This is a genomic window from Pseudomonas sp. PLB05 (genome assembly GCF_021106615.1).
GTDB lineage: Bacteria > Pseudomonadota > Gammaproteobacteria > Pseudomonadales > Pseudomonadaceae > Chryseomonas > Chryseomonas benzopyrenica.
Genome location: NZ_JAJOHO010000004.1, coordinates 113,703 through 170,883, shown reverse-complemented (window position 1 = coordinate 170,883; position 57,181 = coordinate 113,703). Strand labels below are relative to the sequence as shown.

Sequence of the window (57,181 nt, the reverse complement as noted above, 5' to 3'; positions counted from 1 at the left end):
GATCAGCACATCGATGCCACGGGCCTTGGCGGCTTGCACCGCGTCGAAGATCACCGAGGCGGAGTCGGCGCCGGTGTGCTGGGCAATGACCGGGATGCGGTTGCGCTCGCCCCAGACCTGCAGCTGCTCCACGGCGGCGGCGCGGAAGGTGTCGCCAGCGGCCAGCATGACCTTCTTGCCGTCGTTCTGCAGGCGCTTGGCCAGCTTGCCGATGGTGGTGGTCTTGCCGGCGCCGTTCACACCGACCACCAGGATGACGTATGGCTTGTGCGAGGTGTCGATCACCAGCGGCTGTTCCACCGGCAGCAGCATCTCGGTGAGCTCCTGCTGCAGCGCCTGATAGAGCGCCTCGCTGTCGGCCAGTTGCTTGCGCGCCACCTTCTGGGTCAGGTTGCGCATGATGACGCCGGTGGCCTCGACGCCGACGTCGGCGGTCAGCAGGCGGGTCTCCAGCTCTTCGAGCAGGTCGTCGTCGATGGCCTTCTTGCCGAGGAACAGGCTGGCCATGCCCTCGCCGAGGCTGGCGCTGGTCTTGGACAGCCCCTGACGCAGACGAGCGAAGAAACCCAGTTTAGTTGGTTCGGCCGGAGCGGCGGCAACGGCGGGTGGAGCGGGTTCGGGTTCGGGCGCAACCACCTCAGGCTCGGGACGGACCGGGGCGACGGGTACGACCGGGGCTGGAGCAGGCTCGGGCTCTACGACAGGCGCAGGAACTACCGGATGCAGCGGCGCGACCGGCGCCGATACCGGCTCGGGCTCTGCCTCGGGCACAACTACCGGCTCGACCTCGACCGGCGGCAGGATGGGATCGGCCACCAGCGGCTCGACCAGCGCCGTCAGGGCCACCGGCGACGGGGCCTCCTCTTCGGCGACCGGGGTCAGCGAGGGGATCGCCTCCGGCGGCTCGGGTACCGGCTCCGGATGCTGCACCGGTTCGCTGGTCAGCGGCTCGGGCAAGCGCTCTTCGGCTTCGGGCGCGGCGGCGGGGGCTTCGGCCGGCGTCGCTACGGGTTCGGCAGTCTTCTTGCGGAACCAGCCGAACAGGCCTTTCTTCTCCGCGGGGGGAGACTTCTTGTCGTCGGATCCAAACATGCAGGGCTCTGTATCGAACGGACGAGCCAGCTGCGGGAGCTCCGCCAGGCGGGGCTCGACCGTCAGGCATGGCCGTCGGGAAAAGGGATGCGTATCCTAGCAGCCTGCCGGGCGGAAGACCTCCCCGTCGGCGAAAAACGCGCGACCGTCCCCAGGACGCAGCCGCTTCGTCCCCTACCGCGCTACAAGGCCTGCTCTCGCGATGCCCGCCTCCCGCTTCCGTCGGACCGCCCTGGTCGTCCTGCTCAGCCTGCTCCCCACCCTCGCCCTGGCCACCGCCAGCCGGCAGAACACCGAGGAATTCACCCTCGACAACGGCCTCAAGCTGGTAGTCCGCGAAGATCACCGGGCGCCGGTCGCCGTGGTGCAACTCTGGTATCGCGTGGGTTCGAGCCTGGAGGCACCCGGCGCGACTGGCTTGTCCCACGCCCTGGAACACCTGATGTTCAAGGGCAGCCGCAAGCTTGGCGCCGGCGAGGCCTCGCACCTGCTGCGCGATCTGGGCGCCGAGGAGAATGCCTTCACCACCGATGACTACACCGTCTACTACCAGCTGCTCGCCCGCGATCGCCTGCCAGTAGCCCTGGAGCTGGAAGCCGATCGCATGCAGCACCTGCTCCTGGCGCCCGACGAGGTCAGCCGCGAGCTGGAGGTGATCAAGGAAGAACGCCGGCTGCGCACCGACGACCGGCCCGAGGCGCTGTCCTTCGAACGTTTCAAGGCCGCGGCCTACCCGGCCAGCGGCTATCGCAACCCCACCATCGGCTGGCCCCAGGACCTGCAGCGCCTCGGCGTCGACGACCTGCGCCGCTGGTACCAGACCTGGTACGCACCCAATAACGCCACCCTGGTGGTGGTGGGCGACGTCGAGCCCCAGGCGATCCGCGCCGAGGTGCAGCGCTGGTTCGGTGGCATCCCCCGCAGCGACCTGCCCGCGCCACGGCGACCGCTGGAACTGCCCGCGCCGGGCGAACGCCGCCTGGCCCTGCAGGCCCGCGAGCTGCCCAGCCTGCTGATGGGCTTCAACGTGCCCAGCCTGGCCACCGCCGCCCAGCCGCGCGATGCCTATGCGTTGCAACTGCTGGCCGCCCTGCTCAGCGGCGGCTCGGGCGCGCGCCTGCCCAGTCGTCTCGAACGCGGCGAGGAAGTGGCCAGCAGCGTGCGCGCCGCCTATGGCGCCTATACCCGCGGCGACAGCCTCTTCCTGCTCAGCGGCACCCCCAATACCCAGCGCGGCAAGACCCTCGACCAGCTGGAAGCGGCTTTCTGGACGCAGCTGGAGCTGCTCAAGCGCGAGCCGCCCAGCGCCGAGGAACTGGCCCGGGTCCGCGCCCTGCTGGTGGCCGGATTGGTCTATGGCCGCGACTCCATCACCGCTCAGGCCAGCAGCATCGGTCAGCTGGAAAGCGTCGGCCTAGGCTGGCGCCAGGGCGATCGGCTGCTCGACGAGCTGGGCCAGGTCACTCCCGACGACCTGCGCCGCGTGGCCCGTACCTACTTCACTCGCGAGCGCCTGACCCTGGGCCAGTTGCGCCCCGAACCCGCCGCGGAGGCTCGTCGATGAAGCGCCTGCTGTGCCTTGCGCTGTGCCTGCTCGCGGGCTGTCAGTCCCCCACCCCGGTCGGCGACCTGGCGCGCGCCTATCCCGCCGTAGACAGCCTCAAGACCCTCAAGGAGGCACCGCCCCTGGGGCGCCAATTGGACATCCAGCGCTGGCGCACCGCCGAAGGTGCCCAGGTGCTGTTCGTGCCGGCGCCGGAATTGCCGATGTTCGACGTGCGCCTGATCTTCGCCGCCGGCAGCAGCCAGGACGGCGCCACGCCGGGCCTGGCCATGCTGACCAACGGCCTGCTCAACGAAGGCACCCCGGGTCGCGATACCAGCGCCATCGCCGACGGCTTCGAACGCCTGGGCGCCGATTTCAGCAACGGCGCCTATCGTGACCAGGCGGTGGTCGGACTGCGCACCCTCGCCGATCCCGCCCACAGCGAACCGGCGCTGGCGCTGCTGGCCGACGTGGTCGGTCGCCCGACCTTTCCCGCCGAGGCCATCCAGCGCATCCGCGACCAGTTGCTGACGCTGATCGCCGCCAGCCGCCGCGAACCGGCCAGCCTGGCTGGCGAAGCCCTGCAGGAACGTCTCTATGGCAGCCATCCCTATGCCCATTCGCCACGGGGCACGGCAGCCGGACTGGCACGCCTCGACGCGGCCAGCCTCAGGGCCTTCCATGCCCGTGCCTATGCCGCCGGCAATGCCGTGATCGCCCTCACCGGCGACCTGGATCGCGCCCGCGCCGAGCAGATCGCCGCCCAGCTGTCGCGCGCCCTGCCCCGTGGCCCGGCCCTGCCGCCACTGCCGGTGCCAGCGCCTGCCGCACCGGCCCGGGTGCAGCTGGAGGTCCCGGCGCAGCAGACGCGCCTGCTGCTCGGCCAACTCGGCATCACCCGCCGCGATCCCGACTACGCGGCCCTGTTCGTCGGCAACCAGATCCTTGGCGGCGGCGGTTTCGGCAGTCGCCTGATGACCGAATTGCGCGAACGCCGCGGCCTCACCTACGGCGTCAGCTCGGGCTTCACCCCCATGCGTCAGCCTGGCCCCTTCACCCTCGGCCTGCAGACCCGCGCCGAACTGGGCGATGCCACCCTGGCCTTGGTCCGTGACCTGCTGCGCGACTACCTGGCCCAGGGCCCCACCCAGGCCGAACTGGACCGCGCCAAACGGCAGATCGAAGGCAGCTTCCCGCTGGCCAACGCCAGCAACGGCGCCATCGTCGCCCAGCTGGGCAACATCGGCTTCTACGACCTGCCCAGCAGCTACCTGGACGACTTCCTCCAGCAGGTCCGCCGGCTGACGGTGGAGCAGGTGCATGCCGCCCTGCAGCGCCACCTGGATCCGGCCAACTTCGTCGTGGTCAGCGCCGGTCCGCGGGTCGCCCAGCAGCCGCTGCCGCCACCCCGCCCTCTTCCCAACCTGCCGCCCAGCGGCGTTCCGGAGCACTAGCATGGCCCAGAAGACCGCCAACCAACTGCGCATCATCGGTGGCGACTGGCGCAGCCGGCGCTTCGTCTTTCCCGATGCCCTGGGCCTGAGACCCACCCCGGATCGGGTCCGCGAGACCCTGTTCAACTGGCTAGCCGCCGTCACCCCGGGCGCCCGGGTGCTAGACCCCTTCGCCGGCAGCGGCGCCCTGCTGCTGGAAGCCCTCTCCCGCGGCGCCGGCCAGGCCCTGGCCTTCGACCTCAACGCCCAGGCCGCCAATGCCCTGCGCGGTCATCTGCAAGTCCTCGGCTGCACCCAGGCCGAGGTACGCCAGACCGATGCCTTGCAGGCGTTGACCAAGCCGGCGGAGACGCCCTTCGACCTGGTGTTTCTCGATCCGCCCTTTGGCCAGGACCTGCTGGAGCCGGCCTGCGCGGCCCTGGAAGCCCAGGGCTGGCTCGTCGCGGACGCCTGGATCTACACCGAGAGCGAGACCCAGCCCTCGCGCCTGAGCCTGCCCGCGACCTGGCAGCTGCACCGCGAGAAGAAGACCGGCAACGTCCACTACGCCCTCTGGCACCGCCAGGCGTGAACAGCGCCCCCTTTCGCCCGGCGCGCTGGCTGCCCGGTCCGCACCTGCAGACCCTCTGGGGCTCGCTGTGGCGCCGCCTGCCGCCCATCACTCGCCCGCGCGAACGGCTATGGCTGGAGGATGGCGACTTCCTCGATCTGGACTGGTATCACGCCGAGGACCCACAGGCGCCCCTGGTGCTGATCGCCCACGGCCTGACCGGCAGCTCCGGCTCCCACTACGTACTTGGCCTGCAATTCGCCCTCGCCGCCCGCGGCTGGGCCAGCGTCGGCCTCAACTGGCGCGGCTGCTCCGGCGAACCCAACCGCCTGCCGCGCGGCTATCACTCCGGCGTCAGCGAAGACCTGGCGGCGGTGGTGCGCCATCTGCAGGCCAGTCGTCCGGAGGCTCCGCTGTATGCGGTGGGCTTTTCCCTCGGTGGCAATGTGCTGCTCAAGTACCTCGGTGAGCGCGGCGCGGAAAGCGGACTACGAGCCGCGGCGGCGGTGTCGGTGCCCTTTCGTCTGGACCTCTGCGCCGATCGCATCGGCATCGGCTTCTCGCGTATCTATCAGCGACACTTCATCCGCGAACTGGCGCGCTATGTGCGCGACAAGCAGGCACTGTTCGATCGCGAGCGCCATCCCGAGCAGCACGAGATCCTCGCCCGCCTCGGCCCGCCCGAGGGGCTCAAGACCTTCTGGGACTTCGACGATAGATACACCGCGCCCTTGCATGGCTTTCGCGATGCCCGGGACTATTATCGCCAGGCCTCCAGCCGCTATTACCTGGGGGGTATCCGCATCCCCACCCTGCTGATCCAGGCCGAGGACGATCCCTTCATCGGCACCGACGCCCTGCCCGCCCGCGCCGAACTGGCGCCCGACACCCTGTTCGAGCGCCTGCCCCACGGCGGCCACGTGGGTTTCGTCGGCGGCTCCTTCCGCGAACCGGACTACTATCTGGAAAGGCGCATCCCCGACTGGCTGGTCAGCCAACGGGCAGCGCCATCCGGCCGATAAACGCCCACGGGTCGGCGATCCTGGCGGCTGTCGCCTTGGCCTCACCCCGCCCCTGAGCTACCATCCAAACCCCAACAGCTTCGCCCCCAGGACAGCGTCATGAACCGAGTGCTATACCCCGGCACCTTCGACCCCATCACCAAGGGCCATGGCGATCTGGTGGAGCGTGCCTCGCGGCTGTTTGACGAAGTCGTGGTGGCGGTGGCGGCCAGCCCCAAGAAGAACCCGCTGTTTCCGCTGGAACGCCGGGTCGAGCTGGCCAAGGCGGTGACCGCGCACCTGCCCAACGTCGAGGTGATCGGCTTCAGCTGCCTGCTGGCCACCCTGGTGGAACAGCAGAAGGCGACCATCATCCTGCGCGGCCTGCGCGCCGTGTCGGATTTCGAATTCGAATTCCAGCTGGCCAACATGAACCGGGTGCTGGCGCCCCAGGCGGAAAGCATGTTCCTGACCCCGTCGGAACACTATTCCTACCTGTCCTCCACCCTGGTGCGGGAGATCGCGGCGCTCGGTGGCGACGTGACCAAGTTCGTCCATCCCACCGTGCATCAGGCGCTGCTGGAGCGTTTTGCCCCGGCCAGCTGATTAACCCCAAGGACTGTCGGGTGCAGCCGGCGCGCGGATGGGGCAAAATGCGCGCCTGACTTTTGGATCGCTGCGCGTTCGCGTGGCGAGGAGCCGACGATGTCCCTCATCATTACCGACGATTGCATCAACTGCGACGTGTGCGAGCCCGAGTGCCCGAACGGCGCCATCTCTCAGGGCGCGGAGATCTACGTGATCGATCCGAACCTGTGCACCGAGTGCGTGGGCCATTACGACGAACCCCAGTGCCAGCAGGTCTGTCCGGTGGACTGCATCCCTCTCGACGAAAACCATGTCGAGACCAAGGAGCAGCTGCACGACAAATACCTGAAGATCAGCGGCCAGGGCTAGCGCCAGGGCCTTACTCGGTACGCCCGTACCCGCTCTGGGTGCAGCCCAGGCAGCGCACGAAGGCCGCCTTGCCCGGCTCGACCACCAGGGCCTTGCCGGCCTTGCCGATGTTACCGCCCGCGGCGGTGAATGGCAGACTGACCACGAAGACGCCCGCGCCGATCACGGTGGCGGCGATCAGCAGCGGCCGCGCGATCAAGAGATCGCCGATCATGGAAAAGGCGGCGGGAGCCTGGGCTTCACCGAACGCCTGGTCGGCGGTCTGATACTCGGTGACGTCACCCTGAGCCTGTTGCGCCTGCGCCGGCAGGACCTGCATCGTCAGGGCCAGCGCCAGCACGGCAGCCAGGCTACGGAACGGATTCATACGGCTGATCCCTTGCGCGGTTGTGATGGTGGTCCCTGAACTATAACAGGCCGCCCGCACTTGTCATGCGGGCGGTCCCCAGACGTCATTCGGCGCGGACGACCGGCTGCGGCGCGCGGCGATGGGCATAGACCATGAGCGCGATACCGCCCAACACCATGGGCACGCAGAGCACCTGCCCCATGGTCAGCCAGCCCCAGGCCAGATAGCCGAGCTGGGCATCGGGCACCCGCACGAATTCGACGATGAAGCGGAAGATGCCATAGCAGAGCACGAACAGGCCGGACACGGCCATGGTCGGCCGCGGCTTGCGCGAATACAGCCAGAGGATCACGAACAGCGCCACGCCTTCCAGGGCGAACTGGTAGAGCTGCGAGGGGTGGCGCGGCAACTGGGCCGGATCGCTGTAGGGCGGGAAGATCATCGCCCAGGGCACATCGGTGGGCTTGCCCCAGAGTTCGGCGTTGATGAAGTTGCCGATGCGGCCGGCACCCAGGCCGATGGGCACCAGCGGGGCGATGAAGTCCATCAATTCGAAGAAGCCCTTGTTGTGGCGCTTGCCGAACCACCAGACCGCCAGGATCACCCCGAGCAGCCCGCCATGGAAGGACATGCCGCCCTTCCAGACCTCGAAGATCAGCGTCGGATTGGCGATGTACTCCGCCAAGTTGTAGAACAGCACGTAGCCAAGTCGCCCCCCGGCGATGACCCCCAGCGCCACCCAGAACACCAGGTCGGACAGGGTCTCGCTGGTCCAGCGCGGATCGAAGCGATTGAGTCGCCGCTTGGCCAACCACCAGGCGCCGCCGATCCCTACCAGGTACATGAGCCCGTACCAGTGGATCTTCAGCGGCCCCAGCGACAGGGCCACCGGGTCTATTTGCGGATACGGCAGCATGGTGCCTCCTTGAAGGGGATCAGAGTAGGAAGTTGAGACCGACGCCGAACAGCAACAGGGCGAACAGGCGCTTGAGCAGTCGGGGCGACAGGCGATGGGCCAGTCGCGCACCGAAACGGGCCGAGAACATGCTGGTCAGGGCGATACCCAGCAAGGCCGGCAGATAGACATAGCCCAGGCTCCAGGCGGGCAGGCCCGGCTGCTGCCAGCCGACCAGGATGAAGGACAGCGCCCCGGACAGGGCAATGGGCAGGCCGCAGGCCGCCGAGGTGGCCACCGCCTGCGGCATGCTCAAGCTGCGCCAGATCAGGAAGGGGACGGTAAGCGAGCCGCCGCCGATGCCGAAGATGGCCGAGGCCCAGCCGATCACCACGCCGGCCACCGTCAGCGCCGGTTTGCCGGGTTCGCCGGCCTGGGCCTTGGGGCGCAGGTCCAGCGCCAACTGGAGGGCGATGAGGATGGCGAAGGTGCCGATGATCTTCTGCAGCAGCGGGCCGTGGATGGCGGCGGCGGTCAGCGCACCCAGGGCGCTGCCGAAGACGATGCCCAGGGCCATCCAGGCGAACAGCCGCCAGCGCACGGCGCCAAGCCGGTGATGGGCCCAGACGGAATTGAGCGAGGTGAAGACGATGGTGGCCAGCGAGGTACCCACCGCCAGGTGGGTGAGGATATCCGGATCGAGGCCCTGGGCGGTAAAGCTGTAGACCAGCACCGGCACGATGATCAGGCCGCCGCCGACCCCGAACAGACCGGCCAGCAGCCCGGCGCAGACGCCGAGCACCAGGAAGAGCAAGAGATCCATCATCACCTCGGGCGCAGGAGGCGGCATGGTACGCCGCTGCCTGTCCGGCGGGAAGCGGCCTTCCCGCCGGACACGCTCAGCTCTGGACGCTGGCCGCCGGGTTGATCACCCGACCCAGTCCGAGGTTGCGCAAGGCGAGATGCAGGGCGCTATGGATGACCTGGGGGTTGTCGATCTGGCGCATCTGTTGCACCAGTTCTCGGGCCTTTTCCAGGGTGACCTGGCGCAGCAGCCATTTCACCTTGGGCAGGTTGGTGGCGTTCATCGACAGGGTATCGAAGCCCATGCCCATGAGCAGCACCGCCGCCGCCGGATCGCCGGCCATCTCGCCGCAGATGCTGACCGGCACCCCTTCGGCATGGGCGCCATCGACCACCTGTTGCAGCGCCTGCAGCACCGCCGGGTGGAAGTAGTCGTAGAGATCGGCCACCCGCGGATTGTTGCGATCCACTGCCAGCAGGTACTGGGTCAGGTCGTTGGAGCCTACCGAGATGAAGTCCACCTGGCGCGCCAGGTCGCGGGCCTGGTAAACCGCCGAGGGCACCTCAACCATGACGCCCACCGGCGGCATGGGAATGTCGACACCTTCGTCACGCACCTCGCACCAGGCACGATGCAGCAGATGCTGGGATTCCTCCACCTCGTGCACGCCGGAGATCATCGGCAGCATGATGCGCAGGTTGTTCAGGCCTTCGCTGGCCTTGAGCATGGCGCGGGTCTGCACCAGGAAGATTTCCGGATGATCCAGGGTAACGCGGATGCCGCGCCAGCCCAGGAAGGGGTTGTCTTCCTTGATCGGGAAATAGGACAAGGCCTTGTCACCGCCAACGTCCAGGGTGCGCATGGTCACCGGCGCCGGATGGAAGGCCGCCAGCTGCTCGCGATAGATGGAGAGCTGCTCCTTCTCGCTGGGAAAGCGCTCATTGACCATGAAGGGGACTTCGGTGCGATACAGCCCGACCCCTTCGGCGCCCCGCTGCTGGGCGCGGGCCACGTCGGCCATCAGGCCGGTGTTGACCCACAGCGGCATGCGGTGGCCATCGAGGGTCTCGCAGGGCAGGCTGCGCAGGGCATCGAGGCCCTGGGTCAGCTGGCGTTCCTCTTCCACCACGTCGCCGTACTGCTTGATCAGCGTCGGCGAGGGGTTGGTGAAGATTTCGCCGTGGTAGCCATCGACGATGAGGTCGATGCCGTCCACCTTGGAATACGGCAGGTCCACCGCGCCCATGACGGTGGGCACGCCCATGGCACGCGCCAGGATGGCGACGTGGGAGTTGCCCGAACCCAGCACCGAGATCAGGCCGACCAGGCGCCCCTCGGGCACCTCGCCGAGCATGGCCGGCGAGAGCTCCTCGCTGACCAGGATGGTGTTTTCCGGGTAGATCAGGCAGGCCTGGTGGGCTTGCTGCAGATAGGCTAGGAGCCGGCGCCCGAGGTCACGCACATCGGCGGCGCGTTCGCGCAGGTAGGCGTCGTCCATCAGCTCGAAGCGCTGGACGTGCTCCATCACCACCTGGCGCAGGGCGCCCTGGGCCCACTGGCCGCTCTTGATGATGGTGGTCACCTCGTTACCGAGGGCGGCGTCGTCGAGCATCATCAGATAGACGTCGAACAGCGCCTGCTCTTCCTTGCGCAACTGGGTGGACAGCCGCTTGGACAGCGCCTTCATGTCCGCCCGCACGCCTTCCAGCGCCGAGCGGAACAACTGCAGCTCGGCGTCGATGTCGGTCACGGTCTTGTCCGGGACCACTTCCAGGTCGGCCGGTGGCAGGACCACCACCGCCTTGCCGACGCCGACCCCGGGCGAGCCGGGGATGCCGACGAAGCGGGCTTCCTGGATGCCCCTGCCCTGCCGATCCAGACCACGGATGGTCCCGGTGGCCTCGGCATGGGCGATCACCCCGGCGAGCTGGGCACTCATGGTGACCAGGAAGGCTTCCTCGCCCTCGTCGAACTGACGGCGTTCCTTCTGCTGCACCACCAGCACGCCCATGACCCGACGGTGGTGGATGATGGGTGCACCGAGGAAAGACGCATAGCGTTCCTCACCGGTCTCGGCGAAATAGCGAAAGCGCGGGTGGCTGGCGGCGTCTTCGAGATTGAGCGGCTCTTCGCGGGTGCCGACCAGACCGACCAGGCCCTCGTTGGGGGCCATGCTGACCCGGCCGATGGACTTCTTGTTGAGGCCTTCGGTGGCCATCAGCACGAAACGGTTGGTGTCCGGATCCAGCAGATAGACGGAGCAGACCTGCGACTGCATGGCCGCGCGGACGCGCTGCACGATGATGGACAGTGCCGACCCCAGATCCTTGGCGGCATTGACCTCCTGGACGATCTTGCGCAGAACTGCAAGCATCTAGCGCCTCCGCAGCCGACGCCCGGCGGGTCCGCCGGCGTGCATCACGTGTCGTTCATCCTGCATGACCACAGCTTCTCCTCACCTCTTTCGCACCGGCCGTACCGGCAATCAGGCCAGCAAGCGGGGTGCCAACTCCTTGAGCGCCCGCCGATAGACCTCTCGCTTGAAGGTCACCACCTGGCCCAGAGGGTACCAGTAGCTTACCCAGCGCCAGCCATCGAATTCCGGCTTGCCCGTCACATCCATCCGCACCCGCTGCTCTTCCGCGGTCAGCCGCAGCAGAAACCACTTCTGCTTCTGGCCGATGCACAGCGGACGGCTGTGGGTGCGCACCATGCGCTGCGGCAGACGATAGCGCAACCAGCCCCGGGTACAGGCCAGGATACGGACATCATCGGGGCTCAGCCCCACCTCTTCGTTGAGCTCCCGGTACAGCGCCTCTTCGGGCGTTTCCCGGTCATCGATCCCACCCTGGGGAAACTGCCAGGCATCCTGGTTGATGCGGCGAGCCCACAGTACTTGGCCGGCATCGTTGGCGAGAATGATGCCGACATTGGGGCGAAAACCATCAGCGTCGATCACGGCTGCCACCCTTGAAAAATATCGTTGCCCGCATTGTTCCACAAAGCCCGACAGCCCAGCAATGCAAGCTCCGGACCGACCGGGGCGCGGCCGACCGGCGCAGGCTCCCGGCAACCGCCGCGACCTGCAAAGGTCCGCATTATGGTGGTCGCCAGCTGAACGTCGGCTTAAGGGCGGGCAATCGTCGTGCGCTAGCGGAAATGCCGCTGCACGGCCATGTAGATGGCCAGCGCCAGACCGATCCAGCCGACCAGCCAGAAATAGTCGAGATAGCCCAGCACCTGACTCTGGCGGGTGACCAGACTGGAGATCTGCGCCAGGGCGCTGTCGGCGCCGGTGACCTGCCGATAGCGTTCGCCATAGGCCTGGTAGTTCGGGGCATAGGGATTGACCGCAGCGCTGAGCACCGAGGCGTGGAAGGCGTCACGCCACTGCAGGAAGACGTTGGACAGCACGATGCCCATGGGCATGACCAGTTGCTGGGTCATGTTCTTGATCTGGTAGGCCTGGCTGAAATAGGCCGGTTCGACGCGCATGAAGGTGTACATGATGATCACCGCGAAGGTACCGATCAGGTAGGTGCCATGCATCATCAGGCCCGGCACCAGCTGCTGATAGAGGGGCACGTCGGCGTGCTGGCGCACCATCCAGAAGCCATAGCCGGCCAGCAGCAGATAGCCCCCCACCAGGTACTTGCGAAAGCCGCCCCAGGGAAAGCGCTCGCGCAGCCGCACCGAGGTGATCATCAGCAAGGGTGCCAGGCCGCACAGCCAGCCCAGCGCCATGACGCCCCCGGCGGTATAGACCGGCAGCTGCAGACCGTTGACCACGTACTGGGGAATGATGAAGTTGTAGGCCCCGAGCAGGAAGTAATTGAGCATCATGAACAGCATGCCGGCGAGAAAGCCGGGGGTGATGGCGTGCTTGAAGTCCAGGGTCGGCCGTGCCAGGCCGCGCTCGTAATAGACGTAGAGCCCGAGGATGGCCGTGCCCAGCAGCAGCTCCAGGGCCAGCCACGGACCATCGCTGAAGAAATCGAAGGCCAACCGCTGGGTGGTGGTGGTCAACAGCAGACTGCCACCCGCCAGCAGCACCATGGACAGCAGCGACGGCGCCCCGGAATTCTCCAGCGGATGGGAACGCCGCGGCAGCGACAGCCAGACGCAAATGGCCACCAGCGCGCAGGCCAGCGCCGGCACCATGAAGATGGCGCGCCACTGATGGCCTTCCAGCAATTCCGCGGTGGTGAAGGACGCCAGCGCACCCCCCAGGGGCACGCCCGAGGCGAAGGCGCGGATCCCGGTCGGCAGCTGCGGCCCGGAGAAATACATCTGCACCAGCACCCGCGCCCCGGCAAAGAAGGTGGCGGCGCCGGCGCCCATCAGGACGCGTCCGGCGATGAAGGTCGGCAGATCGGTGGCCACCAGGCAGCACACCTGGCCGACCAGATGGATGCCGACGGCGGTGAAGATCAGGTTGCGATAGCCCAGGCGCTGGGCGAACCACTGGTGCGGCGCGCTGGTGACGATGACGGCGACGCTGTAGCAGGCGGTCGCCAGGCTGTAGCTGCGCGGGTCGATGCCGAGGCCGCCATAGACATAGCGGTTGGCCAGGGCGATGGACAGGTTGTCGAGAAAGTACACCAGCACCATCAGGGTGATGCTCAGCAGCAGCAGGCCGCGGTGATGGGGGCGATCGGTGTCGTCGGCGTACATGAAGACCCAGAACTGGCACTAAGGGGGCCAGTCGTGGACCCTGCGTCTGGCACGGGGTTCAGAGGCCGCGTTGTCGCAGCCTCCTTCAGGTGCTGTGGATCGCGCCCCGGATCAACCGGGCAGCAATGCTCGGACATCGGCCAGCAGTTCGTCCGGCACCTCCAACCAGCCACGGGTGGTATTGATCTGCCGCGCCGCATAACGGCGCTGCGACGGCAGGCGGGCGCCCTGGGCCTCGATGCCGGCGAACAACTGCTCGGCGCGCTGCTGGTAGTCGCCTACCGCGGCGCCGAGAAAACGCTGGGGATCGAAGGCCAGGATGAGTTCGCCGTGATAGGGCAAGCCACCCGCGCCGGCGTCGACCGCGGAAGATTCCGGGCTGGTGAGATCGCCGATCAGCGGTCCGGCGAGCAATTCGATCATGGCCGACAGCGCCGAGCCCTTGTGACCACCAAAGGTGAGCATGGCGCCCTCCTCCAGCACGGTGCGGGCATCGCTGCTCGGGGCACCCTCGGCATCCACTCCCCAGCCTTCGGGCAGGGCCTTGCCGGCACGGCGGTGCAATTCGATTTCGCCGCGGGCCACGGCGCTGGTAGCGAAATCGAAGACGAAGGGTTGCCCTTCCGGCCGCGGCCAGCCAAAGGCGATGGGATTGGTACCGAACAGCGGGCGGCGACCGCCGGCGGGGGCGACATAGGCCTGGGTCGGATTGCAGGCCAGGGCCACCAGGCCCCTGGCGGTGAGGGCTTCCATCTCCACCCAGAGCGCCGAGAAGTGCACGCAGTTGTTGATCGCCAGGGCCGCCAGGCCACAGGCGCGCGCCTTGGCTTCCAGCAGCGGCAGACCGGCGTGGAAGGCCAGCGGCGAGAAGCCACCCCCGGCATCGACCCGGACGATGGCCGGCGCCACGTCCTCGATGCGGGGTTCGGCATCCGGCGCCACCTTGCCGGCCTTGAGCGTCTTGACGATGCCCAGCAGCCGATAGATGCCGTGGGAGGCACAGTCATCACGCTGGCCGGCCACCATCATGGCGGCGATGGCTGTACTCTGCGGTTGACTGAAACCCTGGGCCGCGAGCACCTCTTCGGCCAGGTGCTGCAGCTCTTCCGGGGTCATCTGGGCCATGGCGGCGCTCCATCGGGAAAACCCCGACTATGCCGCAACCGGCCACGGCCCGCTCGCTCGACTTGGGACCGGTCATGCCGATCCCGGCACAGTCAGCCCTGGTGGTAGCGCCCCGACAACTCGTGGACGGCTTCGATGAAGGCGCCGGCATGGGCCGGATCCACCTCGGGGGTGATGCCGTGACCCAGGTTGAAGACGTGGCCGCTGCCCTGGCCATAGCTTTCCAGGATACGCCCCACCTCGGCGCGAATGGCCGCTGGCTTGGCGTAGAGCACGCTGGGGTCCATGTTGCCCTGCAGGGCAACCTTGCTACCGACCCGCCGACGGGCTTCGCCAATGTCGCAGGTCCAGTCCAGGCCCAGGGCCTCGGCGCCGCTGTCGGCCAGGCTTTCCAGCCAGAGACCGCCGTTCTTGGTGAAGAGGATCACCGGCACCCGCCGTCCTTCATACTCGCGGATCAGCCCGGCGACGATCTTGCGCATATAGGCCAGGGAGAACTCCTGGTAGGCCGCAGCGGACAGGTTGCCGCCCCAGGTATCGAAGATCTGCACCGCTTGGGCACCGGCGCGGATCTGGCCGTTGAGGTAGGCGGTGACCGCCTGGGCCAGCTTGTCCAGCAGCAGGTGCAGGGCCTCGGGGGTGTCGTAGAGCATGGCCTTGGCCTTGCGGAAATCCTTGCTGGAGCCGCCTTCGATCATGTAGGTAGCCAGGGTCCAGGGGCTGCCGGAAAAGCCGATCAGGGGTACCCGGCCGTCCAGCGCCGCGCGGATGGTGCGCACGGCGTCCATCACGTAGCCCAGGTCGGATTCGGCATCGGGGATCGGCAGTGCCTCGATGTCGGCCGGGGTATCGATCACCTTGCGAAAGCGCGGACCCTCGCCGGTCTCGAAATAGAGGCCCTGGCCCATAGCATCGGGGATGGTGAGGATGTCGGAGAAGAGGATGGCCGCATCCAGGGGATAGCGCTCCAGCGGCTGCAAGGTCACCTCGCAGGCGAATTGCGGGTTCTTGCACAGACTCATGAAGTCACCGGCGCGGGCCCGGCTGGCGCGGTACTCGGGCAGGTAGCGCCCGGCCTGGCGCATCATCCACACCGGGGTGACGTCCACCGGCTGCTTGAGCAGGGCACGCAGAAAACGGTCGTTCTTCAGGGCAGTCATGGCGACATCCGGCAGCAAAAGTGCCGGCATTGTCGCAAAGCGGCTGGCAAAAGGCACGGCAGGGGGGCGTGCCTTTTGTCTATCGGGGTGATGGGGTGCTCCGTAGGGTGACGGTGCAGCCTCGCCTATCGCCGGACGGTCATCCAGATGGAAAACGCTGTGCGGTTTTCAATCCTACGGCTCGGCGGGCTAATCGTGGCCATGCCGGTGCGCCGTAGCGACCGCTCCTACAGAGTGACGCTTTTCGTAGGAGCGGCCCATGGCCGCGATTGCTTGGCGGATACTGCACGAAGCCCCGTGCCGGCAGGATCCCACCCCAAAAAAAAGCCGACCGGCTTGCACCGGTCGGCTCTTGTCCAGCGGCCTGGCCTCAGACGCCCAGGAAGTCGAGGATGCCCTCGGCGGCGTTGCGGCCTTCGAAGATGGCGGTCACCACCAGGTCGGAGCCACGCACCATGTCGCCACCGGCAAAGATCTTCGGATTGCTGGTCTGGTGCTTGAACTCGTGCAGCCCTGGCGCGACCACGCGCCCCTGGCTGTCGAGATCGATGCCGAACTGCTCGAACCAGGGCGCGGGACTCGGGCGGAAACCAAAGGCGATGACCACCGCATCGGCCGGCAGGATCTCCTCGGAACCGGGAATCGGCTCGGGGCTGCGGCGGCCACGGGCATCGGGTTCGCCCAGACGGGTTTCCACCACCTTGACGCCTTCCACCTTGTCTTCACCGATGATGGCGATGGGCTGGCGGTTGAAGAGGAACTTCACGCCCTCTTCCTTGGCGTTCTTCACTTCCTTGCGCGAGCCCGGCATATTGGCGGCGTCGCGGCGATAGGCGCAGGTCACGCTCTTGGCACCCTGGCGGATGGAGGTGCGGTTGCAGTCCATGGCGGTGTCACCACCGCCCAGGACCACCACGCGCTTGCCCTTCATGTCGACGAAGTCGGCCGCATCCTTTTCGAAGCCCAGGTTGCGGTTGACGTTGGCCACCAGGAAATCCAGGGCGTCGTGGACGCCAGGCAGGTCTTCGCCGGGGAAGCCGCCCTTCATGTAGGTGTAGGTACCCATGCCCAGGAAGACCGCATCGAATTCCTCGAGCAGCTGATCCATGGTCACGTCCTTGCCCACCTCGGTGTTCAGACGGAATTCCACGCCCATGCCGCCGAAGACCTCGCGACGGCGACTGAGCACGGTCTTTTCCAGCTTGAATTCGGGGATGCCGAAGGTCAGCAGGCCACCGATCTCGGGATGCTTGTCGAACACCACCGGGGTCACGCCATTGCGCACCAGAATGTCGGCGCAACCCAGGCCAGCTGGACCGGCACCGATCACGGCGACGCGCTTGCCGGTCGGCTTGACCTTGGACATGTCCGGGCGCCAGCCCATGGCGAAGGCGGTGTCGGTGATGTACTTCTCCACCGAGCCGATGGTCACCGCGCCGAAACCGTCGTTGAGAGTGCAGGCACCCTCGCAGAGCCGATCCTGCGGGCAGACCCGGCCACAGACCTCGGGCAGGGTGTTGGTCTGGTGCGCCAGTTCCGCCGCCGCCAGGATGTTGCCTTCGGACACCAGCTTGAGCCAGTTGGGAATGAAGTTGTGCACCGGGCACTTCCATTCGCAATAGGGGTTGCCGCAACCCAGGCAGCGGTGCGCCTGCTCGGCGGCCTGCTGCGGCTTGAAGGGATCGTGGATCTCGACGAATTCCTTCTTGCGCTGGCGCAGCAGCTTCTTCTTCGGATCCTTGCGACCGACCTCGATGAACTGGAAGTCGTTGTTCAGACGTTCAGCCATTTCCAAACCTCTTGAAGCGACGCCCCTTCAGCAGGGCGCCACGAGCTATCACGGTGAAGCCGGCGCCATGGGCAGCCGGCATCGAAGTCGTTACTCCGGACGGGCGCGGGTGCTGACCAGCAGCGACGCCAGGCTTGCGGCCTTGGGCTTCACCAGCCAGAACTTGCGCAGGTAGTCGTCCAGGTTCTCATGGAGATGGCTGCCCCAGGCGCTGCCGGTCTCGCGCACGTATTCGGCCAGCACCCCTTCCAGGTGGCTGCGGTAGGCCTCCATAGCCTCGCTGTTGATGCGCTGGATCTCCACCAGTTCGTGGTTGACCCGGTCATAGAAGCCGTTGTCCAGGTCCAGCACATAGGCGAAGCCGCCGGTCATGCCCGAGCCGAAGTTGTAGCCGGTCTTGCCCAGGACGCAGACGAAGCCGCCGGTCATGTACTCGCAGCAGTGGTCGCCGGTGCCTTCCACCACGGTGTGGGCCCCGGAGTTACGCACCCCGAAGCGTTCACCGGCGGTGCCAGCGGCGAACAGCTTGCCACCGGTGGCGCCATAGAGGCAGGTATTGCCGATGATGGCCGATTCCTGGCTCTTGAAGCCCGCGCCCTGGGGCGGGGTGATGACCAGCTTGCCGCCGGTCATGCCCTTGCCCACGTAGTCGTTGGCATCGCCTTCCAGATACATGTGCAGGCCGCCGGCGTTCCAGACGCCGAAGCTCTGGCCAGCGGTGCCCTTGAAGCGGAAGGTCAGCGGCGCCTTGACCATGCCCTGGTTGCCGTGACGCCGGGCGATTTCGCCGGAGACACGGGCACCGATGGAGCGGTCGCAGTTGCCGATACTGAGGCTGAAGTCACCGCCTTCGAGCTTTTCGATCCCGGGCAGCGACAGGCGCACCATTTCTTCGGCCAGCAGGCCCTGGTCGAACGGCGGGTTCTTTTCCACCTGACAGTATTGCGGCTTCTCGGCCGGAATGTGATCGCTACCCAGCAGCGGGGTGAGGTCCAGGTGCTGCTGCTTGGCGGTCTCGCCCGGCAGGATTTCCAGCAGATCGGTACGGCCGATCAGCTCACCCAGGCTGCGTACGCCCAGCCTGGCCAGCCACTCGCGGGTTTCCTCGGCGATGAAGGTGAAGAAATTCATCACCATTTCCACCGTGCCGATGAAGTGTTCCTTGCGGAGTCGGTCGTTCTGGGTGGCGACGCCAGTGGCGCAGTTGTTCAGGTGGCAGATGCGCAGGTACTTGCAGCCCAGGGCGATCATCGGCGCGGTGCCGAAGCCAAAGCTCTCGGCGCCGAGGATGGCCGCCTTGATCACGTCCAGGCCGGTCTTCAGGCCGCCGTCGGTCTGCACCCTCACCTTGCCGCGCAGATCGTTACCACGCAGGGTCTGGTGCGCCTCGGCCAGGCCCAGTTCCCAGGGCGAGCCGGCGTACTTGATGGAGGTCACCGGCGAAGCGCCGGTACCGCCGTCGTAGCCGGAGATGGTGATGAGGTCGGCATAGGCCTTGGCCACACCGGCGGCCACGGTGCCTACGCCAGGCTCGGACACCAGCTTGACCGATACCAGCGCCTTGGGATTGACCTGCTTGAGGTCGAAGATCAGCTGCGACAGGTCTTCGATGGAATAGATGTCGTGGTGCGGCGGCGGCGAGATCAGGGTCACGCCGGGTACCGCATAGCGCAGCTTGGCGATCAGGCCGTTGACCTTGCCGCCGGGCAGCTGACCGCCCTCGCCCGGCTTGGCGCCCTGGGCCACCTTGATCTGCAAGACCTCGGCATTGACCAGGTACTCGGGAGTGACGCCGAAGCGGCCGGTGGCCACCTGCTTGATCTTGGAGCTCTTGATGGTGCCGTAGCGCGCCGGATCCTCACCGCCCTCACCGGAGTTGGAGCGGCCGCCCAGGCGGTTCATGGCCTCGGCCAGGGCCTCGTGGGCTTCCGGCGACAGGGCGCCCAGGGAGATCCCGGCAGCATCGAAGCGGGTGAAGATGTTGGCCAGCGGCTCGACCTCTTCCAAGGCCAGGGGCTGGTCGCTGGTCTTGACCTTGAGCAGGTCGCGGATCATCGCCACCGGGCGCTGGTCCACCAGCGCGGTGTATTCGCGGAACTTGGCGTAGTCGCCCTGCTGCACGGCGGCCTGCAGCAGATTGACCACGTCTGGGTTGTAGGCATGGTACTCACCGCCATAGACGAACTTGAGCAGGCCACCCGGCTGGATCGGCTTGCGGTTGTTCCAGGCTTCGCCGGCCAACAGCTTCTGTTCGGCTTCCAGGTCGACGAAGCGCGCGCCCTTGATGCGGCTGGTGACACCGGGGAAGCACAGGTCGGTGACTTCGTCCGCCAGGCCCACGGCCTCGAACAGCTGGGCGCCGCGATAGGAGGCGACGGTGGAGATGCCCATCTTGGAGATCACCTTGAGCAAGCCCTTGGTGATGCCCTTGCGGTAGTACTTGAACACCTCGTAGAGGTCGCCCAGCACCTCGCCGGTGCGGATCAGATCGCCCAGCACCTCATAGGCCAGGAACGGATAGACCGCGGTGGCGCCAAAGCCCAGCAGCACGGCGAAGTGGTGCGGATCACGGGCGGTGGCGGTCTCCACCAGGATGTTGCTGCTGGTACGCAGCCCCAGGTTGACCAGGTGGTGATGCACGGCGCCGGTGGCCAGCACCGCATGCACCGGCAGCTTGCCCGGTTCGATGTGGCGGTCGGTCAGCACCAACAGCACCTTGCCGGCGCGCACCGCCTCCTCGGCCTGCTCGACGATGTTGCGCAGCGCCGCCTCGAGCCCCATGGACTCGGGGTAATTGAGGTCGATCGTGACATGCTCGAAGCCGGGCTTGGGCATGTTGAGAATGGTCCGCCACTTGGCCGGCGAGATCACCGGGCTGCTCAGGATGGCGCGATCGGCGTGCTCGGCGGTTTCCTCGAAGACGTTGCGCTCGGCACCCAGGCAGGTTTCCAGGGACATGACGATGGACTCGCGCAGCGGGTCGATCGGCGGATTGGTGACCTGGGCGAATTGCTGGCGGAAGTAGTCGTAGGGCGAACGGATGCGCCGCGACAGCACCGCCATCGGGGTGTCGTCGCCCATGGAGCCCACGGCTTCCTGGCCCTGCTCGCCCAGCGGACGCAACACCTGGTCACGCTCCTCGAAGGTGACCTGGAACATCTTCATGTACTGGCGCAGCTGATCCTGGTCGTAGAAGGCCGAACCGTGATCATGGTCGTCCAGGGTCGCCTGGATGCGCATGGCGTTCTTGCGCAGCCACTGCTTGTAGGGATGGCGCGCCTTGAGACGATTGTCGATGTCGTCGGTCTGCAGCACCTCGCCGGTCTCGGTGTCCACGGCCAGGATCTGGCCCGGGCCGACCCGGCCCTTGGCGATGACGTCGTCAGGCTGGTAGTTCCAGACGCCGACTTCCGAAGCCAGGGTAATGTAGCCGTTGTTGGTGGTCACCCAGCGCGCCGGGCGCAGGCCGTTGCGGTCGAGCAGGCAGACCGCGTAGCGGCCTTCGGTCAGCACCACGCCGGCCGGACCGTCCCAGGGCTCCATGTGCATGGAGTTGAATTCATAGAAGGCGCGCAGATCGGCGTCCATGGTCTCGACGTTCTGCCAGGCCGGCGGAATGATCATGCGCACGGCGCGGAACAGGTCCATGCCGCCGGTCACCAGCAGCTCCAGCATGTTGTCCATGCTGGAGGAGTCGGAACCGACGCGGTTGACCAGCGGACCGAGCTGGTCGAGATCCGGGATCAGTTCGTTGACGAACTTGGTCCGCCGCGCCTGGGCCCAGTTGCGGTTGCCGGTGATGGTGTTGATCTCGCCGTTGTGGGCGAGATAGCGGAAGGGCTGCGCCAGCGGCCACTTCGGCAGGGTGTTGGTGGAGAAGCGCTGGTGGAACACGCAGATGGCGGTGGCCAGGCGCGGATCGCCGAGGTCCGGATAGAAGGCGGCGAGATCCGCCGGCATCATCAGGCCCTTGTAGACGATGACGCGGGACGACAGGCTGCAGATGTAGTGCTCAGCGTCTTCGGCGTTGCGCACCGAGGAACGGCGGCGGGCGGAGAACAGCTTGACCCCGAACTGCTGGTCGTCGAGACCCGGACCGGCGACGAACACCTGCTCGATGCGCGGCAGTCGCGCCAGGGCCAGCTCGCCCAGTACCGAGGTGTCGATGGGCACCTTGCGCCAGCCGACCAGGGTCAGACCAGCGGCCTCGATCTCCAGGTTCATGTTGGCGCGGGCCTGTTCGGCGCGGGCCTCGTCCTGGTTGAAGAACACCACGCCCGCGGCGTACTGCTCGGGCAACTCGGCGCCGAATTGCTCCTGGGCGATGGCGCGCAGGAAGGCGTCCGGCTTCTGCATGAGCAGACCGCAACCGTCACCGGTCTTGCCGTCCGCGTTGATACCGCCCCGGTGGGTCATGCAGGTCAGGGCTTCGATGGCCGTTTCCAGCAGGTCATGGCTGGGCTCGCCCTGCATATGGGCGATCAGGCCGAAGCCGCAGTTGTCCTTGAAGCTATCGGGATTGAACAGGCCTGCTTTCATAGCGCTCTCACCGGCAATCAGGTTATTGCGAAGGCATCACAAAACGGTCCGCTTATTTGAACTTTTTTCGGACAGTCAAAGGCTGACCAGTGTAGCGAAAAAATCGCTTACGACAAACACTGATGACACCTGATGAAAATTCGATGACGCAAAAAAGAAAGCCCCGGCATCACTCTCGTGATAGCACCGGGGCTTTCTTTGCGTAACAGGCAAGAATCAGCGACTGGTGGCGATGTCCTGCTGGATGCTGGCGAAGGTCCGCGGCCAGGGTTTGCTGGCCTGCACCTTTGCTGGCAACTGCTTGACCGCCGCTTCGGCCGCTGCCCGATTGGCGAAGTTGCCGTAGGTCACCACATAGAGCGCCTTGCCCTGGTAGCTCTTCTTGAAATAGCGGAAGTTGCCACTGTCGGCCTGGGCGGCGATGAAGTCCTGCGCCGCCTTCTCGGTACTGGTACCCACCACCTGCAAGGCGTACTTGCTGCCCGCCTGGCTGCCGTACCAACCCGCCGCTGCGCTGCCAGCATGAGCGGGCGCTGCAGCCGGGGCCGGCTTGGCAGGTGCCGGGGTAGGCGCAGGCGCAGGCGCGGTATGCCGGGGCGCCGGAGCCGCCACTGCCGGAGCGCTGGGCGCCGGAGTACGCGCCGGCGTGCGGCTGGGTAGTTCGTCCTCGTCACTGATGGGCGGGGCATCGGTGGTCACCGTCGGTGGCACGCCGCCCGCGCCCATGTCGTTGCCCGCGGCGGTACCCGCCTGCCGGCCACCCGCCGCTTCCGCCAGGGGTTCGCGGATGACCGGCTGCGACTCGCCCACCAGCGGCAGGGGCAGCGGTTTGGAAGAGCCGTCGAACTGGATGGGCGCACCCTGGGCGTCCTTGCCGGCAGACGCCGTGTTCTGACCGCCCAGGGGCAGGTCCTGCCCCGTGGTCGCGGTCGCCGGGGCCTCGCTCTTGCCGCCCTTGAGCGACAGGGCGGCGGCGCCCACCGCCAGCACCACCACCCCGAGAATGACCAGATGCTTGCGCGGCAGGGCCGCCAGCAGATTGCGCGAGCCTTTCACCGGTGCCGCGGCCTTCTTGCGCCGGGCGCTCATGCCGGCCACCAGGACATCCCGGGCTTCTTCGTTGAGCCGACCGGGCCAGCCGCCGGAGCGCTCGTGGATGGTCGCGAGCTGCTCGTCGGTAAAGATCTCCAGGCCCTGACCGGCACCTTCCAGGCGCTGGGCCAGGTATTCCTCGGCCTCGCTCTCGCTGTAGGGCAGCAATTCGATGGCGTGATAGCGCTCTTCGCCCTGGGCGATGTCTTCCAGGCGCATCACCACTTCCGCTTCGCCGAACAGGAAGACGTGCAGGCGCTCCTTTTCGCTGCCCCCGGCCAGCTCCAGCAGGGCTTCCAGCGCGGGAGTAGCCAGGGCCTCGGCGTCATCCACCAGGATGTATACCTCCTGTCCCGCCAGGCGCACTTCCGCCGCCTGTTCGAGAATGGCTGCAGGCGTCTGGCTGTCGGCACCCACGCCCTTGGCGACTTGGGCCAACACCGTGCGGGCGTCACCGCCGTTCTGCGCGGAAATCACTACGCAGTGCACGGCTTCCTTCTTGGTGCTGGCCGCCAGCGCCTGGCGCAACAGCGTCTTGCCACTGCCCTCGGGACCACTGACCACCAGCAGCAGCTGGCTGTAGCGGGCCAGGTGATGCAACTGGCCCAGCACCGGCTTGCGCTGGGCCGGAAAGAATTTGAAACCGGGAACGCGGGCGGCGAACGGGTCGTGAGTGAACTGATAGTGACCGAGGAAGGCTTCGTCGGCGTGCAGATTGGACATGGGACTCTCTTGTTCTCCTTACTGGGCGGTCAGCGCTTGGTAATCGGTACGCAGCGTCTGCTCGAGAATGTCGCGGGCGAAGTCGGCGGTCACCACGGCCTGGCCCAAATCACTGAGCAGCACCAGCCGGAGTTGTCCATCCAGGACCTTCTTGTCCACCGCCATGAGGCGTTCGAAATCGGCCGGCTGCATGTCCGCCGGCGGTACCACGGGCAGCTTGGCCTTGACCAGCAGGCGAATGGCGCGGTCGCGCTGCGCGGCACTGAGCCAGCCCAGCAGCAGGGACATCTGCAGCGCCATGACCATGCCGGCGGAGACCGCCTCGCCGTGCAGCCAGACGCCATAGCCCTGGTGGGTCTCGATGGCGTGACCGAAGGTATGGCCGAGGTTGAGGATCGCCCGCAGACCCGACTCGCGCTCGTCGCTGCCCACCACTTGGGCCTTGGCCGCGCAGGAGCGCTCGATGGCTTCGGTGAGCGCGCTTTGATCCAGTGCCAGCAGCGCCTCGACATGCTCTTCGAGCCAGCCGAGGAAGGGCTCGTCGCAGATCAGGCCGTACTTGATGACCTCGGCCAGACCCGCCGAGAGTTCGCGCGCCGGCAGGGTCGCCAGGCTGTCGGTATCGATGACCACGGCCTTGGGCTGGTAGAAGGCGCCGATCATGTTCTTGCCCAGCGGATGGTTGATGCCGGTCTTGCCGCCCACCGAGGAATCCACTTGGGACAGCAGCGTGGTCGGCACCTGGATGAAGTCCACTCCGCGCTGATAGCAGGCCGCGGCGAAACCGCCCATGTCACCGATCACCCCGCCGCCCAGGGCGATGAGGGTGGTCTTGCGATCATGGCGATCCTGCAGCAGGCCGTCGAAGATCAGCTGCAGGGTTTCCCAGTTCTTGTGCGCCTCGCCATCGGGCAGCACGATCGAGCTAATCGGGCGATCGCCCAGGGTGCGCAACAGACGCTCCAGATAGAGCGGTGCGATGGTTTCGTTGGTGACGATCGCCACCTTGCGCCCGGCGAGATGGGGCAGGACGCATTCCGGTCGATCCAGAAGGCCCTGGCCGATGTAGATCGGGTAGCTGCGCTCACCGAGCTCGACGTGAAGAGTCCGCATGCCGTCACCTTGATTCAAAGGGCGCCTAGCATAGCGCAGAACGCTCGCGGCTTTAATGTGGTGCCAGGGCTTTCAGACGGTCGAGTATCTGCAGCACGACCATCCGGGGGGGCCGCTCGTCGGTCTCGATGATGATGTCGGCGATCTCCCGATACAGCGGATCGCGCATGGCCATGAGCGTGCGCAGCACCGCCGCGGGATCGGCGGTCTGCAGCAGCGGTCGATTGCGATCCCGGGAGGTGCGCTCGATCTGTTGCTCGATGGAGGCATGCAGGTAGATGACCCGCCCGCCGCGCTTGAGCGCCTGGCGATTGTCCTCGCGCAGCACGGCGCCCCCACCGGTGGCCATCACCAGGCCGTTCTCCGCGCACAGCTCGGCGATCGCGGCGCGTTCGCGCTCGCGAAAGCCCTGCTCGCCTTCCACATCGAAGATCCAGGGGATGTCGGCACCGGTACGTTCTTCGATTACCTTGTCGGAATCCTTGAACGGCAGCCGCAATTCCTTCGCCAGGAGCCGGCCGATGGTGCTCTTGCCCGAGCCCATCGGTCCTACGAGAAACAGATTACGCACTTATGTCATCGACCAACCGCTATCGCCTGGTTGTTCATGATACGCGGCGTGAGGAAGATCAGCAGCTCGACTTTGCTGTCGGTGACCGAATCCCGGCGGAACAGCCGGCCGACATAGGGAATATCCCCCAGCATCGGCACCTTGGTGGTGGATTTGGTCTGGGTGTTGGAGAACACCCCGCCCAGCACGATGGTCTCGCCATCGCTCACCAGGACCTTGGCATTGACCTCGTTCTTGCTGATCGGCGGCACGCCATTGAGCGCGTTCTGGTAGTCAGGCGCATCCTTGTTGACCTTGACCTCCATGATGATGCGGTTGTCCGGGGTGATCTGCGGCGTGACCTCCAGCGACAGGGCGGCCTGCTTGAAGCTGGTGCTGGTGGCACCGCTGGAGCTTGCTTCCTGGTAGGGGATCTCGGTACCGCGCAGGATCTTGGCGGTCTCCTTGTCCGAGGTCACCACCTTGGGCTGGGAGATGATCTCGCCATTACCACTGGATTGCAGCGCGGACAGCTGCAGGTCGAGCATCTTGCCACCAACCATGAAGCCGACGCCGATGCCCGAGGTGCTGCCGGAAACGCCCATGTCGACGAAGGGCGTGGGCGCCACACCACTGGCGGAGGTGAAGCTGCCTACGGTACTGGTCCCCGGCAGGAACACCTGACCGGTCGTGGAATCGACGGTGGTGGCGCCGTCCTTGCCATAGACCGCGAAGTTGCCCGAACTGGCGTTACCGCCCCAGCGCACGCCCAGCTGCTTGCTGTAGTCGACGTTGGCCTCCACCAGCCGCGCCTCGATCATCACCTGGCGCACCGGGATGTCCAGCTGCGAGACGATGCGCCGGAGTTCGTCCAGGCGATTCTGGGTCTGGTAGGCGATGATGCTGTTGGTGCGCTCGTCCACCGAAATGGAGCCGCGCTCGTCGGCGGTCTTGTCGGCGCTGGTAACCGACTGGAACAGCTTGGCGATATCGGCGGCCTTGGCGTAGTTGACCTGGATCAGGTCGCGACGCAGCGGGGCCAGTTGCTGGATCTGCTTCTGGGATTCCAGCTCCTGGCGCTCGCGGGCGGCGATCTCGTCGGCCGGTGCCACCAGCAGCACGTTGCCGATCTGGCGCTTGTCGAGGCCCTTGGTCTTGAGGATCAGATCCAGCGCCTGGTCCCAGGGCACGTTCTGCAGGCGCAGGGTGATGTTGCCCTGCACGGTGTCGCTCGCCACCAGGTTGAGATTGGTGAAATCGGCGATCAGCTGCAGCACCGAGCGGACGTCGATGTCCTGGAAATTCAGCGACAGTTTCTCGCCGGTATAGGTGAAGCGATCGGCTGCGCGCTTTTCCTTTTCCTCGGTGGTGAGCGGCTTGACGCTCAGGGTCAGACGATTGTTGGTCTGGTAGGCCAGGTAGTCGTAGGTCCCGGTCGGCTCTATGACGATGGACGCCCCGCCGCTGTCAGCGGAGGCGTTGACGAACTGCACGGGGGTGGCGAAGTCCTTGACGTCCAGGCGCACCCGCAGCTCTTCGGGCAGCTGGGTACCGGCGAAGGTCAGGCGGATCTTGCCGCCCTGCTCCTGGATGTCCGGGTTGATCCCAGTCTCGCTCAGGTCGATGACCACGTTGCCCTCGCCCTGGGGACCCCGCTGGAAATCGATATGGCGGATCGCCTTGCCGCGCAGTTGCGGCCGCGGCGCGGTCATGGCCGCCACGGTGGAGGTGGCCTGGGTCGGCGGCAGCGGAGTGCGGGCGACCGCACCGGGCAGGGGAGCGGACGACGGCGCGGTCACGGTGGTCGGCGCTGCGGCGCGCGGCAGGTTGGGCGTCAGATTGGCCTGGGCACTGGCGGTCTGGCGCCCGGCGGTGCCCCCGATGGTGACGAACAGGTTGCGACCGTCGGCACGGGTGTCGTAGCTGGCCAGATTGGTGAGGTTGATGATCAAGCGGGTGCGGTTGCCCGCCTCGACCACCGTCACGCTGCGGGCATTGCCATTGCCCAGCTCACGGCTCTTGGTACCCAGCTTGTTGGCGACGCCGGGCAGGTCCAGGGCGATCCGCGCCGGCTGCTCGATGGTGTAGCCCTTGGGGATCGGCACCGGTTGATCGAAGGTCAGTTTGAGTTCGATGCGATCCCCGGGCAGGGAGGCGACGTTCAAGGCCTGCAGATCGGCGGCCAGGACCTGGCCGGCCAGGCTACCCAGCAATAGAGCCAATCCCAGTACCAGCCGTCTTGCGCTATTCGTCTTCACTGTACTTGCCCCGCCCATTAAGTCTTTTCCTTCAAGGTGATGGTGCGCGGCCGTTCCAGCCAGCCACCCTCGCCATCCGGGACGATTTCGATCACGTCGATCTCACCGTCGGTGATCTTGGTGATGCGCCCGTCGTTGCGGCCCAGGTAGTCCCCCACCTTGACGCGATGTACGCCCCCGGCGCCGTTGACCAGCGCATAGCGGCCACTGGCGTTGGCCAGGATGCCGACCATGCTGAAGGTCTCGATGTTGAAGCCTTCGAGAAACTGCTTCGGCCGATTCACGTCCGGCTTGATGTTGCCGGTCCCGCGCTGGCGCACCGTGGGGTCGATGCGTACCGGCGCCTGGAAGGGGCTGCGCAGCGCCGCAGCGGCATAGGTGAAGGGTTCGTAGGCGCGGAACTGCGGCAGCGGCTCGATGGAACCGCGCGGCTTGGCGCGGGTTTCGTCCATGAAGGCCTGCAGATCGCTGGTATCGCTGGAACCGCAGCCGACCAGCACGCCGGTCAGCAGGCAGAGCAACAGAGGCGTCCTCATTTGCCGAGCCCCTTGTCGTTGTAGCGATAGGTCTTGGCCAGGACGTTCATGCGCAACTTGCCACCGGTCCCGGATACCGTGCCGCCGCCATTGGCGTTTCGGTCATCCACCGGCTTGAGGTCGAAGTCGTGCAGGGTGACGATGCGCGGCAGGCTGGAGACGCTGCTGACGAAGGTCGCCAGGTCATGATAATTGCCCACCACGGTGATCTGGATCGGCAACTCGACATAGAACTGCTGGGTCACCTCGGGCAGGAGCTTGATCTGCTCGAATTCCAGGCCACTGCCCAGACCGGTGCGGGTGATGTCTTCCAGCAGCGCCGGCACTTCGGTATCGCCGGGCAGTTGCCGCAGCAGCGCGCCGAAGGACTCTTCCATCTCGACCATCTGCTGCTTGTAGGCATCCAGATTCGCGGCCTGGAAGGCCTTGCTGGCGTACTGCTGCTTCAGGGTTTCTTCCTGAGTGCGCTGGCTGTCCAGCTGCGCCTGCATGTCGCTGAGATGAAACTGATAGCCGAGCAGGAGCACCACCAGCACGATCAGCAGGCAGGCGATGACCTTGACCGGCTTGGGCCAGGAACCGAGGTTCTCCAGGCTGAGTTCGTTGATGTCGACCTTACGCAGGCTGGCCAGGGAATCGGCGAGACTCATGGTTTGCCTCCCTGGGCGACTGGGGCCGGAGCAGGAGCGCCGGGCTGGGTCTGCTTGACGGTGAGCTGGAAGGTGTTGGCCTGATCCACCGCCCCGGCAGTGGTGGCCTTCACCTCGATCAGCGTAGGCGAAGCGAACCAGTCGGAGGCGTCCAGATTACGCATCAGGTTGGAGACCCGGTTGTTGGATTCCGCCTCGCCACTGATGGACAGGGTGTCGCCCTGCATCTTCAGCTCACGAAAGTACACGCCGTCCGGCAGGGTGCGCACCAGTTGATCGAAGACGTGGCCGATGACCGGGCGGTTGCCCTGCAGGTCCTGGATGATCTTCATCCGTGCCAGCAGTTGCTGGCGCCGGGTCTTGAGCTCGCTGATCTCCTTGATGCGCACGTCCAGCTGGGCGATGTTCTGCTGGATGAAGGCATTGCGCGCCTCCTGACGGGCGATCTCGCCGGACAGGTACTGATCCCCGAGAAACACGGCGCCGCACGAGAGCACGAAGATGCCGCCCAGGATCACCAAGAACTGCTTGCGCCTTTCTTCGCGCAGCTGCTCCCGCCAGGGCAAGAGGTTGATGCGGGCCATCTAGTCGAAACTCCTCATGGCCAGGCCGCAGGCGATCATCAGCGCCGGGGCGTCACCCGCCAGGGCCGCCGCATTGACCTTGTTGCTGACGGTCATGTCGGCGAAGGGATTGGCCAGGACCGTGGGGGTGCCGATTTTCTGCTGGATCAAGCGGTCGAGTCCGGAAATTGACGCGGTTCCTCCAGCAAGCAAGATGTAGTCCACATCATTGTATTGCCCGGCGGCGAAAAAGAACTGCAGCGAACGCGCCACCTGTTGCACCACCGCCTCGCGGAAGGGCGTCAGTACCTCGCTCTGGTAGTCGTCAGGCAGGCCACCCTGCTTCTTGGCCAGACCGGCCTCCTCCACCGACAGCCCATAGCGACGCTGGATCTCTTCGGTGAGCTGGCGGCCGCCAAACAGCTGCTCGCGGGTGTAGATGGTCTTGCCGTTGTGCAGCACGCTCAGGGTGGTCATGGTGGCGCCGATGTCGACCACCGCCACGGTCAGGTCGTCGACATGGCCGCCGAGCTGATTGGCCAGCAACTGGTAGGCGCGCTCCAGGGCATAGGCCTCGACGTCGACCACCTTGGCCGAAACGCCGGCCAGCGCCAGGGCCGCCTCGCGGACCTCGACGTTTTCCTTCCGGCAGGCGGCCAGCAGTACCTCGACGCGCTCGGCGTTGCGCGGCGACGGCCCCTGCACCTCGAAGTCGATGGCGACCTCGTCCAGCGGATAGGGAATGTACTGGTCAGCTTCCAGCTTGATCTGGTTTTCCAGCTCGTCGTCGGTGAGGCCGGCATCCATCTCGATGGTCTTGGCGATCACCGCCGAGCCGGAGACGGCCACGGCGGCGCTGCGCGCGGAACTGCGCGCCTTGACCAGCACCCGGCCGATGGCGAGGCCCACGCCCTCCAGCTCGGCGATGTTCTTTTCCACCACGGCATTGGCCGGCAGGGGTTCGACCGCATAGGCTTCCACCCGGTAGCGCCCACCTGCACGGCTCAACTCGATGAGTTTCACGGATGTCGAACTGACGTCGATACCCAGCAGCGTATTCGCCTTCTTTCTGAATAGCCCTAGCACATCAGTTCCCTATGAGCGACGGTGGTCTTCCGCGGACGGGCATTAGATAACAGACTTGACACCCGAGCAAATAGCGGCCAACCGCCAAACGCGCCTATAATGGCGACGCCGTGTAGGCTGACCGTCACCTGTCGCCCTTTCCTTCTTTCCATTCGAAAAGTCTCTTGATGCGTGTTCTGAAATTTTTCTGGTGGTCGTTGGTCGCCCTGGTCTGCAGCCTGTTGCTGGGTCTCAGCGGTGCCTTCCTCTACCTCAGCCCCAGCCTGCCCTCCATCGATGCCCTGCGTAACGTGCAACTGCAGATCCCTCTGCGGGTGTTCAGCGCGGACGGCAAACTCATCGCCGAATTCGGCGAAATGCGCCGCTCACCGCTGCGTTTCAACGAGATACCGCCCGATTTCATCCATGCCCTGCTCTCCGCCGAGGATGACAACTTCGCCAATCACTATGGCGTGGATGTGAAAAGTCTGGCACGGGCAGTGAGCCAGCTGGTCAAGACCGGACACATCCAGACCGGCGGCAGCACCATCACCATGCAGGTCGCCAAGAACTACTTCCTGACCAGCGAGCGCAGCTTCTCGCGCAAATTCACCGAGATCCTCCTGGCGCTGCAAATCGAGCGCCAACTGACCAAGGACGAGATCCTTGAGCTCTATGTCAACAAGATCTACCTGGGCAACCGCGCCTACGGCATTGAGGCCGCCGCCCAGGTCTACTACGGCAAGTCCATCAAGGACCTGACCGTCGCCCAGATGGCGATGATCGCCGGTCTGCCCAAGGCGCCGTCGCGTTACAACCCGGTCGCTAATCCTGAGCGTAGCCTGGAAAGACGCAATTGGATTCTCGAACGCATGTTCAAGCTCGGTTATATCGATCAGGCGGCCTACCAGGCCGGCATCGCCGAGCCGCTCGAGGCCTATCATCACGTCGCCGTGCCTGAGCTCAACGCCCCCTACATCGCCGAGATGGCGCGGGCGGAAATGGTCGGTCGCTATGGCGGCGATGCCTACACCGATGGCTACCAGGTCTACACCACCATCGACAGCCGGCTGCAGACGGATGCGTTCGAAGCCGTACGTGACGGCCTGACCGATTACGACCGCCGCCACGGCTATCGCGGCCCCGAGGCCCAGTGGCCCAATCGCAGCCGCGCCGAATGGACCGCGCTGATCCAGAAGCAGCGCATCGTCGGCGGTCAGGATCCGGCCCTGGTCACCCAGGTGGAAAAGAGCGGCATCCTGGTCCTGACCCGCGAGGGCAAGGAAGAGGCGGTCTCCTGGGACTCGATGAAATGGGCACGCCCCTACCTCAGCGCCAACAGCCTGGGGCCACGCCCGAACGGTCCGGCCGACGTGGTCAAGGTCGGCGACCTGATCCGGGTGCAGCGCCAGGACGATGGCAGCCTGAAGTTCTCGCAGATTCCCAAGGCGCAGAGCGCCCTGGTATCGCTTGATCCCCAGGATGGCGCCATCCGCGCCCTGATCGGCGGCTTCTCCTTCGAGCAGAGCAACTACAATCGCGCGACCCAGGCCCGGCGCCAGCCCGGTTCCAGCTTCAAGCCGTTCATCTACAGCGCGGCGCTGGAGAAGGGCTTTACCGCCGCCAGCTTGGTCAACGATGCGCCCATCGTCTTCATGGACGAGAATCCCGACGAAGCCTGGCGGCCAAAGAACGACAACAACACCTTCCTCGGCCCAATCCGTCTGCGCGAGGCCCTCTATCGCTCGCGCAACCTGGTGTCCATCCGGGTGCTGCAGGCCATCGGCATCGACTATGCGCTGGATTACGTCAGTCGTTTCGGCTTCGAGCGCGACCAGTTGCCGCGCAACCTGTCGCTCGCCCTCGGCACCCCGGGCCTGACGCCGCTGGAAGTGGCCACCGGCTGGTCGGTGTTCGCCAACGAGGGCTACAAGGTGACACCCTACGTGGTCGATCACGTGACCGATCGCGACGGCAAGGTGGTCTATCGCATGGCCGCGCCACGGGTGCCCCAGCAGGCGCAGGCCACGACCGCGCCGGGCGTCGAGGTCACGCCGGCGGCCGACACCGCCGCCGCCGGCCCGGCCAATCCGCCACCGGTGTTCGCCCCCCAGGTCATCGATCCGCGCAACGCCTTCATCATGAACAGCATGCTGCAGGACGTGATCAAACGCGGCACCGGCCGCAAGGCGCTGGAACTGGGCCGCAACGACCTGGCCGGCAAGACCGGCACCACCAACGAATCCAAGGACACCTGGTTCTCCGGCTACAACGGCGACTACGTGACCACGGTGTGGGCCGGCTTCGACCAACCCGAGACCCTGGGCCGCCAGGAATTCGGCGGTACCGTGGCCCTGCCGATCTGGATGAGCTACATGGGCGCCGCGCTCAAGGACAAGCCGCCGCATCAGCTCAAGGAACCGGACGGCATCGTCTCCATCCGCGTCGACCCCACCACTGGTCGCGCCGCACCACCGGGCACGCCCAACGCCTACTTCGAGCTGTTCAAGAGCGAAGACACCCCGCCGAGCCTGGACGAACTGCCGCCCGGCGTGGCGCCCGGCACGCCGCTGCCCTCCAGCGAAAATGTGCCCATGGACATCTTCTGATCTCCAGCCAATAAAAAACCCCGCCGTGGCGGGGTTTTTTATTGCTTCGGGCCTTACTTGGCGAAGACGTCATCCACTGACTTCAGCGGATAGTTCGCCGGATAGGGCAGCGTGGCCACGCCGGTCTCGATGGCGGCCTTGGCCACGGCATCGGATACCAGGGTGATCAGACGGGCATCCATGGGCTTGGGAATGATGTACTCACGACCGAAGCTCAGGCTGTCGACGTTGTAGGCGGCGCAGACTTCCTTGGGCACCGGCAGCTTGGCCAGGTCGCGCAGGGCCAGGGCGGCGGCGATCTTCATCTCTTCGTTGATGACCCGGGCGCGGACGTCCAGGGCACCACGGAAGATGAAGGGGAAGCCCAGGACGTTGTTGACCTGGTTCGGATAGTCGGAACGACCGGTGGCCATGATCACGTCGTCGCGCGTGGCGTGGGCCAGCTCGGGGGTGATTTCCGGATCCGGGTTGGAGCAGGCGAAGACGATGGGGTTGGCCGCCATGCGCTTGAGGCCTTCGGCCGACAGCAGGTTGGGGCCGGACAGACCGACGAAGACGTCGGCGCCTTCGAGGGCGTCGTCCAGGGTGCGCTTGCTGGTCTCGGTGGCGAAGGCCGCCTTGTACTGGTTCAGGTCGTTGCGGCCGCTGTGGACCACGCCCTGACGGTCGATCATGTAGATGTTCTCGACCTTGGCGCCCATGCTGGCCAGCAGGCGCATGCAGGAGATGGCGGCGGCACCGGCACCCAGGCAGACGATCTTGGCGTCTTCCAGGCGCTTGCCGGCGATTTCCAGGGCGTTGAGCATGCCGGCGGCGGTGACGATGGCGGTGCCGTGCTGGTCATCGTGGAAGACCGGGATGTCGCACTGTTCGATCAGGGCGCGCTCGATCTCGAAGCACTCGGGCGCCTTGATGTCTTCCAGGTTGATGCCACCAAAGGTGATGGAGATGCGCTTGACGGTGTCGATGAAGGCCTGGGGGCTCTCGGCGTCCACCTCGATGTCGAAGACGTCCACACCGGCGAAGCGCTTGAACAGCACGCCCTTGCCTTCCATCACCGGCTTGGAGGCCAGCGGGCCGAGGTTGCCCAGGCCGAGGATGGCGGTACCGTCGGAGATCACGGCGACCAGGTTGCCCTTGCCGGTGTAGCGGTAGGCCAGTTCGGGATCGCGGCCGATCTCGCGGACCGGTTCGGCGACGCCGGGGCTGTAGGCCAGGGACAGGTCACGAGCGGTCGCGGTGGGCTTGGTCAGCTCGACGCTGAGTTTGCCGGGACGCGGCTGAGCATGGTATTCGAGGGCGGCGGTTTTGAGATCAGACATTATTGGTATATCCGCGTGGTGTGGGTCTTGGGTCGGGCGAGAATACGCAAAGACTCAAGGTGCCACAAGCAATCGGCCAGATGCCTGAAATCAATCGCAATACGACTTTCGGTTAAAACGATTCAACCCGCAAACCCAGCATGTGCGGATCGCTCAGCGTCAGCTGCCAGCGTGCCCGCCCCGCTTCCTGGCGACGGCTGCGATCGACGATCCAGCCCCGCGCCTCGAGCTGGCGCCCGATCCATTGCTGCAGTGGCAGCTCAGCGAAGGCATCCACAAAGCGATTCGGCACATTGACCACCAGATCGCCGTCGAACTGCAGCCAGAGTCCGCCCCGGTTGCGTTCGACCCCCTGCAGGCGCCCCTGCACCACGGCGAAACCACTCTCCTGGATATGCGTGGCGGAAAGGGTGGGGTCCTTTTTCCAAACGCCGAGTCGCGCCTTGCGCGCCGCGCCTTCCGCCGCGACCTGACAGCCGGCCAGTCGGGTATTGGGCGCGATGGCCACCGCGTAGCCGAGCCCCTCGGCGATCAACTGGGCTTCGAGATTACGGCCCTGGCGGTCATAGAGATGGGCCAGGGTACGACCGTAGTGGTCGGTCGCCTCGCGACCCGGGACCAGGCGCAGGCGGTCGTCACTGGTGTCCACCAGCGCCTGCAGGCGTCGACGCGCATCCTCGGCATAGGGCTGCGCCGTGCCGCCGGACCTGCCCAACTCCGGTGCGTTGATGCCGATCAGGCGCACGGAGCGACCATCGACCAGGCGCAGGGTATCGCCGTCCACCACCTGCCGCACCTCGACCTCCTGGCCGCCCGGCAGCAAGGGGCACGCCGCGGCCAGGGCCAGCGGCGCAGTGGCCAGGGTAGAAACGAAAAAGGCGCCCCAGAGGGACGCCTTTTTCAGTGTCGAGCCATGCGGAGATGGTCGACGGCAGCGCATTACTTGCTGCTGCCGAACACGCCGAAGCGCTGCTTGAAGCGGTCGATACGGCCGCCAGCGTCCAGGACCTTCTGCTTGCCGGTGTAGAACGGGTGGCATTCGGAGCAGACGTCCAGGTGAATGTTCTTGCTCAGGGTCGAGCGGGTCTTGATGACGTTGCCACAGCTGCAGGTGGCTTCGATGGCATCGTACTGCGGATGGATATCAGCTTTCATGGAACTATCCTCGGGGTCTAGCTGTGCCGCCACCCGGCGCCATTGCCGGATACCGCACAGATTTGGGCTGCAAATCATACCAGAGCGGATAGGAGGCGCAAGCAGCCCCCTCACCGCCTGTCTGCTACCATCGGGCTTTACGTCTGCGAGCCCTGCCGTGCCTCTGATCCTGCGCCTGGCGCTGCCTTCCCCCCTGCGCCGCCTGTTCGACTATCTGCCGCCCAAGGGCGCGGTGGAGGAGCAGTTGCGCCCCGGCGTGCGACTGCGGGTGCCCTTCGGTCGCCGTGAGGTGGTCGGGGTGCTGATCGAGGTGGCCCAGGAAACCGAGGTGCCGCCGGACAAGCTGCGCAAGGCCCTGCAACTGCTCGACGAGCGCCCGCCGCTGCCCAGCGCCCTGTTCGAACTCTGCCAGTGGTCCGCCCAGTACTATCAGCACAGCCTCGGCGACACCCTGAGCTGGGCACTTCCTGCCCTTTTGCGTCAGGGGGAGCCGGCCGAGCGCCGGCTGCAGCGTTTCTGGATCGCCCAGCCCGATGCCCGCCCGGAAGATCCACGCCTGGCCCGGGCGCCGCGCCAGCGCGAAGCGCTCAAGACCCTGCGCCAGCATCCCCATGGGGTGCTGCACGAATTGCTCGGCCAGCTCGGCCTGGTCAAGGACAGTCTCGACCTCCTCCAGGCCAAGGGCTTGGTCAAGGTGGAGACTCGCTATCACCAGCCGACCCGGCACCAGGGCTCCTGGCTCGCCCAGGCCGAATTGCCGCTCAACGGCGAGCAGCGCCTGGCCTACGAAGCGGTCCGCGCCGGCAGCGGCTTCCACTGCTATCTGCTGGAAGGGGTGACCGGCAGCGGCAAGACCGAGGTCTATCTGCAGCTGATCCGCGCCACCCTGGAAGCGGGACGCCAGGCGCTGCTCTTGATTCCCGAGATCAACCTGGGCCCCCAGACCCTGGGCCGCTTCGAGCAGCGCTTCAATGCGCGCATCGCTCTGCTGCACTCGGCGCTGACCGATCGCGAGCGGATGGACATTTGGCTGGCCGCTCGCGATGGCGAACTGGATATCGTGGTGGGCACCCGCTCGGCGCTGTTCACCCCGCTCAAGCACCCCGGGCTGATCATCGTCGACGAAGAACACGACGCCTCCTATAAACAGCAGGAAGGCCTCAGGTACCACGCCCGTGACCTGGCCGTGGTCCGCGCACGCTTCGAGAATCTGCCGGTGGTGCTGGGCTCGGCCACCCCTTCGCTGGAGAGCCTGCACAACGCCGATCAGGGGCGCTATGCCCACCTGCGCCTGTCACTGCGCGCCGGCGGTGCCCAGCCGCCACGCTTCGAGCGCCTGGACGTACGCAGTCGCCCGCTCGACAGCGGTCTGTCCCAGCCACTGCTCAAGGCCATGGGCGCGACCCTGGAGCGCGGCCAGCAGGTGCTGGTGTTCCTCAATCGACGGGGCTTCGCCCCTACCCTGCTCTGCCACGACTGCGGTTGGCTGGCCCAGTGCCCGCGCTGCGATGCGCGCATGACCTACCACCGCGGCTCCGGTGAGCTGCGCTGCCATCACTGTGATCACCGCCAGGCGCCGCCGCGTCATTGCCCTTCCTGCGGCAAGCTCGACCTGCGCCCGGTGGGCGCTGGCACCGAGCGCGCCGAGGAACGCCTGCAGCTGCTCTTTCCAGACATCCCGGTGCTGCGCATCGACCGCGACACCACCGCGCGCAAGGACGCCCTGGGCAAGCTCTTGCGCACCATTCATAGCGGGGTGCCCTGCATCCTGGTCGGCACCCAGATGCTCGCCAAGGGGCACCACTTTCCCAAGGTGACCCTGGTGGCCGTGCTGGACGCCGACAGTGGGCTGTTTTCCGCCGACTTCCGCGCCAGTGAGCGCATGGCGCAGCAGATCGTCCAGGTCGCCGGGCGCGCCGGGCGTGCCGAGGAACCAGGCCAGGTGCTGATCCAGACCCACCTGGCTGATCATCCGCTGATGGTGCAACTGGCCGAGGAAGGCTATCCGGCCTTTGCCCGCCAGGCGCTGCAGGAGCGCCGCGCCGCCGGTCTGCCGCCCTTCGCCTATCTGGCGCTGCTGCGCGCCGATGCCCATCGCCAGGATCAGGTGGAGAATTTTCTCGAAGCGGCCTATCACGTCGCCGAAGGCCTGGCGGTCAATCTCGCCCTGCCCCAGGTGGAGTTGCTCGGCCCGGTACCGGCGCCCATGGAGCGGCGCGCCGGTCGCCATCGCGCCCAGCTGCTGCTGCAGAGCAGCAGCCGTGCGCCTCTGCACCGGCTGTTGGGCATCTGGGTCGTCCAGCTGGAAAGCCTGCCCGAAGCCCGCCAGGTGCGCTGGTCGCTGGACGTCGATCCCATCGATCTCTCCTAGTGGCATTGGCTTAGAGCCTGTTCAGCGTCTGCTGCGCGTCGGCCAAGCGGCGTTAGAAATGCCTTCGGAATGCTCATTTACCACTCGTAAACTCCGCTTCCTCAGGCATTTCCGCCTTGTTTGGCTCTAGCTCGCGAGACGTTGAACAGGCTCTTACCATTGGCAAGGCCGGGCTCGCCACGGATAATGCCGGGTTTTCATCGCAGTGCGCGCCCGGCGCACGCCGAAGGCCAATGACCATGAAAGACAGCATCCGCCAGCTCATCCAGCACGCCCTCGACCGCCTGATCGCCGACGGCACCCTGCCGGCCGACGTGGCGCCGGCCATCCAGGTCGAGAACACCAAGGACAAGAGCCACGGCGACTTCGCCAGCAACGTCGCCCTGCTGCTGGCCAAGCCGGCCCGCGCCAAGCCCCGTGACCTGGCCGAGAAGCTGCTGGCCGCCCTGCCCGCCGATCCGGCGGTGAGCAAGGTGGAGATCGCCGGCCCTGGCTTTCTCAACTTCTTCCAGAATCACGCGCAACTGGCCGCGCGGCTGGATGCGGCCTTCGCCGATCCGCAACTGGGCGTGCCCACGCACGACCCACGCCAGCGCGTGGTGGTGGACCTCTCCTCGCCGAACCTGGCCAAGGAGATGCACGTCGGCCACCTGAGATCCACCATCATCGGCGACGCCGTGGCGCGGGTGCTGGAATTTCTCGGCGACGAGGTGATCCGCCAGAACCACGTCGGCGACTGGGGTACCCAGTTCGGCATGCTGCTGGCCTACATGGAAGAACAGCCCCAGGCCGCCGAAGGCGAGCTGGCCGACCTGGAGGTCTTCTACCGCGCGGCCAAGGGCCGCTTCGACGCCTCGCCGGAGTTCGCCGCGCGGGCCCGCGAGCTGGTAGTGACGCTGCAGGCGGGCGATGCCCATTGCCTGCGTCTCTGGGAGCGCTTCAATGCCGTCTCCCTGTCCCACTGCCAGGAGGTCTACGATCGCCTCAACGTCCGTCTGACCCCGGCGGACGTCAAGGGCGAGAGCGCCTACAACGACGACCTCGCCCAGGTGGTCGCCGATCTGGAGGCCGCCGGACTGCTAACCGAAAGCGACGGCGCCCGTTGCGTCTTCCTCGACGAATTCAAGAACGCCGAGGGCAATCCGCTGCCGGTGATCGTACAGAAGGCCGGCGGTGGCTATCTCTATTCCACCACCGACCTGGCAGCCATGCGCTATCGCAGCCGCCAGCTGCAGGCCGATCGCGCGCTCTACTTCGTCGACCAGCGCCAGGCCCTGCACTTCCAGATGGCCTTCGAGGTCGCGCGCCGCGCCGGCTTCGTCGATCCGGCCATGCAACTCGAACACATGGGCTTCGGCACCATGAACGGCGCCGATGGCCGCCCCTTCAAGACCCGTGATGGCGGCACCGTCAAGCTGGTCGACCTGCTCGACGAAGCCGAAGAGCGTGCCTACCAACTGGTCAAGGAGCGCAATGCCGGACGCGCCGAGCGTGGCGAGACACCCTTCAGCGAAGACGAACTGCGCCACATCGGCCGCGTGGTGGGTATCGCCTCGGTCAAGTACGCCGACCTGTCCAAGCACCGCACCAGCGACTACAGCTTCAACTTCGAGCAGATGCTCAGCTTCGAGGGCAACACCGCGCCCTACCTGCTGTACGCCTACACCCGGGTCGCCAGCGTGCTGCGCAAGGCCGGGCAGAGCGAGCCCACCGGTCGCATCCTCCTGGACGCCCCGCAGGAGCAGGACCTGGGCGGCCGCCTGGCGCAATTCGGCGAGATCCTCGCCAGCGTCGCCGACAAGGGCACCCCGCACCTGCTGTGCAGCTACCTCTATGACTTGGCCGGGCTGTTCTCCAGCTTCTACGAGAACTGCCCGATCCTGACCGCCGAGGCCCCCGAGTTGCGCCAGAGCCGCCTGCGGCTGGCCGCGCTCACCGGACGCACCCTCAAGCAGGGCCTGGAACTGCTCGGTCTGCATACCCTGGAACGCATGTAAGAGACGGATCACCGCCTGATGGCCAAGAAAGCCCCACCCAAGCGCGGCGCCAGTCGCAATACCTCGGCTCCCAAGAAACAGCCCCTGCCCGGCTGGGTCTGGCTCGCGTCGGGTCTGGCCATCGGCGCCTTCGTCGTGTTCCTGATGAAGCTCGAACCGGGCAACAAAGCGGTGCAGCGCGCCAAGCCGGAAGAAGGCCGTCCGGCGGCCGCGGCGGGCAACGGCAAGGCGTCGACCGCTGCTGGCAAGACCGAAGGCACGCCGCCCACGCCGATCAAGCCCAAGTACGACTTCTATACCCTGCTGCCCGAATCCGAGGTGATCGTGCCGCCCGATGCCGTGCCGCGCACGCCGGCCGCCAAGCCGACCACCCCGGCCAAACCGGATGCCGCGGCGACCCCGGCGCAGCCCGGCCAGCCGACCACCGCGACGCCGAGCACGCCAGGTACCGCTCCGGGCCAGCCCGCTGCGACGCCGCCCAAGGAAGCCACCACCAAGGCCCAGCCGCCGGTGACCCTGTTCTTCCTCCAGGCCGGCTCCTTCCGTACCCAGGCCGATGCCGACCGCGTCCGCGCCCAAATCATCATGCTCGGCCAGGACGTGCGGGTGGAGTCGGGCAAGGTCAAGGACGACACCTGGTACCGAGTGCTGGTCGGTCCCTACAGCGATCGTGATCAGCTGACCCAGGCGCAGAAACAACTCGCCGGCAGCGGCTTCAAGAATCTGTTGCTGCAGCAACGCCGCGGTCACTGAAACCGGTCCACGGCCGGTTGCACGTCGGCCAGACGGAGTGAAAAGACCTCTGGAATGCCTATAACTCCGGGTCCTCAGGTTTTTTCGCCTGGTCTGGCGCTAGCTCGCCAGGCCGTGAACCGGCTCTCGCCCGGCGAATCCCCTCGCCGCGATGCTTGAAGGGCGCCGCGGCCATCCCCATATCTCCGCGTAACCGGGGCCGATGCCCCAAGCAACGCGGAGAGATTCCCTTGACCACCATCGTTTCTGTACGCCGCAACGGCAAGGTCGTGATCGGCGGCGACGGCCAGGTTTCCCTGGGCAACACCGTCATGAAAGGCAATGCCAAGAAAGTCCGGCGGCTGTACCGGGGCGAGGTGCTGGCCGGTTTCGCTGGCGGTACCGCCGACGCCTTCACCCTCTTCGAGCGCTTCGAGGCGCAACTCGAAAAGCACCAGGGTCATCTGGTCCGCGCCGCCGTCGAGCTGGCCAAGGACTGGCGCACCGACCGTGCCCTGCGCCGCCTGGAAGCCATGCTGGCGGTCGCCAACAAGGACGCCTCCCTGATCATCACCGGCAACGGCGACGTGGTGGAACCCGAAGAAGGCCTGATCGCCATGGGCTCCGGTGGCGCCTATGCCCAGGCCGCCGCCCGCGCCCTGCTCATGCATACCGACCTCAGTGCCCGCGAGATCGCCGAGACCTCCCTGAATATCGCCGGTGACATCTGCGTCTTCACCAACCGCAACCTGACCATCGAGGAGCTGGACGCGCCCCAGGCGTGATCCGGTTTAGAGACTGCCCATGTCCATGACCCCCCGCGAGATCGTCCACGAACTCAACCGCCACATCATCGGCCAGGACGACGCCAAGCGCGCCGTGGCCATCGCCCTGCGCAACCGCTGGCGGCGCATGCAACTGCCCGTCGAGTTGCGCCCCGAGGTCACCCCCAAGAACATCCTGATGATCGGCCCCACGGGTGTGGGCAAGACCGAGATCGCCCGGCGCCTGGCCAAGCTGGCCAACGCGCCCTTCCTCAAGGTGGAAGCCACCAAGTTCACCGAGGTCGGCTATGTCGGCCGCGACGTCGAGTCCATCATCCGTGACCTGGCCGATGCCGCGGTGAAGATGCTGCGTGAACAGGAAATGGTGCGTAACCGCCATCGCGCCGAAGATGCCGCCGAAGAGCGCATCCTCGATGCCCTGCTGCCGCCCGCGCGGCCTTCGGTGGGCTTCAGCAACGAACCCCAGCCGACCGCCACCGATAGCAACACCCGCCAGCTGTTCCGCAAGCGCCTGCGCGAAGGCCAGCTGGACGACAAGGAAATCGACATCGAGGTGGCCGACACCCCGGCCGGCGTCGAGATCATGACTCCGCCCGGCATGGAGGAGATGACCAGCCAGCTGCAGAATCTCTTCGCCGGCATGCACAAGGGCAAGACCAAGCAGCGCAAGCTCAAGGTCAAGGAAGCGCTCAAGCTGGTGCGCGATGAAGAAGCCGCGCGCCTGGTCAACGAAGAAGAGCTCAAGGGCCGCGCCCTGGAAGCCGTCGAGCAACACGGCATCGTCTTCATCGACGAGATCGATAAGGTCGCCAAGCGTGGCAACACCAGCGGTGCCGATGTCTCCCGCGAAGGCGTGCAGCGCGACCTGCTGCCGCTGATCGAAGGCTGCACCGTCAACACCAAGCTGGGCATGGTCAAGACCGACCATATCCTGTTCATCGCCTCGGGCGCCTTCCATCTGTCCAAGCCCAGCGACCTGGTCCCGGAGCTGCAGGGTCGTCTGCCGATTCGCGTCGAACTCAAGGCACTGACCCCGCAGGACTTCGAGCGCATCCTCACCGAGCCCCATGCCTCCCTCACCGAGCAGTATCGCGAACTGCTCAAGACCGAGGGGCTGCTGGTGGAATTCGCCGCCGACGGCATCACCCGCATCGCCGAGATCGCCTGGCAGGTCAACGAGAAGACCGAGAACATCGGTGCCCGCCGTCTGCATACCCTGCTGGAACGCCTGCTGGAGGAGGTGTCCTTCAGCGCCGCCGACCTCGCCGGTCAGCAGAATGGCGAACCCATCGTCATCGACGCGGCCTATGTGAACGGCCATCTGGGCGAACTGGCCCAGGACGAAGACCTGTCGCGCTATATACTGTGACGGCAGGCCTGATGCCTGGTTGATCGCGGCCATGGCTGCAACAGACCGTAGGTTGGGTTGAGACAGCTCTATCGTCGAAGCCCAACGTTGCCTGCGCCCTGAACCCATGGTGGGCTTCGCTGCGCTCAACCCGACCTACGGCGGTTGCTAAGAGCGGCCACATCGGCGGACCGTCAGGGCCGCGTTGGCCTCAAGCAAAGACTGAATCGCCGCCCAGAGAACCTCAGCATGCGTACCCCTACCGCCATCCAGCTCCACAAGGCCTCCAAGACCCTCAGCGTCAGCTATGGCGCGGAAACCTTCGAGCTGCCCGCCGAATTTCTGCGGGTGCATTCGCCTTCGGCCGAGGTCCAGGGACACGGCAACCCGGTATTGCAGTGGGGCAAGCAGCAGGTCGGCATCAGCGCCGTGGAACCGGCGGGGCGCTACGCCATCAAGCTGACCTTCGACGATGGCCACGACAGCGGCCTGTTCAGCTGGGACTATCTCTATGAACTGGGCAGTCGCCGCGACCAGCTCTGGGCCGAGTACCTGGAACAGCTGGCCCGCGCCGGCAAGACGCGGGATCCGCACGTCAGCGCGGTCAAGCTGATGCTCTAGCGCTGGCTCAGGCCGCCAGGGCCTTGTCCAGCTTGCGCTCGATTTCCTTTTCGATCTGGCCACTGAGCATCGAGAACATCATGCCCAGGGTCGCCAGTACCCGCACCCGGTCTTCACCGACCTCGATCCGCCCATCCACGCCGCTGCGCGTGAATGTCAGGTTATCGCCTTCCCAGGCGCAGGCCACCCCATAGTCGCGCGTGAGTTTTTCCGCCAGCTGGTCGGCTTTCTGGCGAGCGCCTTCCAGGCCGAGCGAATGGCTGCGTTCGATGGTGATCTGGGACATCGGGGAACTCCGGATAAGGGGCCCTGACTATAGCGAGGGCCCGCCACGTCGCCAATCGCGAGAACCGAGCGGTCAGCCCCCGTTTTAGCCGGGCATCCCGGGCGATCGGCCTGCTAGAATGCCCTCTTGTCCCTGTCCCAGGTGTAGCCCCATGAGCGATCCGCGCAAAGGCCCCGAGGCCGAATCCCAGACCCACTTCGGCTACCAGAGCGTTCCGGAGAGCCAGAAGGCTTACAAGGTCGCGGAGGTCTTCCATTCGGTGGCGGCCAAGTACGATGTGATGAACGACCTGATGTCGGCGGGCATCCACCGGCTGTGGAAGAGATTCACCATCGAACTGTCCGGCGTGCGCCGCGGCAACCGCGTACTGGACATCGCCGGCGGCACCGGCGACCTGACCAAGCAGTTCGCCCGTCTGGTCGGCCCCACCGGCGAGGTGGTCCTGGCCGACATCAACGATTCCATGCTCCGGGTCGGTCGTGATCGCCTGCTCGACGAAGGCGTCGCCAGCAATGTGCGCTTCGTCCAGGCGGATGCCGAGAAGCTACCCTTCCCCGACAACCATTTCGACTGCATCACCATCGCCTTCGGCCTGCGCAACGTCACCCACAAGGACCAGGCCCTGGCCTCGATGCTGCGCGTGCTCAAACCCGGTGGCCGGCTGCTGGTGCTGGAATTCTCCAAGCCCACCAACCCGCTGGTGTCCAAGGCCTATGACGCCTACTCCTTCGGCTTCCTGCCGCTGATGGGCAAGCTGGTGGCCGGTGACGCCGAAAGCTATCGCTACCTGGCCGAATCCATCCGCATGCACCCCGATCAGCAGACCCTCAAGGCCATGATGGAAGAGACCGGTTTCGCCCGGGTCACCTTCCACAACATGACCGGCGGCGTGGTCGCCCTGCATCGCGGCATCAAGCCCTGATGGCCCTCGTCACCCAGGCATTGCTGGCCGCACTGGAGCGTGGCCTGAATCCGCTGCTGGCGCTCGATCCGGTAGCGCTGCCGCGACTGGCCGGCCTGACCGGACGGGTGATCGCGGTCCAGACCCGGCAACCGGCGCTGCGCCTGTACATCCTGCCCGCGGGTGACGGCCTGCACTTCGCCGCCCATCACGAGGGCGACATCGACTGCACCCTGAGCGCTCCGGCGACGCGCCTCGCTGAACTGGCTCTGGCCCGCGACAAGCAGCGGGTACTGCACCAGACGGACGTGCGCCTGGAGGGCGACAGCGCCCTGCTGATCGAACTGTCCGACATCCTGCAGAAGCTGGAGCTGGACTGGCAGCACGAAGTCAGTCGCTGGCTCGGCCCGCTGCCAGCCGCACTCCTGGGTGATCTGGCCCGACGCAGCCAGGCACTCGGCGAACAGACGCGTGACAGTCTGCAGCTGACGCTGTCCAACTGGCTGAACGAGGAGAGTCGTCAGCTGGTCGGCCGCCTGGAAGGCGAGGCCCGCTTCGCCGAGATCGATGCCCTGCGCCTGGACGTGGATCGTCTCGACGCCCGCCTCGCCCGCCTGGGCACCGCCCGCACCGCCAGGGATAACCCCGACGAATGAAGCTGTTCGCTGCCCTCAACCGCCTGTTGCGGATCTTCTTCGTGGTGATCCGCTATCGGCTGGACGACATCGTCTACGCCCTGCCGCTGCCCTGGTACCTGCGCGCCACCCGCTACGTGCTGCCCTGGCGCTGGCTGCCGCGGCCGAGCAAGACCCTGCCGCGCGGTGCCCGCCTGCGCCTGGCGCTGGAAGGTCTGGGACCGGTGTTCGTCAAGTTCGGCCAGATCCTCTCCACCCGTCGCGATCTCATGCCCGAGGATATCGCCGACGAGCTGATGTTCCTGCAGGACAAGGTCCCGCCCTTTCCGCCGGAAAAGGCCGTGGCGCTCATCGAGTCCCAGCTTGGCGTACCCATCAAGCAGGCCTTCGCCCGCTTCGATCACCAGCCGCTGGCCTCGGCCTCGGTGGCCCAAGTCCATGCCGCCCAGCTGCGCACCGGCGAGGAAGTGGTGGTCAAGGTGGTGCGGCCCGGGTTGAAGAACATCATCAGCCAGGACATCGCCTGGCTGTTCCTGCTGGCGCGCACCGCTGAAAAGCTCTCCGCCGAAGCCCGCCGCCTGCATCCGATGGACGTGGTCAGCGACTACGAGAAGACCATCTACGACGAACTGGACCTCCTGCGCGAGGCGGCCAACTCCAGCCAGCTCAGACGCAATTTCGAGGGTTCCGAGCGCCTCTACGTGCCCCAGGTGTACTGGGACTGGTGCCGCGAGCGGGTGCTGGTCATGGAGCGCATCTACGGCATCCCGGTGACCGATCTGGCCGCCCTGCGCGACCAGGGCACGGACTTCAAGCTGCTGGCCGAGCGCGGCGTGGAGATCTTCTTCACCCAGGTGTTCCGCGACAGCTTCTTTCACGCCGACATGCACCCGGGCAACATCTTCGTCAGCACCGCCAAGCCCTGGGATCCGCTCTACATCGCCGTGGACTGCGGCATCATCGGCAGCCTGACCCCCGAGGACCAGGACTACCTGGCGCGCAACCTCTGGGCCTTCTTCCAGCGCGACTACCGCAAGGTCGCCCAGCTGCACATCGACTCCGGCTGGGTACCGGCCAACACCCAGGTCAACGAACTGGAAGCGGCCATCCGCACCGTTTGCGAGCCGATCTTCGAGAAGCCGCTCAAGGACATCTCCTTCGGCCAGCTGCTGCTGCGGCTGTTCCAGGTGGCGCGCCGTTTCAACATGGAGATCCAGCCACAGCTGGTGCTGCTGCAGAAGACCCTGCTCAACATCGAAGGGCTGGGGCGCCAGCTCTATCCGGACCTGGACCTCTGGTCCACCGCCAAGCCCTATTTGGAAAAGTGGATGCGCAAGCGGCTGAGTCCGCCGCAGGTCGCCCGCAACATCCAGCAGCAACTGGAACAGATCCCCCATCTGGCGCAGATGGCCCGCGATACCCTGGAACGCATCACCCAGCCGCATCGCAAGGATCCACCCAACCCCTGGGGCAGACGCAACGACGACTGGATCGTGCGGGTCATCGGCGCGGTCCTGCTGGTCGGTGCCGCCCAATTGGGCCTCGAACCCCAGCCCCATGCCTGGCCCGCCTGGGCCATGCTGGTCGGTGGCCTGGTTCTGGTGATCAGGCGCTGAACTCCTTAAGCTGTAACCGTCCTGTCATTTTTATCGGGCGAAATACACGCCCTCAGCCACTGGTGCCCTGCCGCTGTATTCGAGTTGCGTCTTGTGCGAGGCTGGTACCTTAATTCGTAGTATTGAATAGACCGATGAGCGACTGGTTAGACGAGATCCACTGGAACAGCGACGGCCTGGTACCGGCCATTGCCCAGGACCCCACCTCGGGGCGCATCCTGATGATGGCCTGGATGAACCGCGAGTCCCTGGCCCTGACCGCCGCCGAAGGCCGCGCGGTCTACTGGTCGCGTTCGCGCAATCGCCTCTGGCGCAAGGGCGAGGAATCCGGTCACGTGCAGCGCGTCATCGAATTGCGCCTGGATTGCGACGCCGATGTGGTGGTGCTGCAGGTGGAGCAACTGGGTGGCATCGCCTGCCACACCGGCCGGGAAAGCTGTTTCTATCGCGTGCTGCGCGATGGCCAATGGGTAACCGTCGACCCGGTGGTCAAGGATCCTCAAGCCATCTATGCCGGAGGGCACGGTCATGACTGACACCCTTGCGCGCCTGGCGCAGGTGCTGGAAGAACGCAAGCAGGCCGCTCCGGACTCCTCCTATGTGGCCAGCCTCTATCACAAGGGCCTGAACAAGATCCTGGAAAAGGTCGGCGAAGAAAGCGTCGAGACCATTCTCGCCGCCAAGGACGCCGCCATCAGTCAGCAGTACGACGACGTCATCTACGAGACCGCCGACCTCTGGTTCCACAGCCTGATCATGCTCTCGGCCCTTGGCCAGCATCCCCAGGCCGTGCTGGACGAACTGGATCGTCGTTTCGGCCTCTCCGGGCACGCCGAAAAGGCCGCCCGCACTCAATCCTGACCCCAAGCTTCGCAACGAGGAAAGACCATGGGTATCTTCGACTGGAAACACTGGATCGTCATCCTGCTCGTCGTGGTGATCGTCTTTGGCACCAAACGCCTGAAGCATCTGGGCTCCGACGTGGGCGAGGCCATCAAGGGCTTTCGCAAGGCCATGCACACCGACGAGGACGACAAGACCGAACAGCCGACGCCCACCACCAGCACGGCCAACCCCAACGCCCCTCTGAATCGCCCTCAGACCTTCGATGCCGAGCACCGCAAGGTCGAAGAGCCGGTGGTGCGCAAGGACTAAGGCCCACCCATGTTCGGAATCAGCTTTCCCGAAATGATGCTGGTGGGGTTCGTCGCCCTGCTGGTGCTGGGTCCGGAACGCCTGCCAGGCGCGGCGCGCACCGCAGGCTTGTGGATCGGTCGGCTGCGGCGCAGCTTCAACAGCATCCGCCAGGAAGTGGAGCGCGAGATCGGCGCTGACGAAATTCGCCAGCAGCTGCGCAACGAGCATATCCTGTCCATGGAACAGCGCGACAACCGGCCTAAGCCTGCCGCTTCCACCCCGGAAGCCCAGACGCCGCCCGCTGCCGCTGCTCCGCCCATGCCCCAGGACGTGGTTGCCGAACGCCCGCAGGATCCGCCCCAGACGCCACCAAGAGCACCATGAGCGACAAGCCTTCCGATCACGATGACCAGGAAATGCCCCTGGTCTCGCACCTCACCGAATTGCGCACCCGCATCCTCAGATGCGTGCTGGCGACCTTTCTGATCTTCCTCGGCCTGTTCTACTTCGCCCAGAAGATCTATGCCTTCGCCTCCGAGCCGATCCGCCGCGTCCTCCCCGAAGGCGCGACCATGATCTCCACGGACGTCACCTCCCCCTTCCTGGCGCCCTTCAAGCTGACCCTGGTGGTGTCGCTGTTCATCGCCATGCCGGTGATCCTGCACCAGGTCTGGGGCTTCGTCGCGCCCGGGCTCTATCGCCATGAGAAGAAGGTCGCCATCCCGCTACTGATCTCCAGCATCGTGCTGTTCTACGCCGGCATGGCCTTCGCCTACTTCCTGGTGTTCCCGATCATCTTCCACTTCTTCAGCAGCATCACGCCGGAAGGCGCCATGATGATGCCGGACCTGAACGCCTATCTGGATTTCATCCTGACGCTGTTCTTCGCCTTCGGCGTGGCCTTCGAGATTCCCGTGGCCACCGTGCTGCTGATCTGGATCGGCGTGGTCGACGTGGCCTACCTGAAGAAGATCCGTCCCTACGTCATCATCGGCTGTTTCGTGGTCGGCATGATCCTGACGCCGCCGGACGTCTTCTCCCAGACCATGCTGGCCGTGCCCATGTGGCTGCTGTTCGAGATCGGCCTGCTGTTCGGTCGCTTCGTGCAGAAGCGCGAGCGCCCACTGGCCGACGAAGACGCCAGCCCTGAAGCCCAGCCGCCCGCCGAACGCCCGTGAATCTGATCCTGCTCGAAGCGGCCGACTTCACGGCCGCCGACCGGGTCGTGTTGCGCGATCCGCGCCGTCTCGCTCACTTACGTGAGGTACACCAGGCAGTCGCAGGCGACCGGATGCGCGTGGGCCTACTGAATGGCCTGATGGGTTCCGGCCATATCGAATCCCTTGAGGCCACCCAGGCCAGCCTGCGGGTCGTTCTCGACCAGGCGCCACCGGCCAAGCTGCCCCTTACCCTGCTGCTCGCTCTGCCCCGCCCCAAGATGCTGCGCCGGGTGCTGCAGACCGTGTCCGCCATGGGCGTCGCGCGCCTGGTGCTGCTCAACAGCTACCGGGTGGAAAAGAGCTTCTGGCAGACCCCCTTTCTCGAACCTGCGGCCATCGAGGAGCAACTGCGCCTGGGGCTGGAGCAGGCGCGGGACACGGTGCTGCCGGAGGTGCTGATCGAAAAGAGATTCAAGCCCTTCGTCGAGGACCGCCTGCCCGCACTGGCAGCCGGCACCCGCGGCCTGGTCGGCCATCCGGGCAGTTATCTCGCCTGCCCACGCGCCCTCAGCGAGCCCGTGACGCTGGCGATCGGTCCCGAGGGTGGCTGGATTCCCTATGAGGTCGAGAAGCTGCAGGAAGCCGGCCTGGCGCCCGTGCAGCTCGGTGAGCGCATCCTGCGCGTCGAGAACGCCGTACCCGCCCTCCTTGCCCGCCTGTTCTAGCTCGATCACGGACAAAAAAGCCCCGGTGTCTCGCGACACCGGGGCTTTTTCATGCGCGGAGCGCCTCCTCAGGAGGCGGGCCGCGGGGTCAGGCTGGCTGGACTGGCCGCTGCATCCGCCGCCGAGTCACTGTGGGAGCGCGGTCGCAGGGTCGCATAGGCCTCGCGCCAGTTGCGATGCTCCTCGGCTTTCCAGACCTGCAGGTGCAGTTGCGCCATGCCGTCTGGATCGCTGAGCAGGCGCCATTGGTCGTCGCCCTTGGTCTTCTCCGGACCAGCGGCCAGGACCCGAGCCACCCGCTCTTCGCGCAGCCGGCGGGCCGGCTCCACCACCTTGCCGTGGCGACCGCGGGCCATGCCGATGGCCAGGGCATTGAGCACCGGATCGACAGTCGCGCGCAGGAAGCCCTTGGTCAGGGCGTTGCGGTTGTTCAGGTGCAGATACTCGTCGGTCGCCACCAGCTCGCGCGGCGGAGCGTACTCTTCCGGGATCAGGAACAGGTGATGCCGGCGACTGCCCAGCCCCAGGTTGGTACGGCTGGAAATCACCGACACCGGCGCCGACAGGATCAGCGACACCACGATGGGCGACAGCCACCAGAGGAAACGCGGATCCAGCCAGGCCACGCCGGCGGTCCAGATCAGACCGAGCAGCATCTGCGAACCATGACGGCGGAAGGCTTCGCTCCAGGGCGTGTCGTTGTCGTCACGCTGAGGCGAATTCCACTGCACCGACCAGCCGAGGAAGGCGGCGGTCACGAACACCGTGTGGAACAGCATCCGCACCGGTGCCAGCAGCACCGAGAAGAGCATTTCCAGCATCATGGAGAGGAACAGCCGCAGTCCCCCGCCGAATTCCTTGGCGCCCTTGGCGATGATCAGCACCACGCTGAGCAGCTTGGGCAGGAACAGCAGGATCAGGGTGGTGGAGAACAGCGCGATGGCCTGCTCCGGATGCCACTGGGGCCAGACCGGGAACAGCTGCCGTGGCTGGAAGAAGTACTGGGGCTCCAGCAGCTTGTGGATCGCCAGCAGCGCCGTGGACAGCACCAGGAAGAGGAACCACAGCGGCGCCGACAGGTAGGACATCACCCCGGTCAGGAACACCGCACGGTGCACCGGGTGCATGCCCTTGACCAGGAACAGCCGGAAGTTCATCAGATTGCCATGGCACCAGCGGCGGTCGCGCTTGAGTTCGTCCAGCAGGTTGGGCGGCAACTCTTCGTAGCTGCCCGGCAGGTCGTAGGCGATCCACACGCCCCAGCCGGAACGGCGCATCAGCGCGGCTTCGACGAAGTCGTGGGAGAGAATCGCGCCGGCGAAGGAGCCCGTGCCCGGCAGCGGAGCCAGGGCGCAATGGTCGATGAACGGCTTGACCCGGATTATCGCGTTGTGACCCCAGTAGTGGGACTCACCCAGCTGCCAGAAATGCAGGCCGGCGGTGAACAGCGGTCCGTACACCCGGGTGGCGAACTGCTGCAGGCGCGCGTACAGGGTATCCATGCCGGACGCCTTGGGCGCGGTCTGGATGATGCCGGCACGGGGATTGGCTTCCATCAGCCGGACCAGACTGGCCAGGCACTCGCCGCTCATCACGCTGTCGGCGTCGAGCACCACCATGTACTTGTACTGGCTGCCCCAGCGACGGCAGAAGTCGTCGATGTTGCCGCTCTTGCGCTTCACCCGACGCCGACGGCGGCGATAGAAGATGTGGCCGAAGCCACCGACCTCGCGGCACAGCTCCAGCCAGGCCTTCTCTTCGGCCACGCACTTGTCCGGATCGTTGCTGTCGCTGAGGATGAAGAAGTCGAAGTGCTCCAGCTCGCCACTGGCACGGACCGACTCGTAGGTGGCTCTCAGACCGGCGAAGACCCGCGGAACGTCCTCGTTGGCGATGGGCATCACCAGGGCGGTACGTGACTGGGGATTGATCGGCTCGGTCCCGGTGGAGCTGGCCGAGATGCTGTACTTGTCGCGCCCGCTGAGCAGTTGCCAGAAGCCCATCAGGGCGGTCCAGAAACCGGCGGACACCCAGCAGAACAGCAAGGCGAAGAGCAGCAGGATGCTGGTCTGCACCACATAGGGCAGCACCTGGCGAATGGATTCGCCCCAGCCCTGACTGTAGATCTCGCTGAGATCGACCAGCGCCCAGCCCTGATAGGGCAGCACGGCCTTCATGTACCAGGTGGCGATGCCGGTCTGTACCAGCATCAGGATCAACAGGATGAAGCGCCGGAAGGACCCTACCTTGCGCCAGTGCGCATGGGCGTCGGCTTCCGGATCGGGTTGCCAGCGACTGTGGTCCTTGCGGCCGAGCAGGCGCTTCCAACTCCGCGCCACGGGATTGGTGCGCCAGGGATCGGGCACCATCATGGAGCGGGTCATGGGCGGGGTGGCCTTGATGAACACCCGACCCTGGGCATCGCTGCCCAGCAGCTCGCCATCGTCCAGGGTGTCGTCCCAACCGGCAGCCAGGCGTGCCTCAGTGGAAGCGATCACCGCGTCGGCGCCCTGGGCACCCTCGCCGCGGGCACCGGCCAGTTGCCGGTGCAGCGACTCGACGTCAGCGGTCTGGTCCAGCACCTGCCGTTGCCCGGCGGGCAACGGCAGGTGTTCGAGGTAGTCGCCAGCAGCGGCGACCGAGGTATCGCGGGTGGTGTTATTCATTGGCAGGTAGCTGGTAAGTCCAGGTTTCGCTGAGCGGTTTGTCACCCTGGGCGAGGTTGGCGCGCATTTCCACCGGCTTGGTCTGATCCTTGACCTTGAGTCTCAGGGTCAGGCGATAGCCTTTGGTAACCGGGTTGTAGCGCACAGAGTTCTCGACCAGTTCACCGTTGGCGTCCAGGCTGACCTGGGAGCCGACCTGCGAATCCTCGGGCAGATCGTCGAGATTCGGCCCTTCGAAGTCGATGATATAGGCCAGGCTGCCATCGGTCTGGCGCACCAGGTTGGATTGACGCACGTCGCCGGTGGACAGGCGGGTCTGGGCGACCCAGGCCAGGTCCTTGGTGTGCAGGTTGGGTTCGTCGGTGGTGAAGTGCAGGCGATAGCTGACATCGATCGGCTGGCCCTTCTCCGGCAGGGTGTCCGGCGTCCAGAAGGCCACGATGTTGTCGTTGGTCTCGTCCGGGGTGGGGATTTCCACCAGCTCGACGTGCCCCTTGCCCCAGTCGCCCTTGGGCTCTACCCAGCCGCTGGGACGCTTGTCATAACGCTCGTCCAGGTCCTGGTACTTGTAGAACTCGTGACCCCGCTGCAGCAGACCGAAACCGCGCGGATTCTCGATGGTGTAGGTGCTGACCGACAGCCGGCGCGGATTGTTCAGCGGGCGCCACAGCCACTCGCCGTTGCCGGCATGGATGGCCAGGCCGTTGGAGTCGTGCAGGGCCGGACGATAGTTGACCTGGGCGCTCGGCTGGTTGGGGCCGAACAGGTACATGCTGGTCAGCGGCGCGATGCCGAGCTTGTTGACGTTGTCGCGCAGGAACACCTTGGCTTCGACGTCGACGGTGCTGTCCTTGCCAGGCGTCAGCACGAAGCGATAGGCACCGGTGGCCCGCGGCGAATCGAGCAGTGCATAGATCACCAGGTTGCGACGATCCGACTGGGGCTGTTCGACCCAGAACTCGGTGAAGCGCGGGAATTCCTCGCCGGACGGCAGGGCGGTGTCGATGGCCAGACCACGAGCGGACAGGCCATAGACCTGGTTCTTGCCGATCACGCGGAAATAGCTGGCGCCGAGCATGGTCATCAGCTCGTCATGCTTGTCCGCCTTGTTCAGCGGATAGAGCACCTTGAATCCGGCGAAGCCGAGATCCTTGAGCTGGGCCTGATCGATCTGCAGATTGCCGAAGTTGAACATCGAGGGATCGTATTTAATCTCTTCGACGTTGTTGGCGGTGACCTCGTTGATCTTCACCGGCACGCTGTAGTGCATGCCCTCGTGATAGAAATTCAGCCGGAAGGGCGTCTTGGCATCCTTCCAGTAGGCCTTGTCCTGATTGAAGGTGATCTGCTGATAATCGGCATACTTCATGCCGCTGAAGGATGCGGGCAGGTTGCTCTTGGGCGCGACGAATTTCTGGCCGGAGAGTTCTTTGGCTTTGGCGGCCACGTCGTCCAGGCTGAAGGCCAGGGCCTGGGCACTGAAGAGACCCAGTGCAACGGAGAGCCCGATCAGGGCGAAGCCCTGCTTGCCCGGCTTAACTTTGGAATGAGATAACACGCAGCCTCCTAAATCAGCGTACGAATACGTTCGGCGACCGGTGGTCGCGAAACGGATAGGCAGAGGTCCGACTCCCGCAAGGGTCAATGATTCCCCAGTTGGACGACCGTTCAAACTCGAACTGCGCAATCATAGACACTTGGCAGGGCGCTGTAAGGGGCGCCCTCACTAAATCGACAATAAAAATGTCACCGGTCCGTCGTTGACCAGGGAAACCTGCATATCGGCGCCGAAACGACCGGTCTGGACCTCGGGATGCAGGTCACGGGCGAGGCTCACCAGGTGATCGAACAGCCGTTCGCCCTGAGCCGGCGGTGCGGCGGTGGAAAAGCTCGGCCGCCGCCCGCTGCGGGTATCGGCGGCCAGGGTGAACTGCGAGACCAGCAGCAGCCCGCCGCCGACGTCCTGCAGGGACAGATTCATGCGCTGCTCGCTGTCGGCGAACACCCGGTATTCCAGCAGCCGCCTGAGCATCCGGCCACAGGCCGCTTCATCATCCGCGGGTTCGATGCCGACGAAGACCAGTAGCCCCGGGCCTATGGCGCCGACCGTATCCCCCGCCACCTCGACGCTGGCGCGAGCGACCCGTTGCAGCAACGCCTTCACTCGGCCTCCCGGGGCAGATCGAGCAGCTGGCGGGCGATCTGGTCGGTGGCCCGCACCAGGGCGTCACAGATACCGGGTTCGCTGGCCGCATGGCCGGCATCGCGGATGATCTGCAATTCGCTGCCGGGCCAGGCATGGTGCAGAGCCCAGGCATTGTCCAGGGGGCAGACCATGTCATAGCGGCCGTGCACGATCACCGCCGGAATATGGGCGATCCTGGGCATGTCGCGCAGGAGCTGGTCGGGCTCGAGAAAGGCGTCGTTGACGAAGTAGTGGCATTCGATACGGGCGATGGCCAGCGCGTGCTCGCTGAATTTCTCCAGCACATCGGGATTGGGCCTCAGGGTCACGGTGCGGCCTTCCCAGCACGACCAGGCGCGCGCGGCGGACATCTGCGCCAGCTCGTCCGGACCAGTCAGCCGCCGGTAGTAGGCCTGAATGAGATTGCCGCGCTCTTCCTCGGCGATGGGGTGCAGATAGTCCTGCCAGAAATCCGGAAAGAGCCGGCTGGCGCCATCCTGGTAGAACCAGTGCAGATCCACCGGGCGACAGAGAAAGATGCCGCGCAGGATCATGGCGCGGACCCGCTCGGGATGGCGCTGGGCATAGGCCAGCGCCAGGGTCGATCCCCAGGAGCCGCCGAACAGTACCCATTGCTCGATGCCCAGGTGCTCGCGCAGGCGCTCGATGTCCTCGACCAGGTGCCAGGTGGTGTTGTTCTCCAGGCTGGCATAGGGCGTGGAGCGACCGCAGCCGCGCTGATCGAAGGTGACGATGCGGTAGAGATTGGGATCGAAGAAACGCCGGCTCAGGCGATCGCATCCGGAGCCGGGTCCGCCGTGGATAAACAGCACCGGCAGACCGTCGGGCGAGCCGCTCTCATCGACATAGAGCACATGGGGGGCTTCGACGGCCAGCTCGTGGCGGGCGTAAGGCTTGATTTCCGGGTACAGATTCAGCATGTCGCGCTCCGCGGGGCAGGGTCGGCCCCTTCATCATAGACCTGCACCTTACCGGGTTTCCACGCTGCCCGGGCTTGCCTCGCGTCCAGCGGCACCCGCACCATCGACGGCCAGTTGCCCAAGGAGATCGCCATGTCCCACGCCAAGCTGCAGTTGCTGCTGATCGATCCGCAAAACGATTTCTGCGATCTGCCGAGTGCGGCCCTGCCGGTACCCGGCGCGGTAGCCGGCCTGCAGCGCGTCGCCGCTCTGATCGAGCGCCTCGGGCCTCGACTCACCGGGGTGCATGTCACCCTGGATTCCCACCAGCCGCTGCACATCGCCCATCCGCACGGCTGGCAGGACGCCGCCGGGCAGCCACCGGCGCCCTTTACCCAGATCAGCGCGGACGAGGTGGCCGATGGTCGCTGGCAGACCCGCGAGCCGAGCGAGCGTGCCCGGGCGCTGGCCTATGTGCAGGCGCTGGAGGCTGGCGGTCGCTATCGCCTGGTGATCTGGCCGGAACACTGCCTGGTAGGCGGCTGGGGCCATGGGGTGCAGGAGGATGTCCACCAGGCGCTCAATGCCTGGGGCCGAGAGCAGGGGCGCCTGGTACAGTTCATCGCCAAGGGCGGCAATCCCCATACCGAACACTATTCGGCCCTGCGCGCCGAGGTGCTGGACCCGGCGGACCCGGGCACCGCGGTGGACGCCGGGCTGATCGCCCGGCTACAGGCGGCCGATACCCTGCTGGTGGCGGGCGAGGCGCTGTCCCACTGCGTGGCCAGCACCCTGCGCGACCTGCTGGAATTCTGGCCGGTGGAGCGGCGCCAGGACCTGGTGCTGTTGACCGACTGCAGTCATTCGGTGCCAGGCTTCGAAGCCCAGGGTGAAGCCTTCCTGGCCGAGATGCGCGCCGCCGGCATCCGCCTGGCGGCCTCGACGGACGAGTTCTAGCCCGTCCGTGCTTTGTCCTACTTGATCTCGTAGAGACCGGTGTAGGTCGCCGCAGCCAGCTGGTTGAGGTGGATCATGAAGCGGCCGACCGCATTGGTCGCCTCGGCCGGCACCGGCAGCTGCTCGACCTTGAGCGCATGCAGCTGGAAGATGTAGCGGTGCGGCTTGTCACCCTTGGGCGGCGCCGCGCCACCGAAGCCGCGGGTGCCGTAGTCGTTGATCAGTTGCAGGGCGCCTGCCGGCAGGCCCGAGCCATCGGCGCGGCCGGCGTCTTCCGCCAGGCCCTGGGTGCCGACCGGGATATTGACCACCACCCAGTGCCAGAATCCGCTGCCGGTGGGGGCATCCGGATCGTAGACGGTCAGCGCCAGACTCTTGGTATCAGCCGGCAGATCGGACCACTGCAGCGCAGGCGAGATGTTGTCGCCGTGGGCGCCGAAGTCGGCCACATCGAACTCGTGGCGCTTGGGCATGAAGCCGTTGTCGGTGAAGGCATCGGTCCAGAGTTTCACGGAGAGCTCCTGTGGCCTAGGGCATATGGGCGTCGGTCTCGCGCCAGACCAGACG

General features: G+C 66.0%; 52 protein-coding genes (2 of these 52 only partly in view). 23 read left to right on the top strand and 29 right to left on the bottom strand.

Annotation, left to right across the window (positions count from 1 at the left end; genetic code table 11):
• Positions 1-1,092 carry the 5' portion of a signal recognition particle-docking protein FtsY gene (gene ftsY / locus LRS53_RS18640; RefSeq protein WP_231356914.1) on the bottom strand. Its footprint begins 360 nt before the window's first position, so the window shows 1,092 of its 1,452 coding nt (coding positions 1-1,092); it begins with the start codon at positions 1,090-1,092; its stop codon lies beyond the left edge, outside the window.
• A gap of 202 nt (positions 1,093-1,294) precedes the next feature.
• On the opposite strand from ftsY, the gene LRS53_RS18635 reads away from it, so the two are divergent.
• The 6 genes from LRS53_RS18635 to LRS53_RS18610 all read left to right on the top strand — a co-directional run bounded on the left by LRS53_RS18635 (position 1,295) and on the right by LRS53_RS18610 (position 6,600).
• A complete protein-coding gene (locus LRS53_RS18635) occupies positions 1,295-2,656 on the top strand; it encodes a M16 family metallopeptidase (protein WP_231356913.1) in 1,362 nt (453 codons plus the stop codon).
• The gene (locus LRS53_RS18630) at positions 2,653-4,092 is read left to right on the top strand and encodes a M16 family metallopeptidase (RefSeq protein ID WP_231356912.1); all 1,440 of its coding nucleotides are present in this window, start codon (positions 2,653-2,655) and stop codon (positions 4,090-4,092) included. The genes LRS53_RS18635 and LRS53_RS18630 overlap by 4 nt, the downstream gene beginning before the upstream one ends.
• Position 4,093: 1 nt before the next feature.
• Complete coding sequence (rsmD, locus tag LRS53_RS18625; protein ID WP_231356911.1) at positions 4,094-4,663, top strand: 16S rRNA (guanine(966)-N(2))-methyltransferase RsmD; 570 nt, start codon at positions 4,094-4,096, stop codon at positions 4,661-4,663.
• Complete coding sequence (locus tag LRS53_RS18620; RefSeq protein WP_231356910.1) at positions 4,660-5,664, top strand: hydrolase; 1,005 nt, start codon at positions 4,660-4,662, stop codon at positions 5,662-5,664. Before rsmD ends, LRS53_RS18620 begins: the two co-directional genes overlap by 4 nt.
• A gap of 99 nt (positions 5,665-5,763) precedes the next feature.
• Positions 5,764-6,249, top strand: coding sequence for a pantetheine-phosphate adenylyltransferase (gene coaD, locus LRS53_RS18615; protein ID WP_007161641.1), 486 nt, complete (start codon positions 5,764-5,766; stop codon positions 6,247-6,249).
• Positions 6,250-6,348: 99 nt separating this feature from the next.
• Positions 6,349-6,600, top strand: coding sequence for a YfhL family 4Fe-4S dicluster ferredoxin (locus tag LRS53_RS18610; protein WP_017641009.1), 252 nt, complete (start codon positions 6,349-6,351; stop codon positions 6,598-6,600).
• A 10-nt stretch (positions 6,601-6,610) separates the two neighbouring features.
• On the opposite strand, the gene LRS53_RS18605 is transcribed toward LRS53_RS18610, so the two are convergent.
• The 18 genes from LRS53_RS18605 to LRS53_RS18520 all read right to left on the bottom strand — a co-directional run bounded on the left by LRS53_RS18605 (position 6,611) and on the right by LRS53_RS18520 (position 30,507).
• Positions 6,611-6,967, bottom strand: coding sequence for a hypothetical protein (locus LRS53_RS18605; protein ID WP_017641010.1), 357 nt, complete (start codon positions 6,965-6,967; stop codon positions 6,611-6,613).
• An 85-nt stretch (positions 6,968-7,052) separates the two neighbouring features.
• The gene (gene lgt / locus LRS53_RS18600; protein ID WP_017641011.1) at positions 7,053-7,865 is read right to left on the bottom strand and encodes a prolipoprotein diacylglyceryl transferase; all 813 of its coding nucleotides are present in this window, start codon (positions 7,863-7,865) and stop codon (positions 7,053-7,055) included.
• A 19-nt stretch (positions 7,866-7,884) separates the two neighbouring features.
• Entirely contained in the window at positions 7,885-8,667 is a 783-nt protein-coding gene (locus tag LRS53_RS18595) for a sulfite exporter TauE/SafE family protein (protein ID WP_017641012.1), read from the bottom strand.
• Positions 8,668-8,743: 76 nt separating this feature from the next.
• On the bottom strand, positions 8,744-11,023 hold the full coding sequence (ptsP, locus tag LRS53_RS18590) for a phosphoenolpyruvate--protein phosphotransferase (protein ID WP_160924102.1): 2,280 nt from the start codon (positions 11,021-11,023) through the stop codon (positions 8,744-8,746).
• Between the two features lie 111 nt (positions 11,024-11,134).
• Entirely contained in the window at positions 11,135-11,608 is a 474-nt protein-coding gene (locus tag LRS53_RS18585) for an RNA pyrophosphohydrolase (RefSeq protein ID WP_007161635.1), read from the bottom strand.
• A 191-nt stretch (positions 11,609-11,799) separates the two neighbouring features.
• Positions 11,800-13,323, bottom strand: coding sequence for an MFS transporter (locus LRS53_RS18580; RefSeq protein WP_231356909.1), 1,524 nt, complete (start codon positions 13,321-13,323; stop codon positions 11,800-11,802).
• Between the two features lie 111 nt (positions 13,324-13,434).
• A complete protein-coding gene (locus tag LRS53_RS18575; protein ID WP_231356908.1) occupies positions 13,435-14,448 on the bottom strand; it encodes an Ldh family oxidoreductase in 1,014 nt (337 codons plus the stop codon).
• 92 nt (positions 14,449-14,540) lie between these two features.
• Entirely contained in the window at positions 14,541-15,608 is a 1,068-nt protein-coding gene (hemE, locus tag LRS53_RS18570; protein ID WP_231356907.1) for a uroporphyrinogen decarboxylase, read from the bottom strand.
• A gap of 370 nt (positions 15,609-15,978) precedes the next feature.
• Entirely contained in the window at positions 15,979-17,397 is a 1,419-nt protein-coding gene (locus tag LRS53_RS18565) for an FAD-dependent oxidoreductase (protein WP_231356906.1), read from the bottom strand.
• A 90-nt stretch (positions 17,398-17,487) separates the two neighbouring features.
• On the bottom strand, positions 17,488-21,936 hold the full coding sequence (gene gltB, locus LRS53_RS18560) for a glutamate synthase large subunit (protein WP_231356905.1): 4,449 nt from the start codon (positions 21,934-21,936) through the stop codon (positions 17,488-17,490).
• 216 nt (positions 21,937-22,152) lie between these two features.
• Complete coding sequence (locus LRS53_RS18555) at positions 22,153-23,751, bottom strand: AAA family ATPase (protein WP_231356904.1); 1,599 nt, start codon at positions 23,749-23,751, stop codon at positions 22,153-22,155.
• Positions 23,752-23,769: 18 nt separating this feature from the next.
• Complete coding sequence (gene aroB, locus LRS53_RS18550; RefSeq protein ID WP_231356903.1) at positions 23,770-24,864, bottom strand: 3-dehydroquinate synthase; 1,095 nt, start codon at positions 24,862-24,864, stop codon at positions 23,770-23,772.
• 52 nt (positions 24,865-24,916) lie between these two features.
• Entirely contained in the window at positions 24,917-25,435 is a 519-nt protein-coding gene (gene aroK, locus LRS53_RS18545; RefSeq protein ID WP_231356902.1) for a shikimate kinase AroK, read from the bottom strand.
• 5 nt (positions 25,436-25,440) lie between these two features.
• Entirely contained in the window at positions 25,441-27,690 is a 2,250-nt protein-coding gene (pilQ, locus tag LRS53_RS18540) for a type IV pilus secretin PilQ (protein WP_231356901.1), read from the bottom strand.
• Entirely contained in the window at positions 27,690-28,208 is a 519-nt protein-coding gene (locus tag LRS53_RS18535; RefSeq protein ID WP_026083837.1) for a pilus assembly protein PilP, read from the bottom strand. The genes pilQ and LRS53_RS18535 overlap by 1 nt, the downstream gene beginning before the upstream one ends.
• The gene (gene pilO, locus LRS53_RS18530) at positions 28,205-28,858 is read right to left on the bottom strand and encodes a type 4a pilus biogenesis protein PilO (protein WP_017641025.1); all 654 of its coding nucleotides are present in this window, start codon (positions 28,856-28,858) and stop codon (positions 28,205-28,207) included. The genes LRS53_RS18535 and pilO overlap by 4 nt, the downstream gene beginning before the upstream one ends.
• Entirely contained in the window at positions 28,855-29,442 is a 588-nt protein-coding gene (locus tag LRS53_RS18525; RefSeq protein WP_231356900.1) for a PilN domain-containing protein, read from the bottom strand. Before LRS53_RS18525 ends, pilO begins: the two co-directional genes overlap by 4 nt.
• Positions 29,443-30,507, bottom strand: a complete 1,065-nt coding sequence (locus LRS53_RS18520) for a pilus assembly protein PilM (RefSeq protein WP_026083838.1) — start codon at positions 30,505-30,507, stop codon at positions 29,443-29,445.
• Positions 30,508-30,674: 167 nt separating this feature from the next.
• Between LRS53_RS18520 and LRS53_RS18515 the strand changes: the two genes are divergently transcribed.
• Complete coding sequence (locus LRS53_RS18515) at positions 30,675-33,095, top strand: penicillin-binding protein 1A (RefSeq protein WP_231356899.1); 2,421 nt, start codon at positions 30,675-30,677, stop codon at positions 33,093-33,095.
• Positions 33,096-33,148: 53 nt separating this feature from the next.
• Here the strand turns inward: LRS53_RS18515 and LRS53_RS18510 are convergent, their stop codons facing one another.
• The 3 genes from LRS53_RS18510 to rpmE all read right to left on the bottom strand — a co-directional run bounded on the left by LRS53_RS18510 (position 33,149) and on the right by rpmE (position 35,572).
• The gene (locus LRS53_RS18510; protein ID WP_017641029.1) at positions 33,149-34,417 is read right to left on the bottom strand and encodes a malic enzyme-like NAD(P)-binding protein; all 1,269 of its coding nucleotides are present in this window, start codon (positions 34,415-34,417) and stop codon (positions 33,149-33,151) included.
• Positions 34,418-34,529: 112 nt separating this feature from the next.
• Entirely contained in the window at positions 34,530-35,357 is an 828-nt protein-coding gene (locus LRS53_RS18505; protein ID WP_231356898.1) for a thermonuclease family protein, read from the bottom strand.
• The gene (rpmE, locus tag LRS53_RS18500) at positions 35,357-35,572 is read right to left on the bottom strand and encodes a 50S ribosomal protein L31 (protein WP_007161618.1); all 216 of its coding nucleotides are present in this window, start codon (positions 35,570-35,572) and stop codon (positions 35,357-35,359) included. The genes LRS53_RS18505 and rpmE overlap by 1 nt, the downstream gene beginning before the upstream one ends.
• A gap of 157 nt (positions 35,573-35,729) precedes the next feature.
• On the opposite strand from rpmE, the gene LRS53_RS18495 reads away from it, so the two are divergent.
• The 6 genes from LRS53_RS18495 to LRS53_RS18470 all read left to right on the top strand — a co-directional run bounded on the left by LRS53_RS18495 (position 35,730) and on the right by LRS53_RS18470 (position 43,426).
• A complete protein-coding gene (locus tag LRS53_RS18495) occupies positions 35,730-37,943 on the top strand; it encodes a primosomal protein N' (RefSeq protein WP_231356897.1) in 2,214 nt (737 codons plus the stop codon).
• Between the two features lie 239 nt (positions 37,944-38,182).
• On the top strand, positions 38,183-39,940 hold the full coding sequence (gene argS / locus LRS53_RS18490) for an arginine--tRNA ligase (protein WP_231356896.1): 1,758 nt from the start codon (positions 38,183-38,185) through the stop codon (positions 39,938-39,940).
• Positions 39,941-39,955: 15 nt separating this feature from the next.
• Positions 39,956-40,693: an SPOR domain-containing protein gene (locus tag LRS53_RS18485; protein ID WP_231357086.1), complete on the top strand. Its 738-nt coding sequence runs from the start codon at positions 39,956-39,958 to the stop codon at positions 40,691-40,693.
• A gap of 230 nt (positions 40,694-40,923) precedes the next feature.
• A complete protein-coding gene (gene hslV, locus LRS53_RS18480) occupies positions 40,924-41,457 on the top strand; it encodes an ATP-dependent protease subunit HslV (protein ID WP_017641034.1) in 534 nt (177 codons plus the stop codon).
• 19 nt (positions 41,458-41,476) lie between these two features.
• Complete coding sequence (gene hslU, locus LRS53_RS18475) at positions 41,477-42,826, top strand: ATP-dependent protease ATPase subunit HslU (protein WP_064309272.1); 1,350 nt, start codon at positions 41,477-41,479, stop codon at positions 42,824-42,826.
• A gap of 228 nt (positions 42,827-43,054) precedes the next feature.
• Positions 43,055-43,426, top strand: coding sequence for a gamma-butyrobetaine hydroxylase-like domain-containing protein (locus LRS53_RS18470; protein ID WP_231356895.1), 372 nt, complete (start codon positions 43,055-43,057; stop codon positions 43,424-43,426).
• A 7-nt stretch (positions 43,427-43,433) separates the two neighbouring features.
• Here the strand turns inward: LRS53_RS18470 and LRS53_RS18465 are convergent, their stop codons facing one another.
• Positions 43,434-43,712 carry a polyhydroxyalkanoic acid system family protein gene (locus tag LRS53_RS18465; protein ID WP_231356894.1) on the bottom strand — a complete coding sequence of 93 codons (279 nt, stop codon included), beginning with the start codon at positions 43,710-43,712 and terminating at the stop codon, positions 43,434-43,436.
• Positions 43,713-43,863: 151 nt separating this feature from the next.
• Here LRS53_RS18465 and ubiE point away from each other — a divergent pair, with 151 nt between their 5' ends.
• The 9 genes from ubiE to LRS53_RS18420 all read left to right on the top strand — a co-directional run bounded on the left by ubiE (position 43,864) and on the right by LRS53_RS18420 (position 49,886).
• On the top strand, positions 43,864-44,634 hold the full coding sequence (ubiE, locus tag LRS53_RS18460; protein WP_017641038.1) for a bifunctional demethylmenaquinone methyltransferase/2-methoxy-6-polyprenyl-1,4-benzoquinol methylase UbiE: 771 nt from the start codon (positions 43,864-43,866) through the stop codon (positions 44,632-44,634).
• Positions 44,634-45,269 (top strand): ubiquinone biosynthesis accessory factor UbiJ, encoded by a 636-nt coding sequence (locus LRS53_RS18455; RefSeq protein WP_231356893.1) that lies wholly within the window; start codon positions 44,634-44,636, stop codon positions 45,267-45,269. The genes ubiE and LRS53_RS18455 overlap by 1 nt, the downstream gene beginning before the upstream one ends.
• The gene (gene ubiB, locus LRS53_RS18450; RefSeq protein WP_017641040.1) at positions 45,266-46,864 is read left to right on the top strand and encodes a ubiquinone biosynthesis regulatory protein kinase UbiB; all 1,599 of its coding nucleotides are present in this window, start codon (positions 45,266-45,268) and stop codon (positions 46,862-46,864) included. The genes LRS53_RS18455 and ubiB overlap by 4 nt, the downstream gene beginning before the upstream one ends.
• Before the next feature lie 134 nt (positions 46,865-46,998).
• Complete coding sequence (gene hisI, locus LRS53_RS18445) at positions 46,999-47,400, top strand: phosphoribosyl-AMP cyclohydrolase (protein ID WP_231356892.1); 402 nt, start codon at positions 46,999-47,001, stop codon at positions 47,398-47,400.
• Positions 47,393-47,725: a phosphoribosyl-ATP diphosphatase gene (locus LRS53_RS18440; protein ID WP_007161606.1), complete on the top strand. Its 333-nt coding sequence runs from the start codon at positions 47,393-47,395 to the stop codon at positions 47,723-47,725. Before hisI ends, LRS53_RS18440 begins: the two co-directional genes overlap by 8 nt.
• A 27-nt stretch (positions 47,726-47,752) precedes the next feature.
• Entirely contained in the window at positions 47,753-48,019 is a 267-nt protein-coding gene (locus LRS53_RS18435; RefSeq protein WP_231356891.1) for a twin-arginine translocase TatA/TatE family subunit, read from the top strand.
• A gap of 9 nt (positions 48,020-48,028) precedes the next feature.
• Positions 48,029-48,385: a Sec-independent protein translocase protein TatB gene (tatB, locus tag LRS53_RS18430; RefSeq protein WP_093254239.1), complete on the top strand. Its 357-nt coding sequence runs from the start codon at positions 48,029-48,031 to the stop codon at positions 48,383-48,385.
• A complete protein-coding gene (gene tatC, locus LRS53_RS18425) occupies positions 48,382-49,179 on the top strand; it encodes a twin-arginine translocase subunit TatC (RefSeq protein ID WP_093254243.1) in 798 nt (265 codons plus the stop codon). The genes tatB and tatC overlap by 4 nt, the downstream gene beginning before the upstream one ends.
• A complete protein-coding gene (locus LRS53_RS18420) occupies positions 49,176-49,886 on the top strand; it encodes a 16S rRNA (uracil(1498)-N(3))-methyltransferase (RefSeq protein ID WP_231356890.1) in 711 nt (236 codons plus the stop codon). The genes tatC and LRS53_RS18420 overlap by 4 nt, the downstream gene beginning before the upstream one ends.
• A 68-nt stretch (positions 49,887-49,954) precedes the next feature.
• Here LRS53_RS18420 and mdoH read toward each other — a convergent pair whose 3' ends face one another.
• The 4 genes from mdoH to pip all read right to left on the bottom strand — a co-directional run bounded on the left by mdoH (position 49,955) and on the right by pip (position 55,678).
• Positions 49,955-52,552, bottom strand: a complete 2,598-nt coding sequence (gene mdoH / locus LRS53_RS18415) for a glucans biosynthesis glucosyltransferase MdoH (RefSeq protein ID WP_231356889.1) — start codon at positions 52,550-52,552, stop codon at positions 49,955-49,957.
• A complete protein-coding gene (locus tag LRS53_RS18410; RefSeq protein ID WP_178121676.1) occupies positions 52,545-54,065 on the bottom strand; it encodes a glucan biosynthesis protein G in 1,521 nt (506 codons plus the stop codon). Before LRS53_RS18410 ends, mdoH begins: the two co-directional genes overlap by 8 nt.
• 213 nt (positions 54,066-54,278) lie before the next feature.
• Positions 54,279-54,716: a D-aminoacyl-tRNA deacylase gene (gene dtd / locus LRS53_RS18405; protein WP_231356888.1), complete on the bottom strand. Its 438-nt coding sequence runs from the start codon at positions 54,714-54,716 to the stop codon at positions 54,279-54,281.
• Positions 54,713-55,678 carry a prolyl aminopeptidase gene (gene pip / locus LRS53_RS18400; protein WP_231356887.1) on the bottom strand — a complete coding sequence of 322 codons (966 nt, stop codon included), beginning with the start codon at positions 55,676-55,678 and terminating at the stop codon, positions 54,713-54,715. The genes dtd and pip overlap by 4 nt, the downstream gene beginning before the upstream one ends.
• Before the next feature lie 132 nt (positions 55,679-55,810).
• On the opposite strand from pip, the gene LRS53_RS18395 reads away from it, so the two are divergent.
• Positions 55,811-56,614, top strand: a complete 804-nt coding sequence (locus LRS53_RS18395; RefSeq protein WP_231356886.1) for a hypothetical protein — start codon at positions 55,811-55,813, stop codon at positions 56,612-56,614.
• Positions 56,615-56,631: 17 nt separating this feature from the next.
• Here LRS53_RS18395 and LRS53_RS18390 read toward each other — a convergent pair whose 3' ends face one another.
• Positions 56,632-57,126 carry a YbhB/YbcL family Raf kinase inhibitor-like protein gene (locus tag LRS53_RS18390; RefSeq protein WP_231356885.1) on the bottom strand — a complete coding sequence of 165 codons (495 nt, stop codon included), beginning with the start codon at positions 57,124-57,126 and terminating at the stop codon, positions 56,632-56,634.
• Positions 57,127-57,142: 16 nt separating this feature from the next.
• Positions 57,143-57,181 carry the 3' portion of a lipocalin family protein gene (locus LRS53_RS18385; RefSeq protein WP_231356884.1) on the bottom strand. 525 nt of this gene lie beyond the right edge of the window, so only the last 39 of its 564 coding nucleotides appear in the window; the start codon falls outside the window, past its right edge; it ends in the stop codon at positions 57,143-57,145.

What these genes read in the sequence shown, in the direction of transcription:
- LRS53_RS18635 (WP_231356913.1), top strand. Translation starts at nt 1,295, where the DNA reads ATGCCCGCCTCCCGCTTCCGTCGGACCGCCCTGGTCGTCCTGCTCAGC.
- LRS53_RS18630 (WP_231356912.1), top strand. Translation starts at nt 2,653, where the DNA reads ATGAAGCGCCTGCTGTGCCTTGCGCTGTGCCTGCTCGCGGGCTGTCAG.
- rsmD (WP_231356911.1), top strand. Translation starts at nt 4,094, where the DNA reads ATGGCCCAGAAGACCGCCAACCAACTGCGCATCATCGGTGGCGACTGG.
- coaD (WP_007161641.1), top strand. Translation starts at nt 5,764, where the DNA reads ATGAACCGAGTGCTATACCCCGGCACCTTCGACCCCATCACCAAGGGC.
- LRS53_RS18610 (WP_017641009.1), top strand. Translation starts at nt 6,349, where the DNA reads ATGTCCCTCATCATTACCGACGATTGCATCAACTGCGACGTGTGCGAG.
- LRS53_RS18605 (WP_017641010.1), bottom strand. Translation starts at nt 6,967, where the DNA reads ATGAATCCGTTCCGTAGCCTGGCTGCCGTGCTGGCGCTGGCCCTGACG.
- lgt (WP_017641011.1), bottom strand. Translation starts at nt 7,865, where the DNA reads ATGCTGCCGTATCCGCAAATAGACCCGGTGGCCCTGTCGCTGGGGCCG.
- LRS53_RS18595 (WP_017641012.1), bottom strand. Translation starts at nt 8,667, where the DNA reads ATGGATCTCTTGCTCTTCCTGGTGCTCGGCGTCTGCGCCGGGCTGCTG.
- ptsP (WP_160924102.1), bottom strand. Translation starts at nt 11,023, where the DNA reads ATGCTTGCAGTTCTGCGCAAGATCGTCCAGGAGGTCAATGCCGCCAAG.
- LRS53_RS18580 (WP_231356909.1), bottom strand. Translation starts at nt 13,323, where the DNA reads ATGTACGCCGACGACACCGATCGCCCCCATCACCGCGGCCTGCTGCTG.
- LRS53_RS18575 (WP_231356908.1), bottom strand. Translation starts at nt 14,448, where the DNA reads ATGGCCCAGATGACCCCGGAAGAGCTGCAGCACCTGGCCGAAGAGGTG.
- hemE (WP_231356907.1), bottom strand. Translation starts at nt 15,608, where the DNA reads ATGACTGCCCTGAAGAACGACCGTTTTCTGCGTGCCCTGCTCAAGCAG.
- LRS53_RS18565 (WP_231356906.1), bottom strand. Translation starts at nt 17,397, where the DNA reads ATGGCTGAACGTCTGAACAACGACTTCCAGTTCATCGAGGTCGGTCGC.
- gltB (WP_231356905.1), bottom strand. Translation starts at nt 21,936, where the DNA reads ATGAAAGCAGGCCTGTTCAATCCCGATAGCTTCAAGGACAACTGCGGC.
- LRS53_RS18555 (WP_231356904.1), bottom strand. Translation starts at nt 23,751, where the DNA reads ATGTCCAATCTGCACGCCGACGAAGCCTTCCTCGGTCACTATCAGTTC.
- aroB (WP_231356903.1), bottom strand. Translation starts at nt 24,864, where the DNA reads ATGCGGACTCTTCACGTCGAGCTCGGTGAGCGCAGCTACCCGATCTAC.
- pilQ (WP_231356901.1), bottom strand. Translation starts at nt 27,690, where the DNA reads ATGGGCGGGGCAAGTACAGTGAAGACGAATAGCGCAAGACGGCTGGTA.
- LRS53_RS18535 (WP_026083837.1), bottom strand. Translation starts at nt 28,208, where the DNA reads ATGAGGACGCCTCTGTTGCTCTGCCTGCTGACCGGCGTGCTGGTCGGC.
- pilO (WP_017641025.1), bottom strand. Translation starts at nt 28,858, where the DNA reads ATGAGTCTCGCCGATTCCCTGGCCAGCCTGCGTAAGGTCGACATCAAC.
- LRS53_RS18525 (WP_231356900.1), bottom strand. Translation starts at nt 29,442, where the DNA reads ATGGCCCGCATCAACCTCTTGCCCTGGCGGGAGCAGCTGCGCGAAGAA.
- LRS53_RS18515 (WP_231356899.1), top strand. Translation starts at nt 30,675, where the DNA reads ATGCGTGTTCTGAAATTTTTCTGGTGGTCGTTGGTCGCCCTGGTCTGC.
- LRS53_RS18510 (WP_017641029.1), bottom strand. Translation starts at nt 34,417, where the DNA reads ATGTCTGATCTCAAAACCGCCGCCCTCGAATACCATGCTCAGCCGCGT.
- LRS53_RS18505 (WP_231356898.1), bottom strand. Translation starts at nt 35,357, where the DNA reads ATGCGCTGCCGTCGACCATCTCCGCATGGCTCGACACTGAAAAAGGCG.
- rpmE (WP_007161618.1), bottom strand. Translation starts at nt 35,572, where the DNA reads ATGAAAGCTGATATCCATCCGCAGTACGATGCCATCGAAGCCACCTGC.
- argS (WP_231356896.1), top strand. Translation starts at nt 38,183, where the DNA reads ATGAAAGACAGCATCCGCCAGCTCATCCAGCACGCCCTCGACCGCCTG.
- hslU (WP_064309272.1), top strand. Translation starts at nt 41,477, where the DNA reads ATGTCCATGACCCCCCGCGAGATCGTCCACGAACTCAACCGCCACATC.
- LRS53_RS18470 (WP_231356895.1), top strand. Translation starts at nt 43,055, where the DNA reads ATGCGTACCCCTACCGCCATCCAGCTCCACAAGGCCTCCAAGACCCTC.
- LRS53_RS18465 (WP_231356894.1), bottom strand. Translation starts at nt 43,712, where the DNA reads ATGTCCCAGATCACCATCGAACGCAGCCATTCGCTCGGCCTGGAAGGC.
- ubiE (WP_017641038.1), top strand. Translation starts at nt 43,864, where the DNA reads ATGAGCGATCCGCGCAAAGGCCCCGAGGCCGAATCCCAGACCCACTTC.
- LRS53_RS18455 (WP_231356893.1), top strand. Translation starts at nt 44,634, where the DNA reads ATGGCCCTCGTCACCCAGGCATTGCTGGCCGCACTGGAGCGTGGCCTG.
- ubiB (WP_017641040.1), top strand. Translation starts at nt 45,266, where the DNA reads ATGAAGCTGTTCGCTGCCCTCAACCGCCTGTTGCGGATCTTCTTCGTG.
- hisI (WP_231356892.1), top strand. Translation starts at nt 46,999, where the DNA reads ATGAGCGACTGGTTAGACGAGATCCACTGGAACAGCGACGGCCTGGTA.
- LRS53_RS18440 (WP_007161606.1), top strand. Translation starts at nt 47,393, where the DNA reads ATGACTGACACCCTTGCGCGCCTGGCGCAGGTGCTGGAAGAACGCAAG.
- LRS53_RS18435 (WP_231356891.1), top strand. Translation starts at nt 47,753, where the DNA reads ATGGGTATCTTCGACTGGAAACACTGGATCGTCATCCTGCTCGTCGTG.
- tatB (WP_093254239.1), top strand. Translation starts at nt 48,029, where the DNA reads ATGTTCGGAATCAGCTTTCCCGAAATGATGCTGGTGGGGTTCGTCGCC.
- tatC (WP_093254243.1), top strand. Translation starts at nt 48,382, where the DNA reads ATGAGCGACAAGCCTTCCGATCACGATGACCAGGAAATGCCCCTGGTC.
- mdoH (WP_231356889.1), bottom strand. Translation starts at nt 52,552, where the DNA reads ATGAATAACACCACCCGCGATACCTCGGTCGCCGCTGCTGGCGACTAC.
- pip (WP_231356887.1), bottom strand. Translation starts at nt 55,678, where the DNA reads ATGCTGAATCTGTACCCGGAAATCAAGCCTTACGCCCGCCACGAGCTG.
- LRS53_RS18395 (WP_231356886.1), top strand. Translation starts at nt 55,811, where the DNA reads ATGTCCCACGCCAAGCTGCAGTTGCTGCTGATCGATCCGCAAAACGAT.